Genomic DNA, 56662 nt, shown 5'->3' with positions numbered 1-56662 from the left:
CATTCAGGCCTCGGGCAATCAAGGCACCGCCCTGCAACAAGTGGCCCAGGGTGGCCTGCTGCAGAACACCCGCTTGCTCGGCAGCGCCAACGTGGTCAACAACATGACCCAACTCAATGTTGTGCTTAACAATAACGGCATCAGCCCCGGCGCACTGGACTGCAACCTGACTCAACTCAGGGCACTACGCAATATCGGATATTGAACTACGCTGAGTCTCGATCATTGGGCTTAAAGGGACGGCTTATTCATGTATCGATCAGTATCACTGCGTGCCGCTGTATGTCTGAGTACTCTTCTACCCGCGGCGATGCTGCAAGCAGCACCCGACGCAGATGTGGAGACCCTGAAACAGGAACTTCTGGAGCTGAAGCAACGATACGAAGTACAACAAAAGGCCCTGGCGGTGCTCGAACAACGGGTCCGTCAGGTTGAGGATCAACCGGCAGCCCCGCAACCCAAACGCCTGGCCAAGTCGCCGTCTGACATGAAAGGCAATCCAAAAGTCGCTACCAGTACCGGAGCGCCGGGTACCGGTGCCGCAGCAGCGTCGGGGGGCGCGGCCGGGGGTAGTGGCGCTTCTTACGGCCAATCGCTGGCCGACGACTCGCAACCGGCCCAGAGTGTGTCCAACCTCTACGACGAGGCCAGCGGCTTCTTCGGCGGCGGCAAATTCAGCTTTGAAACCGGTGTGACCTACTCGCGTTACGACACCCGGCAACTGATCCTCAACGGCTTCCTCGCGCTGGACTCGATCTTTCTCGGCAACATCAACCTCGACCGGATCAAGGCCGACACCTGGACGCTGGACCTGACCGGGCGCTACAACTTCGACAACCGCTGGCAGTTCGACGTGAACGTGCCGGTGGTTTACCGCGAATCGACCTACCAGTCCGGCGGCGGCAACGGTGGTGCATCAAACGTCACGACGGAACAGGATGTTTCGCGTGATCCAACCCTCGGCGACGTCAACTTCGGTATTGCCTACAAGTTCCTCGACGAGTCGGTCAACACGCCGGACGCCGTGGTCACCCTGCGGGTCAAGGCGCCAACCGGCAAGGATCCGTTCGGCATCAAACTGCGCCAGACCGACGCCAACTCCAACCTGTTCGTGCCTGACACGCTGCCAACCGGTAACGGTGTCTGGTCGATCACACCCGGGGTTTCGCTGGTCAAGACGTTCGACCCAGCGGTGCTGTTCGGCAGCCTCTCCTACACCCACAACCTGGAAGAGTCGTTCGACGACATCAGTTCGACCGTCAACCAGAAAAACCCGGGCAAGGTAAAGATTGGCGACAGCTTCCAGATCGGCGCCGGTATTGCGTTCGCTCTGAACGAAAAGATGAGTATGTCGTTCTCGGTGTCTGACCTGGTACAGCGCAAGAGCAAGCTGAAACAGGATGGCGGTGATTGGCAATCGGTGGTGTCCAGTGATGCCAACGCCGGTTATTTCAACGTCGGCATGACCATTGCCGCCACGGATAACCTGACCATCGTGCCCAACCTGTCGATCGGCATGACCGACGATGCCCCGGACTTCTCCTTCAGCCTGAAATTCCCGTACTACTTCTAAAGCACAAGATCGCAGCCTGCGGCAGCTCCTACAGAGGTAATCCCTGTAGAAGCTGCCGCAGGCTGCGATCTTTTCAGCTTTGGTCTCTAGCGAATCTGATGCTTGTGCAGCAGGCGATAAAACGTCGGCCGCGACACGCCCAGCACTTTCGCCGCCACACTCAGGTTGTCGCTGTGACGGTTCAATACATCGCACAGCGCCTGGCGTTCAGCGCGCGTCTTGTAGTCTTCCAGCGTACCCATCGGCGTCGAAATCGTGTGCTGGCTGAGCAATCCCAGATCCCGGGCTTCGATCTGTCGGCCTTCTGCCAACACCAGACCCCGTCGCACGCGGTTGGCCAGTTCCCGCACATTGCCCGGCCAATCATGCTTACCCATGGCGATCAACGCATCCTCACTGAAGCTGCGCGGGCGGCGGCCGGTTTCGTGGCTATAGAAGTGCGAGAAATGGTTGGCCAGCATCGACAGATCACCGTGGCGCTCGCGCAATGGCGCAGTTATCACTTGCAGCACATTGAGGCGGTAATACAGGTCTTCGCGAAAACGCTTTTTCTCGATCGCCGCTTCGAGGTCGACGTGGGTGGCCGCCAGCACGCGAACATCCACCGGGATCGGCTGGCTGCCACCCACGCGCTCGATGTGTTTCTCCTGCAGAAAACGCAGCAGATTGGCCTGCAATTCCAGCGGCAGATCACCGATTTCATCGAGAAACAGCGTGCCACCATTCGCAGCCTCGATGCGCCCGACCTTGCGCTGATGCGCACCGGTGAACGCACCTTTTTCGTGGCCGAACAGTTCGGATTGAATCAAGTGTTCGGGAATCGCCCCGCAATTGATCGCCACAAACGGCTTGCTGTGGCGCTGGGACTGGCGGTGCAGCGTGCGCGCCACCAGTTCTTTACCGGTGCCACTTTCACCGCGGATCAGCACCGGGGATTCGGTCGGCGCCAGTTTGCTCAATAACTTGCGCAGCTCACGGATCGGCTTGCTGTCGCCGAGTAACTCGTGTTCAGGCTGGTCGACGTGAATCGTGCCTTGCCCGCGCAGACGTGCCATGCCGAATGCGCGCCCCAGGGTCACCTGGACCCGCGAGACATCGAACGGCAAGGTATGAAAATCGAAAAACCATTCGCAAACGAAGTCACCCACGTTCTGCAACCGCAGGACTTCCTGGTTCAACACCGCGATCCACTCGGTGCCGCTGCGGCTGATCAGTTCCTTGACCGCTTCGGGACGTTCAAGGTGAAAAGGTTGCAGCCGCAGCAGCCCGACATCGCATGTCCGATCGGCGGCATTTTCCAGGCTACAACTGTCGACATCCCAGCCCACCGAGCGCAAACCAGGTAATAACCGGTGACAGTCGTCGCACGGGTCGACCACCAATAAACGTCGTAACGCAGGCGCTTCGATCATGACTGTTCCTTGGCGCCAAATTTAAGGAAATTATTGTAAAAACAGTCATTTGGCAGACCCGACTGTAACATTAGCAAGAAATTGACAGGGCCTTGTATCGATTGCTTATAGGTGTACAAGCTAACGAGTTATAAGAAGCAAGTTTATTAGTCAGCTATCGAGTTGCTATCTTTCACCAGGCTTTCAAAATCGTTCGGAATGTTGAGCCTGAGCAATTAAGTTGAAATTTCTCTGTTTCGTGTGTGACCTGCCACGGGGTTGCGTGCATCAGTACAAGTAACCAGCCGAACGGTAAGCCCAACCGACGGCACATCACTTGATTGGGCACGACAGAGAGACGACCCCATGACCGCCCCGCTCCGTATCAACGAAGCTCTTCTGATTGCCAACCACGCGTTCAAACCCTTTCAGTGCGTGGCCTGGGCCCCACAAGACGGCAATGGCGAACTGAACCTGACCGTCATCGACCGTACCAACTCGCACATCGGTCGCCAGCAGATTCCAAGCAGCGCCTACTCCGATCCGGCGCAACTGGAACTGCTGTTGCAACAGGCCCGCGCCGAATTGAGCAAAGAAGGTTACCTGCTGCAATCGTGGTCGATGCCACATTGATCAGAGGCTGATGCGGATGACTTTCACGTCATCCGCTCTGTTCTTTGTTAGTTATCCGCTGCTGTTTATCTTCAATACTTCTGTACAACTTTCTTCAACCTGCCAGGCGCCACTGCTTGGCAGGCTTTCGTTTGGTTCAAAAAGACACTGTTATGGCACAGTGCGACCCTCCACCTGTTAGTTCTGTCAGTTGAACTTGCGTGTATTCAGGGATTGAATGTTCCGCTCATGCAGTTACCGCCCATTCGGGCCTGGTCAACTTGCAAGGAGAGGCATGCATGTCACCCGAGAACGCCTTTGCGCGCCCGGCACTACTCAACAGTTCCGGGCAACTCGACAAACAATTTGCCAACACTGGCGTCGCCCAAGTGTATTTCGCCGGCAGTGTTTCCAGCATGACTCAGGGTGTCGCACTGGATCGACAGGGGCGCGTGCTGGTCGCCGCCAAGGTCGGCACTGCTCAAGGCAGTCGTTTCGGTCTGGCACGCCTACTCGCGGACGGTTCGGCCGACCTCGCTTTCGGCCAGCATGGCAGCGTGATTGGCGAGTTCGAACGCGGTTTTGAGGCCACCGGTGGCAAGGTCCAGGTATTGCCCGACGGACGAATCCTGCTGGCCGGGCTGCATTATCAAAATGCCCATCGCACCCTGCCCGCCCTTGCCCTGTTCAGCACCGAGGGTATCCCCGACCCGAGCTTTGGTGAAAATGGCCGCAAAGTAGTGCGCCTGCCCGGCGACCTGTCCATCGGTTCCCGCGATTGCTGGCTGCCTCCCGGCGTACCGGGTGCTGAAGCCTGTGACATCGCCGTGCAGGACGACGGGCATATTCTGCTGATCGCCAATCACCACTTCGAACTCGCCGACCATGCCGGAATGCTGATCCGCCTGACGCCAGACGGGACGCTCGATGCAAGCTTCAATGGGCGCGGTTTCGTGATGATTCGACATTTGCTGCTCAACACGTGGCTCAGCAGCCTCGTATTGCAGAAGGACGGGCGGATCCTTGTCGCCGGCTCAATTGATTTTCCCCAGGAGGGCCTGGTGGCGCGCTACCTGCCTGACGGGCGTCTTGATGAGCGCTTCGCGGTGGATGGCTTCCTGGCTTTCAAAGCCAACGGCAAAAGTGCGATGGTCTGTCAGGTCATCGAGTCAAAGGAACATCTGCACTGTTTTGGCAGCAGTCGCGATCCGATCCGCTGCCTGGCGCTGAGCCTGCACCCTAATGGCCGCCCGGACTGGCGCAACGACACTGGCCACCCGCATCTGCTGGAAATCGGCCCCAGTGGTTGCCAGTGGAGCGCCGCGCAACGCATGGCGGATGGTCGGATCATGGCGGTGGGTGCAACGATCGGCGGCGTCGAGGCCGACTTCATCGTTGCTCGCTATAAAGCTGATGGCCATCTCGACCGGAGCTTCGGCAACGGCCACGGCTGGTTGCGCACGCGCCTGGGCCGCAGCCTGGATACCGCCAATTCTCTCGCGATCCAGCCAGACCGGAAAATTCTTGTCGGCGGCTACTCGCTCGACGGCAACTACCGCGCCATGGTCGCGCGCTATCTGAATCAATAACTTCCCGGACTTGAACTTGCCAGACACATGCGGCAACTTGCGCGCTTCTTAATACAAGGAGCAACCGATGTCCGGTTCACTGGCCCAGGCGTTCGCGCATAATTTTCTCGGGCACTCGCCCCGCTGGTACAAGGCGTGCATCGTAGGGTTCCTGATCCTCAACGCCGTGGTGCTGTTCACTGTCGGCCCGGTCGCCGCCGGCTGGCTGCTGGTGATCGAATTCATTTTCACCCTGGCCATGGCGCTCAAGTGCTATCCATTGATGCCCGGTGGCTTGTTGCTGATCGAAGCCCTGCTGCTGAAGATGACCTCACCACAGGCCCTGTACGATGAACTGGTGCACAACTTCCCGGTGATCCTGCTGCTGATGTTCATGGTCGCGGGCATCTACTTCATGAAGGATCTGCTGCTGTTTCTGTTCTCACGGTTGCTGCTGGGCGTGCGCTCCAAGGCGCTGCTGGCGCTGATGTTCTGCTTTCTCTCAGCTTTTTTGTCGGCATTTCTCGACGCCTTGACCGTAACCGCGGTGATCATCAGCGCGGCGGTCGGCTTCTATTCGGTCTACCACCGCGTGGCCTCAGGCAATGATCCGCGTCAGGACAGCGAATTCAGCGACGACCGCCATCTGCCGGCCCTGCACCATGAAGACCTGGAGCAATTCCGCGCATTCCTGCGCAGCCTGCTGATGCACGGCGCGGTCGGCACCGCACTCGGCGGGGTCTGCACCCTGGTGGGTGAGCCGCAGAATCTGCTGATCGGTCATGAAATGGGCTGGCACTTCGCAGAGTTTTTCCAGAAAGTCGCGCCGGTTTCGTTGCCGGTGCTGGCGGCGGGTCTGGTGACCTGCGTGCTGCTGGAAAAACTGCGCTGGTTTGGCTACGGCACCCTGCTGCCGGACAACGTCCGCGCCGTGCTGGCCAATTACGCCGCCGAAGACAACGCCGAACGCACCCCGCGTCAGCGTGCCGCCCTGCTGGTGCAAGGCGCTGCCGCATTGATCCTGATTGGTTGCCTGGCGTTTCACGTCGCGGAGGTCGGGCTGATCGGCCTGATGGTGATCGTGCTGATCACCGCGTTCACCGGCATCACCGACGAGCATCGTCTGGGCAGCGCGTTCAAGGACGCCATGCCGTTCACCGCATTGCTGGTGGTGTTCTTTGCCGTGGTCGCGGTGATTCACGATCAACAACTGTTCGCCCCGTTGATCCAGTGGGTGCTGGCGCTGCCGGCGGAACAACAGCCGGGCATGCTGTTCATCGCCAACGGCCTGCTCTCGGCGATCAGCGATAACGTGTTCGTCGCCACGATCTACATCACCGAAGTGAAACAGGCTTTCCTGTCCGGGCACATGAGCCGCGAGCATTTCGAAACACTGGCGATCGCGATCAACACTGGCACCAACCTGCCAAGCGTGGCGACGCCTAATGGCCAAGCGGCGTTCCTGTTCCTGCTGACCTCGGCGATTGCACCGCTGGTGCGCCTGTCGTACGGGCGGATGGTGTGGATGGCGTTGCCGTACACCGTAGTGATGGGGTTGCTGGGCTGGTATGCGGTGAGTTACTGGCTCTGACAACACGCGATAAAACTGTGGGAGCGGGCTTGCTCGCGAAGACGGAGTGTCAGGCACTTGATGTGTTGACTGACACACCGCATTCGCGAGCAAGCCCGCTCCCACAGTTTGTTTCCGGGTGAATCAGCGACCGAGGATGTACTTCTCGATCGCCTGCGCCACGCCGTCTTCGGTGTTGGGGGCTGTAACGACATCAGCCTGGCGCTTCACCGCCTCTTCCGCCTGCCCCATGGCGATCGACAATCCCGCGCGGTGGAACATCGCCGGGTCGTTGCCGCCATCGCCAATCGCCGCCGTATGCTCCAGCGCGATGCCGAGATGCTCGGCGATCGTCGCCAGTGCGTTGCCCTTGTTGGCCTCCAGCGCCGTCACGTCCAGGTACACCGGTTGCGAACGCGAAACCTGAGCCATGCCGCTGACTTTGGCTAACAGGCGCGCCTCAAGCTCGATCAGCAGATCGGTGTTGTTACTGGTGGCGACGATTTTGTCGATGCGCTCCAGGTACGGCTCGAAACTCTCGACCACCACCGGCGGATAACCGAGGCCGTGCTGTTCGCGCGGCACCATCGGCCCGTGCGGATCCTTGAGCAACCAGTCACCACCGCTGAACACCCAGATCTCCACATCCGGTTGGTCAGCGAACAACGCCAGAGCAATCAGCGCGGTCGGCACCGGCAGGTAATGCGCCACCAACAGACTGCCATCCGGATTGACGATGGTGCCGCCATTGAAGGCGGCGGTCGGCAGATCGACACCCAAGGCTTCGATCTGCTGCAGCATGGCTTTGGGTGGGCGCCCGGTGGCCAGGCTGAACAACACGCCGGCCTCACGCAGCGAACGAACGGCATTAATGGTGCGCTGGCTCAGGCTGTGATCGGGCAGCAACAGCGTGCCGTCCATGTCACTCAGTAAAAAGCGGATCGACTCACTCATCCCAGACCATGCCAGACGCGACCGTCGCGAGTCAGCAGATCATTGGCGGCTTGTGGGCCGTCTTCCCCGGCAGCGTAAGTCTGCACACTCGCATCCTGTTGCCAGGCATCGAGGAAGGGCTGCACCGCGCGCCAGCCGTTCTCGATGTTGTCGGCGCGCTGAAACAGTGTCTGGTCGCCGGTCAGACAGTCGTAGATCAGCGTTTCGTAGCCGGTGGACGGCTGCATTTCGAAGAAGTCCTTGTAGGCAAAACCCAGCTCGATGTTGGCCATGTTCAACGCCGGCCCCGGCCGTTTGGCCAGCAGGTCGAACCACATGCCTTCGTTAGGCTGGATCTGAATACGCAGATAGGTCGGCTGCAACTCGTCGACCTCGGTATCCCGGAACTGCGCGTACGGCGCCGGTTTGAAGCAGATGACGATCTCGGTGTCGCGCACGCTCATGCGCTTGCCGGTGCGCAGGTAGAACGGCACGCCGACCCAGCGCCAGTTGTCGATCATGACTTTCAGCGCGACGTAGGTTTCGGTGTTGCTGTCAGGCGCCACGTTGGCTTCCTGGCGATAGCCATTCAACGCTTTGCCATCGACTTCACCGGCGCGGTATTGACCGCGTACCGAGTTGGCTCGCGCCTCTTCAACGCTCCACGGGCGGATCGCGCCGACCACTTTGGCCTTCTCGCCGCGCACGGCGTCAGCGCCGAACGCGGCCGGCGGTTCCATGGCGACCATCGCCAGCAACTGGAACAGGTGATTGGGCACCATGTCACGCAGCGCACCGGTGTGCTCGTAAAAACTGCCACGGGTTTCAACGCCGACGGTTTCTGCCGCAGTGATTTGCACGTGGTCGATGTAATGGTTGTTCCAGAAGGCCTCGAACAGGCTGTTGGAGAACCGGCTGACCAGAATGTTCTGCACGGTTTCCTTGCCCAGGTAATGGTCGATCCGATAGATCTGTTTCTCGGACATGACCTTGAGCAGGCAGGCGTTCAACGCTTCGGCGGTTTGCAGATCGGAGCCGAACGGCTTCTCGATGACCACCCTTCTGAATGCTTCCGGGGTTTCCTCCAACAACTTGGCGGCGCCGAGACGGCGTACCACTTCACTGAAAAAACGTGGCGCGGTGGCCAGGTAGAACACCGCATTGCCAGTGCCGCTGTCGGCAATTTTTGCCGCCAGCGCGGAATAAGTGCTGTCGTCCAGGAAGTCGCCCTGGACGTAGCTGATGCCTTTGGCGAGCTTGGCCCACAAGGCCGGATCAAGCATCTGATCGCCCTTGCCGACTTTCGCCGCCACTTCGGTACGGATGAAGTCTTCGAGTTTTTGCGCGAAGGCTTCATCGGTAATGGCGTTGTGATCAACGCCGACGATCCGCAGATTTTCGTCAAGCAAGCCGTCGCGACTGAGGTTGTACAGCGCCGGCATCAGCAAGCGCTTGACCAGGTCGCCGTGGGCACCGAACAAAAACAGCGTGGTCGGTGGTGCGGGTTCTGCCTTGGATTTTCTGCGGATCGTATGGGTCATTTCTTCGGTGTCTCCACGTGGCCGCCGAAGCCGAAGCGCTGGGCCGAGAGAATCTTGTCGCCAAAAGTGCCCTGACCGCGCGAGCGGTAGCGCGAGAACAGCGAGTTGGACAGCACCGGAACCGGCACCGCCTGCTCCATGGCCGCTTCGATGGTCCATTGACCTTCGCCGCTGTCAGCCACCGAACCGGAGAAGCCGTCGAGTTTCGGATCGCTGGCCAGTGCGTCGGCGGTCAGGTCGAGCAGCCAGGACGAGACCACGCTGCCACGGCGCCAGACTTCGGCGATGTCGGCCACGTTCAGGTCGAAACGCTGATCTTCCGGCAGACGCTCGCTGGACTTGGTCTTGAGGATGTCGAAGCCTTCGGCGAACGCGGCCATCATGCCGTACTCGATGCCGTTGTGAATCATCTTCACGAAGTGCCCGGCACCGGCAGGACCGGCGTGAATGTAGCCGTGCTCGGCGCGGTGATCCTCGGACTTGCGATCCTTGGTGCGCGGAATGTTGCCCATGCCCGGCGCCAGCGCAGCGAACAGCGGGTCAAGGCGCTGCACGGTCTCGGCGTCGCCGCCGATCATCATGCAGTAACCGCGCTCCAGGCCCCAGACGCCGCCGGAGGTACCGACGTCGATGTAGTGCAGGCCCTTCTCGGCCAGGGTTTTCGCCCGGCGAATGTCATCCTTATAGTTGGTGTTGCCGCCGTCGATGATGGTGTCACCGGCTTCCAGCAAGTCGCTCAGAGTGTTGATGGTGTCTTCGGTCGGCGCGCCGGCCGGCAGCATGACCCATACGGCACGTGGCTTGGCCAGGCCTGCCACCAGAGCGGGCAGGTCGGCAACGCCGGTGGAGCCCTCGGCGACCAGGTTATCGATGAAAGCGGTATTGCGGTCGTAAACAACGGTGGTGTGACCGTTGAGCATCAGACGTCGCGCAATATTGCCGCCCATGCGGCCCAGTCCAATAATCCCGAGTTGCATGTGCTGATGCTCCTTACTACAAATAAATGTGTGTCATTGGTTATAGCCCAACGCGACTGATGGAGGTTAGTCCAGAGCGTTGCGATGAAGTTTCCGGGCATTGTGCCCGATCCAGACTGATAACGCCCCGAATCCTGCCGAAGACACACCGACCATGAAAAATAAAAAAGTTCCATTCACGGGCAAAAGAAATCAAAATTGGCGCCGATAGCAAGTCAGTAGCCCCGACGCGGGGACGATTTGCAGTTGAGACACGCCATTTGCGAGGTGAGCAATGGGCACAGTACACACAGCAATGCCGCCACAAACCCTGTACGTCACGATCCGTCGCGATGAATTGCGTCAGTTGAAAGACGAGCGCGACCAGTTGAAGCAGGAGCTGGCGCAGCTGCGCTCGCTGACCCAGGGCGCTCAGCCCAAACCTCTGCCGGTGGTCCAGCGCCATCCGCACGCCTGACCTGCCCCGCCGGCTTCGGGAACGGCGCCTGTCGTTCCCGACATGATGCTCCCCTGCCCCTGATCAGCAACTAACGAAGTTTTCACACTGCCTTGGTGATACTCCGGCCCATTCTGGCCGTGCGTTTGCGCGCGGCTTCCGTTCGTCGGTTTGATGTAGCGCTCCGACGGTGGTTAGTGACGATGAGCTGGAGTGCTGAATGGCATTGTTCAAACGCAGCAAAACGACTGCGACAGGTTTCGACTGGGCCGGGGTACTCTGGCTGTTCGCTTTCTTCTGGTATTTCTCGGGCATCACCCAACTGTTGATTCAACTGACCGGCACCTCCGGTTTCAGCGGTTTCCGTCAGGCCTTCGTGATGAGCGCGCTGTGGCTCGCCCCGATGCTGGCGTTTCCCAAACGCACCAAACTGCTGGCCGCGCTGATCGGTATCGTCCTGTGGGCCTGCTCAATGGCCAGCCTGGGTTATTTCTTCATCTATCAGCAGGAATTCTCGCAAAGCGTCATCTTCATCATGTTCGAGTCGAACATCTCTGAAGCCGGCGAATACATGACCCAGTACTTCGCCTGGTGGATGATCCCGGCATTCCTCGCCCATACCGCCTTCGCCTACTTCCTGTGGACCCGCCTGCGCCCGGTGTACATGCCCCGAGGCCGCGCGTTCGTGGCCGCGATCGCGATCGTCTTCGCCGTAGTCGGCTACCCGCTGATCAAACAGACCCAACGTACCGGCAGTTTCGCCGGCGGTTTCGAGAAGTTCGAAGACCGTATCGAGCCAGCCGTGCCTTGGCAGATGGCGGTGGCTTACCACCGTTACCTCGACACCCTGGCCGGCATGCAGGACATGCTGCACAGCACCAGCAAAGTGCCGCCGCTGCATAACCTCAAGGTGACCGATGCCGATAAACCGTCGACCCTGGTGCTGGTGATCGGCGAGTCGACCAACCGTCAGCGCATGAGCCTGTACGGTTATGGACGCAAGACCACCCCGGAACTGGACAAGCTCAAGGATCAGCTCGCGGTATTCGACAACGTCATCACCCCGCGCCCTTACACCATTGAAGCGCTGCAGCAGGTCCTGACCTTCGCCGACGAAGAGAACCCTGATCTGTACCTGTCCACGCCGTCGCTGGTCAGCATGATGAAACAGGCCGGTTACAAGACCTTCTGGATCACCAACCAGCAGACCATGACCAAGCGCAACACTATGCTCACGACCTTCTCCGAGCAGGCCGACGAGCAGGTGTACCTGAACAACAACCGCAACCAGAACGCCGCGCAGTACGACGGTGACGTGATCGAGCCGTTCAACAAAGCGCTGACCGACCCGGCGCAGCGTAAGCTGATCGTCGTGCACTTGCTCGGCACTCACATGAGCTACCAGTACCGCTATCCGCCGACCTTCGACAAGTTCCAGGACCGTACCGGCGTGCCGGCCGGCGTACGTGACGATCAGGTGCCGACCTACAACAGCTACGACAACGCCGTGCTGTACAACGATTTCGTGGTGTCCAGCCTGATCAAGGACTACGCCAAGTCCGATCCGAACGGTTTCCTGCTGTACCTCTCCGACCACGGTGAAGACGTGTTCGACTCCGCCGGCCACAACACCCTCGGCCGTAACGAGAACAAACCGACCGCGCCGATGTACACCATTCCATTCATGGCCTGGGCGTCGCCGAAATGGCGCGAGAACCACGACTGGAACTTCGCCGCCGACCTGGGCCGACCGTACAGCAGCTCGCACCTGATCCACACCTGGGCGGACATGGCCGGTTTGAGTTTCGATGAACTGGACCGCAGCAAGAGCCTGGTCAGCGACAGCTTCAAACCACGTCCGCTGATGATCGGCAATCCGTACGAGCGCGAGCAGCGCGCCTTGATCGACTTCAGCCTGATGAAGCCGAAAAAGGTCGACCCTGCCGCAGCGAATGTCGTGCAGCAGTAACCGCTCGGAAGGCATCGGTTTCGAGAGATCGCAACCGGTGTAACGCATAAAGAAAAAGCTCCGTATCGCAAGATACGGAGCTTTTTTCGTTTTGGGCGGTCAGGAAGCCCGCTTTATGGGGCTCTACTGTACCGCCTGAGGGAAATCGGAGCAGCCAGCATGCTCGGCCCTGAAAGAGCAGCCAGCGCGCTCAGAGGGCGCCAGTAAATTGCACCACCAGGATCAAGGATTGTTCCAGCACAAAAACAAACGCCCCGAACAAGTCGGGGCGTTTGTGGATGCGTTCACTTGGGTGCTTTCACATCCTTCGCGATGCAGGTCCGGCGCTATCAGTAAGCCTTGCCGGTCTTGTAGAAGTTCTCGAAGCAGAAGTTGGTCGCTTCGATGTAGCCTTCGGCGCCACCGCAGTCAAAACGCTTGCCCTTGAACTTGTAGGCCATGACGCAGCCGTTCTGGGCCTGCTTCATCAGGGCGTCGGTGATCTGGATTTCACCACCCTTGCCTGGCTCGGTCTGCTCGATCAGATCGAAGATGTCCGGGGTCAGGATGTAACGACCAATGATTGCGAGGTTCGACGGCGCGTCTTCCGGCTTTGGCTTCTCGACCATGCTGTGTACGCGGTAGATGTCGTCGCGGATCATCTCGCCGGCGATCACGCCGTACTTGCTGGTTTCCTGCGGATCGACTTCCTGAATGGCGATGATCGAGCAGCGGAACTGCTTGTACAGCTTGACCATCTGGGTCAGTACGCCGTCGCCTTCGAGGTTGACGCACAGGTCGTCCGCCAGTACCACGGCGAACGGTTCGTCACCGATCAGCGGGCGACCGGTGAGGATCGCGTGGCCCAGACCTTTCATTTCGGTCTGACGGGTGTAGGAGAACGAGCACTCGTCCAGCAGCTTGCGGATGCCGACCAGGTATTTCTCCTTGTCGGTGCCCTTGATCTGGTTTTCCAGCTCATAGCTGATGTCGAAGTGGTCTTCCAGAGCACGCTTGCCACGACCGGTCACGATCGAGATTTCAGTCAGGCCAGCGTCCAGAGCTTCTTCAACGCCGTACTGGATCAGTGGCTTGTTTACCACCGGCAGCATTTCTTTGGGCATGGCTTTAGTCGCTGGCAGGAAGCGAGTACCGTAACCGGCTGCTGGGAACAAGCATTTCTTGATCATATAAGTCCTTGAAAGGGCTGTGTGTACGAGTTTCGGCGCAGTCTAATCAGGCGGCGTGCACCTTACAATGCCCCGCACTGGCTAACCGATGCCAACATAGAGAAATATTCTCGCCGATAGTTCCGTTGGCGACTTCGACCCGCGAAAACAGAGTAGCTCAAACACGCAAATACGCTGCATCACCATACGCTCATCATCCCCCAATGTGAGGATTTGTCGGTATCATGGCGCCTTTGAACCAGCGAACGAGACAGATAGATGGCCGCGGTAAAAATCATCAACGGGTATGTGATCGACAAGAAAGACGGCAAGTGGAACCTGACCACGACCAATGGCGAACACATCGCCGGTCCTTTCGACAGCGAGCAGCTGGCGACTGATGTAGCGTCGGTATTCACCGACACCCCTGCGTCGTCCAAACGCCGTGGCAAAGATCAGGACTGATCTGTTGCGACACGCGCCGAGCCCTGCCCTTGTGCAGGGCTTTTTTGTGGCCGCTCACAGCATGATGAAAACAAGTGGCCAATCGCTATAACCTTTTCATGCTGGCGCTGTCAGAGCGTTTAGCCCCTCCCTCGCTGAAGACGACACACTTATGAACATGAACAGAATGCTGCCGCTGATCGCGGTATTGGCCCTCGGTGGCTGTGCCACCTCGGAAACCACCTACCTGAACAACGGCGAACAGGGTTTGAGCATCGACTGCTCCGGGGAAGCCAACTCCTGGGCCACCTGCTACGAGAAGGCTGACGCCTCCTGCGCCGGCACCGGCTATCGCATCGTCGGAACCGACGGCACGCCGGCGCCCAAGGAGAGTGACAAAACCCTGGGGGTCGACGTCGGCAACTACAAGAACCGCAGTGTGGTGGTGGTCTGCAAATAGACCCTACATGTGGATCTCGGCGAACTTGATCCCGAGCCCGCGCACGATCTCGATCAGGTCGTCGAGCCGGGCGAAGGATTCGACTTCGTCGTTATCGTCCACCAGAAAATAGCTGCGACCGGCGCTCTTCTTGAAAAACACGATCCACTCGCCCGAGTTCGCCGGATTTTGAATCACATGCGTGGCAGAGATAAGGCCCTCTGCATGCCGTTCCCGTACTTGCTCTCGCTTCATGCGCGACTCCAGAAATGAAAATGCCGCCACAGCAAGACTGTGACGGCATCGGTGCTGATGGACGCTATTCTATCAGCCGGAAATACAGGCATTGGCGGCGTTTTGCACGTCACGGGGACGAACCGGCACATTGGACATCCGCTCATGTAGCTTGATGCTGCTGCCGCCGGAACGGTCTTCGATATCAAACACCGCAGCCGCGCCGGTGGAAAATTTCCCGGGAACAATCACTCGCACGCCATCCTTGTGCGGCTGCATCTGCAGCGCGCCTCGGCTGTTGGCAAGCTTGTCGGCCAGGCACTGAGCATACTCATGGGGTTTCTTGCCGGAAATCACGCTCATGGTGGGCAAGGTTTCGTTGATTTCGGAAACACTCGCGCAACCACCCACGACCAACATCAACGGCAGACACACCACACCCCACTTCATACAAATACCTCCCATAAAGACCCTCGGACAGCAGTAATGCCATTTTTCTCCGAGGCTTACTCCATTAAACCCGCATGGAATCGCGAATAACTGTTTTTAATTGTCAAAGCAGCGCTCGACGGCGGGATAATAACCCGTTCGGGCTGATAAACTGCGCCAATCGCACATGCTATCGTTTTGATTTAGTAGAAAAAGCCCTTCTGGAGGCGCCCATGAAATTCATTCACCAGCGCGAGCACCTCAACGAAGACGACATCGTCGTCATCCAATGCTCGCAAACCTGCAACATCCGCTTGATGAACGACGCCAACTTCCGCGCGTTCAAGAACGGCGGCCGCCACACCTACCACGGCGGCGCTTTCGACACGTTTCCTGCACGCATCACCGCGCCGAGCACCGGTTTCTGGAACATCACCATCGACACCGTCAACCGTCGCGCCATCAGCGTCACGCGCAAGCCGACCCTGACCCACTCGATCAAGATCATCCGCCGCTCCAGCTCCAAACTGAGCTGAGTCGCCCCTGACACAAAGGTAAGCACGACCGTGGCCCAAACGACCAAATACGTCATCAAATACAAGCTCAACGGTGAACGCCGTTTCGAGTTCGCGCAACTGGAAAACGGCACCGTCGAAGAGGCCAAGGCCGCACTGGACGCAATCCATGGCACCACCGAAGACGTGATCAGCGACATCGCCGTGAGCAAAGCCCTGTAACGCAACACTCGGGATTCGACCGCAAGCGGCGGAGTGTTCTGCCGCCGGTATTTGCCCAGACTGACAGCCTCGACCAAAGGGTTCAGGAGTCAGCATGTCAATGTCCCCGTCTCGGCTGGATGCGCTCGATTGGGCAAGCCTCGAACAGCATCTGGATCAATATGGCTATGCCATCGTCCGCTCGTTGCTGTCGGCGCAAACCTGTGAACGCTTGAGCGCCCTGTATTCGCAGACCGAACCGTTTCGTTCACAGGTCATCATGGCCCGCCACGGTCTCGGTCGCGGGGAATACAAGTACTTCAGCTATCCCCTGCCGACAGCCATCGAACGTCTGCGCACTGCGTTTTACCCGCGCCTGGTGCCACTGGCCAACCGCTGGTACGAACGCATGAATGTGCCTGTACGCTTTCCCGCAACCCATTCCGAGTTTGTGCAGCGCTGTCAGGCTGCCGGCCAGCTGCGGCCGACACCCTTGCTGTTGCAATACGGTCCGCAGGACTACAACTGCCTGCATCAGGATCTGTACGGAGAACTGGTTTTCCCACTGCAAGTGGCGATTCTTCTGTCGCAGCCCGGAGAGGATTTTACCGGTGGCGAGTTCGTCCTGACCGAGCAGCGTCCACGCATGCAGTCGCGCCCGCACGTTGTGGCTCTGCACAAGGGTGACGCAGTCATATTCGCGGTCAACCAGCGCCCGGTCAGCGGCACACGCGGCGATTATCGAGTGACCATGCGTCACGGCGTCAGTCGCCTGCACAGCGGAAATCGGCATACTCTGGGCATCATCTTCCACGACGCATCATGAACGCCATGCACCCGACCACCTTCGACCTGTTCGCCGACCACGAACCCGAGCAACAACCCCGCGCCGAGCAGATCGGCGAACAATCGTGGGTGTTGCGCGGCTTCGCCCTGCCGGTGATCGATCAACTGTTGCCAGCGCTGGAAGCCATTCTCGCCGTAGCACCGTTGCGCCACATGATGACCCCGGGCGGTTTCAGCATGTCGGTGGGCACCAGCAGTTGCGGAACCCTGGGCTGGATCACCGACCGTAGCGGTTATCGCTACAGCACCGTCGACCCGCTGAGTGGCCAGCCCTGGCCGGCGATGCCAGAAGTGTTGTCAGAACTGGCGCGCAAAGCAGCACAGCGCGCTGGATTTGCCGACTTTCATCCAGACTCCTGCCTGATCAACCAATATGTCCCCGGCGCGAAAATGTCTTTGCATCAGGACAAAGACGAAAATGCCTACGCGGCGCCCATCGTTTCGCTGTCATTGGGGTTGCCGGCGATGTTCCTGTTCGGTGGTTTTGCCCGTAGCGACAAAAGCCAGCGCATTCCTCTGCTGCATGGCGACATGGTGATCTGGGGCGGGGTTGATCGCTTGCGCTTTCACGGCGTGCTGCCGATCAAACCCGGGCGGCATCCGCAGTTGGGCGAACGCCGGATCAACCTGACCTTGCGTGTCGCCGGGTGATCTGAAAAGTTTGACCGCAAGGCCCGGAGTGTTACCAACATTGCCGCTGGTTAACCTGAATCAAACAGGTCAACGGACTACTCGCCATGAAAAAGCTTTCACCCCTCATCAACGTTGAAACCGATCCACGCTGGGCCGCCGTCGTTGCACGGGACCCACAGGCCGACGGGCAGTTTGTCTATGCGGTGAAAACCACCGGCATCTACTGCCGCCCCAGCAGCCTTTCACGTTTGCCCAAACCGCAAAATGTCGAATTTTTCGACAGCGCCGAAGCTGCCGAAGCGGCGGGCTACCGCCCAAGCAAACGCACAAGCAAAGATCAGACTGACGTCGCCAGCCAGCACGCCGCGACCGTGGCGATGGCCTGTCGGCAGATCGAGTCGAGTGAAACAGTGCCCGCACTCAATGAACTCGCCGAAACCGCCGGCCTCAGTCCTTTCCATTTTCATCGGGTGTTCAAGGCCGCAACCGGCCTGACACCAAAGGGTTACGCGGCGGCGCATCGTTCGCGCCGGGTGCGTGAACGGCTCGCGGATGGCGGCACGGTGACCGATGCGCTGTACGACGCGGGTTTCAATTCCAACAGCCGCTTTTATGAGGCAGCCGACAAGGTACTGGGCATGAAGCCCGGCGACTACCGCGCTGCGGGACGCAACAACGACATTCATTTTGCGGTTGGCCAATGTTCGCTCGGGGCAATTCTGGTGGCGCAGAGTGAGCGCGGCGTGTGCGCGATTCTGTTGGGCGACGATCCGCATCAACTGGTGTGCGATCTGCAGGATCAGTTCCGTCAGGCCAACCTGATTGGCGCCGATGCCGGCTTCGAGCAGTTGATTGCCAAGGTGGTGGGTTTCATCGAAGCGCCAGCGCTGGGCCTCGACTTGCCACTGGATGTGCGTGGCACAGCGTTTCAGGAACGGGTGTGGCAGGCGTTGCGGGAGATTCCAGTGGGTCGCACCGCCAGTTACGCCGAAATCGCCCAGCGCATTGGCGCGCCGACCTCCATGCGCGCCGTGGCGCAGGCCTGCGGCGCCAACCGTCTGGCCGTGGCAATCCCCTGCCATCGCGTGGTGCGCAGCGATGGCAATCTGTCGGGGTATCGTTGGGGCGTTGAGCGTAAACGTCAATTGCTGGACCGCGAAACGCAGCCTTAGCGGACGCCGATATAGACCGCCACTGACTCGGGGCCGGTATAGGCCTCGTAGTCCGTGGCGTAACGGCGCTGAATCTGTGGATTCTGCTCAAAGAACTCCCAGATCCGCCCCCAGGTCGTGATGACCGCATCAGGCAATTGCCCTTGTGCTTCGAACACCAGATACTCGCCCGCTTCGATCCGCACGGACTCAAAGTCTTTGACTGAAGCATTCACGGCAACGCCAGCGGTAACGTCAAACGCACCCGAAGCATCCGACTCGTAAGCCGAATACACGCCATAAATCGGCGAATTGGCTGACTTGCCGGGAATGGATTCGGCCAACTCCTCGCCGAAAAACCGGCCCCACATCGGGCCGATTTTCGCGGTTTCGGGTTGGTGCTCTGCGGCGTTGGTGGTGCGAACCTGCAGGCCAGCAACGGTGAAGGCGTCGATTTGCTGTCGTTTCAAATCCATCGAAATTGCGGCTCCCTGTATAGAAGTGCGGCCACACAGGGCCGCAATGACACCTACTCTGTCAGCGATTGACGTCGACCACAACCCTGCCGCGAAGCTGTCCGGCTAGCAACTTCGGCGCCGCGTCGATGGCTTCGCTGAGGGCGATTTCATGGCTGATCAAAGGCAACAGGGCGAAGTCCAGATCCTTGGCCAGACGCGCCCAAGCCTCGATCCGCCGCGCCTTGGGCTGAGTTACGCTGTTGATCCCCGCCAGCGTCACGCCGCGCAAAATGAACGGCGCCACCGACGCCGGAAAATCCATGCCCTGAGCCAGACCGCAGGCAGCGACGGTGCCCTCGGCGCGGGTACTGGCGCAAGCGTTGGCCAGGGTGTGACTGCCGACCGAATCGATCACCCCGGCCCAACGTTCCTTGGCCAACGGTCTGCCCGGCTCGGACAAGGTTGCGCGGTCGATGATCTCACTGGCGCCCAGTTGTTTCAGGTACTCATGCTCGGACACCCGGCCCGTGGACGCCACCACGCGATAACCGAGCTTGCTTAGCAAGGCGATGGCGAAACTGCCCACCCCGCCATTGGCGCCGGTCACCAGCACTTCGCCCTGATCCGGGGACACGCCGTTACGCTCCAGCGCCAGAATGCACAGCATCGCCGTGTAGCCGGCGGTACCAATGGCCATGGCTTGCGCCGCGGTAAAGCCTTTGGGCAACGGAATCAGCCAGTCGCCATTGAGCCGCGCCTTTTGCGCCAGCCCGCCCCAGTGACTCTCGCCCACGCCCCAGCCGTTGAGCAGCACCTGATCACCGACCTGGTAATCGGGATGCGAACTGACCTCGACCGTGCCCGCCAAGTCGATCCCCGGTACCATCGGAAACTTGCGCACCACAGGGCTGCTGCCAGTAATCGCCAGACCGTCCTTGAAGTTCAGCGTGCTGTACGCGACCTTCACCGTCACGTCGCCTTCAGGCAACTGCGCTTCGTTGATCTGCTGCAGGCTGGCGCGATATCCGCTGTCGTCTTTGTCGATCAAAATGCCGTTGAACATGGCTGCCTCTCAATCAATGGATTCAAATACTCGTGCCCTGGAATAACACAAAGCAACACATTGCCCCACCCGACTTTGCGCCAATTCGCAAATCCGCCCGGTAATTGTGAAGCGGGCGGCTATGCTTTTTCGACGGTCGTGCTTTCGCTGCCATCCTGCTGAAAGCGGCCCTGTCGATGGAGCTGACAATGTCTTACCCGCGCTCGTTGCTTGCGATACTGATGCTGTGCCTGCTGACGGTTGGCAACACTTGGGCTGCCCCGGCTACCGCCAGCAAACCTGCTGCTGCCGACGCTGCCCCGAGCGCGCCGACGTGGCCGCAAGTGATCACCAGCGACAAGGCCAAACTGACCGTGTACCAGCCGCAACTCGACAGCTGGGATGGCTACACCCTCAATGCCCGGGCTGCCGTCGAAGCCACCGGCGCCGACGGCAAACCCACCTTCGGCATCGTCCAGTTCAGCGCGCACACGCTGGTCGACAAGGCCACGCGCTGGGTCGCACTGGATCAATACAAGATCATCAAGGCCGACTTCCCTGCCGACGCCAGTCAGGCCGACGTCTGGCTCGGCGCGCTGCAGAAAGATGCCGAAAGTCGCAAGAAAACCATCTCCCTCGATCAACTTGAAGCCGCCGTCGGCGTACTGTCGGCCGAGCAGAAAGCCGACAGCGCGCCACTGCAAAACACCCCGCCGGCGATCATCAGTTCCGACGTTCCCGCACTGCTCGTCTACATCGATGGCGACGCCGTGTACCGGGCGGTCGATGGCACCGCGCTGCAACGGGTGATCAACACCCGCCCGCTATTGCTCAAGGACGCCGAGGGCAAGCACTACCTGCACGTGTTCGATGGCTGGATGGTCGCTGACAGCCTCAGCGGCGAATACACCCGTCTGACCTCGCCGCCAGCCGATCTGGAGAAGGCCAAACAGGCGGCGATCCAGAGCCGTCAGGTCGATTTGCTGACCGGGCAGAGTGATCCGAAAGACAAGGTGCCAAATCTGGCCAGACCGCCGCAGCCGAAAATCTTCATCGCCACCACGCCCACCGAGCTGATCGTCACCGACGGCGCAGCGCAGTGGCTACCGATTCAGGGCACCAGCCTGCTCTACGTGAGCAACACCACCGGGCACATCTTCAAGGAAATCGGTGACCAGAACAGTTACGTGCTGATCTCCGGGCGCTGGTTTCGCGCTGCCGACATGCGCGGCCCATGGACGTTTACCCCAGCGGACAAACTGCCGGCAGATTTCGCCAACATCCCGGATGACAGCCCGAAAGAGAACGTCAAGGCTTCGGTCGCCGGCACACCGCAGGCCAAGGAAGCCGCGATCGCGGCGACCATCCCGCAAACCTCGTCGATCAAGAAAAGCGCAGTGAAAATGACCGCACCGCAGTTCGATGGCGAGCCACAGTTGAAGGCAATCAACAGCACGCCGCTGCAATACGTGGTCAACAGCGCGACGCCGATTATTCGTGTCGACAACGACAACTGGTATGCGGTGGAAAACGGTATCTGGTTCAGCGCCACCTCGGTGAACGGACCATGGAGCGTCGCCAGTTCGGTGCCGGCGGTGATCTATTCGATCCCGCCGAGTTCGCCGATGCATTACCTCACCTACGTCAAAGTCTATGAGTCCAGCGGCGACACCGTGGTGGTCGGCTACACCCCGGGTTATCAGGGTTCGACGCTGGACCCGGCCACCGGCGTGGTGGTCTACGGCACCGGTTATCCGTACACGCCGTGGGTCGGAAGCGTCTGGTACGGGCCGCCGGTGACCTACGGTTTCGGCGTCGCCATGCGCTATACGCCGTGGACAGGCTGGACCTTCGGTTTCGGCTTCGGCTGGAGCTGGGGCGGCAACACCGTGGCGATGGGTTGGGGCTGGGGCGCTTATCCATGGTGGGGCAATTATGGCTGGGGTTACGCCTGGGGCCCGCGCCTGTACCCCGCGCCACTGGCCTGGGGCGGCGCCGCTTATGGCTATCGTGGCGGTGCTGTGGCCTGGGGGCCCGGTGGCTGGGCAGGCACCACCGGCAACATTTATCGGCAGTGGGGGGATCGCGCGACCGTCAGCCGCTATGGCGCCGGCTACAACGCCTGGACCGGCAATCGCTGGGCCGGTCAGGTTGGCTCGTCCTATAACTCGCGCACCGGCATTGCGGCGGCAGGCCAACGCGGCGCGGTGCACAACGCCTACACTGGCAACTACGCGGCTGGACGCAGCGGTGAAGTGGTCGGGCCGAATGGTGGCGCCATCGCCGGTGGCCGGGTCACCGCAGGTAATGCTCGCACCGGCACCCAGGTCACCGCCAATCGTGGCGCGGTGTACAACCCCAACACCGACAAGACCACGCAGTATGCCGGCATGAAAGGCCGCAACGGCGGCGCCGCACGGGTTGGCGACAACGTCTATGCCGGGCGCGACGGCAACGTCTACAAGAAAACCGACAACGGCTGGCAATCGATGGTCAAGGGCAGCCCGGCCCGCACGGCGCCGGTCAACAACAATGCGCAACTGCAGAACCTCAATCGCGAGTCTGCTGCGCGCAACTTCGGCAACCAGCGCACCAACAACTTTCACAACTCCTCGCAAGTCATGAACCGCTCATTTGGGGGCGGCGGGGGCGGCGGTTTTCATCGCCGCTGATGGCTGCATTGAAAATTCAGACTGGCCCCGAGTCCGGTTTTGCTGTTAAAAAACCGGCTCTGCCGTCCCTGCCCCGTTTCATCGTTCGGAGAACCGCTTTCATGAGCCAATGGCCTGACACTCGCATTCTTGACCTGCTCGGCATCGAGCTGCCGATCATTCAGGCCCCGATGGCCGGCGCCACGACTTCGGCAATGGTGATCGCCGTGTGCAACGCCGGCGGCTTGGGTTCGATGCCTGCCGCAATGCTGAGCATCGAGCAGTTGCGCGAAGAGCTGAAGACCATTCGCGAGCACACCCGCAAACCGTTCAACGTCAATTTCTTCTGCCACCAGCCACCGGCCGCCGATGAACAGCGCGCGCAAGACTGGAAAAACCTGCTGGAGCCTTACTACCGCGAATTGGGCGTCGATTTCGACGCACCGACACCGGTTTCCAACCGCGCGCCATTCGATGCGGCAGCGTGCGCCGTGCTCGAAGAGTTTCGTCCTGAGGTGGTGAGCTTTCACTTTGGTCTGCCGGAAAAATCCCTGCTGGATCGGGTCAAGGCCACGGGTGCGAAAATCCTCTCGTCCGCCACCACTGTCGATGAAGCGGTATGGCTTGAGCAAAACGGTTGCGACGCGATCATCGCCATGGGTTACGAGGCTGGCGGGCATCGCGGGATGTTTCTCAGCGATGATTTGAGCAGTCAGGTCGGCACCTTTGCGCTGGTGCCGCAGATCGTCGATGCGGTCAAGGTGCCGGTGATCGCTGCCGGCGCCATTGCCGATGCACGCGGTGTCGCCGCAGCATTGGTACTCGGTGCGTCAGCGGTGCAGGTCGGCACCGCGTATCTGTTCACCCCAGAAGCGAAAGTCAGCGCCTCCCATCACCAAGCGTTGCGCAGCGCCAAGGAAAGCGAAACCGCGATTACCAACCTGTTCACCGGTCGCCCGGCTCGCGGCATTCTCAATCGGGTGATGCGCGAAATCGGCCCGATGTCACCGAAAGCTCCGGCGTTCCCGCTGGCGGGCGGGGCGCTGATGCCGTTGCGTGCCAAAAGTGAAGCGCAGTTCAGCAACCTCTGGGCCGGTCAGGCGTTCCCATTGGGCGAAGAGCTGAACAGCGCTGATCTGACCCGGCAACTGGCGGATGGCGCTCTGGCAAAACTGCTCCGCCGCTGATCCGGCGCAGGGTGAGACCTGGCACCACCTCACCCTGTGTTCACCAGCACTTCCTGTTTAGCGGCATTTCGCTATATATTTCGCTATATAGCGTTCCACCCTTCGCATCGGTGCAGTCCACCTCCAACAATAACTGCCCTCTGCACTCGCCCATAACGGAGCTGTTACATGACCATTCGTGCCCCACGTTTTGCCCCAGCCTGCCTGGCCACCCTGCTTTCGGTATTCGCCTTCGGTGTCGCTCAGGCTGATGAAGTGCAAGTGGCGGTTGCCGCCAACTTCACCGCGCCGATCCAGGCAATTGCTGCCGATTTCGAAAAAGACACCGGGCACAAACTGGTCGCCGCCTACGGTGCCACCGGTCAGTTCTATACCCAGATCAAAAACGGCGCGCCGTTCGAAGTGTTCCTCTCGGCGGACGACACCACGCCGGAAAAACTGGAAAAAGAAGGCGACACCGTCAAGGGTTCGCGCTTCACCTACGCCATCGGCACCCTGGCCCTGTGGTCGGCGAAAGATGGTTATGTCGACGCCAAAGGTGAAGTCCTGAAGAAGAATGAATACCAGCACCTGTCCATCGCCAATCCGAAAGCCGCGCCATACGGTCTGGCCGCTACTCAAATGCTGGAAAAACTCAATCTGACTGAGGCGACCAAGGCGAAGATCGTCGAAGGCCAGAACATCACCCAGGCCTACCAGTTCGTGTCCACCGGCAACGCCGAACTGGGTTTTGTCGCACTGTCGCAGATCTACAAGGACGGCAAGGTCACCAGCGGTTCGGCGTGGATCGTTCCGGCCGACATGCACGACCCGATCAAACAGGACGCGGTGATTCTCAACAAAGGCAAGGACAGCGCCGCCGCCAAAGCGCTGGTTGAATACCTCAAAGGCCCGAAAGCCGCTGCGGTGATCAAGTCCTACGGTTACCAGCTCTAAATGTCGCTGACAAGTGCCGACTTCGCGGCGATCTGGCTGACCCTGAAACTGGCGTCCCTGACCACCGCTATCCTGCTGGTCGTCGGCACGCCGATTGCCCTGTGGTTGTCGCGCAGCTGTTCCTGGCTGCGTGGCCCCATCGGCGCAATCGTCGCCCTGCCCCTCGTACTGCCGCCGACCGTGATCGGCTTTTATCTGCTGCTGGCGATGGGGCCCAATGGCTTTCTCGGCCACTTCACGCAATGGCTGGGTCTGGGCACTCTGACCTTCAGTTTTACCGGGCTGGTGATCGGTTCGGTGATCTATTCCATGCCGTTTGTGGTGCAACCGTTGCAGAACGCGTTCTCTGCCATCGGCACCCGCCCACTGGAAGTGGCCGCAACCTTGCGCGCCAATCCCTGGGACACTTTTTTCAGCGTGATCCTGCCGTTGGCCCGCCCCGGTTTCGTGACGGCGGCGATCCTCGGTTTCGCGCATACCGTTGGTGAATTCGGCGTGGTGCTGATGATCGGCGGCAACATTCCCGACAAGACCCGCGTGGTCTCGGTGCAAATCTACGACCATGTCGAGGCGATGGAATATGCCCAGGCCCATTGGCTGGCCGGGGCGATGCTGGTGTTCTCGTTTCTGGTGTTGCTGGTGCTCTACTCCAGCCGCAAGACCCGCGCGGGCTGGAGCTGATCGATGATTGATGCACGTCTGAAAATCACTTATCCGGGTTTCAGCCTGGATGTCGATCTGCACTTGCCGGGGCGTGGCGTGACTGCGCTGTATGGCCATTCCGGATCGGGCAAAACCACTTGCCTGCGCTGTATCGCCGGGCTTGAGCGAGCCGAGCAGGGCTTTATAAAGATCAACGACGAAGTCTGGCAGGACAGCGAACGGCGGATTTTTGTCCCGCCGCACAAACGTGCGCTGGGTTACGTGTTCCAGGAAGCCAGCCTGTTCCCGCATCTGTCGGTGCTGGCCAACCTGCAGTTCGGTCTCAAGCGCATTGCCAAGGCCCAGCGCCGGGTCGACATGGCGCAAGCCACCGAACTGCTGAGCATCGGTCATTTGCTGGAGCGTCATCCGCAGCATCTGTCCGGCGGCGAGCGCCAACGTGTCGGCATCGCCCGCGCGTTGCTGACCAGCCCGAAACTGCTGCTGATGGATGAACCGCTGGCCGCCCTCGACAGTCAGCGTAAAAACGAAATCCTGCCGTACCTGCAACGTCTGCACGACGAGCTGGACATCCCGGTGCTTTACGTCAGCCACGCGCAGGACGAGGTGGCCCGCCTGGCCGATCATCTGGTGCTGCTCAGCGACGGCAAGGCCCTGGCCAGCGGCCCGATTGGCGAAACCCTCGCGCGCCTTGACCTGCCAATGGCGTTGGGCGATGACGCTGGTGTAATCATCGAAGGCCAGGTCAGCGCCTACGATGCCGAGTACCAGTTGCTGAGTCTGCAATTGCCGGCGACTGCCATGAACATCCGGGTGACTCACGCGCCGATGGCGGTCGGTCAGGCTCTGCGCTGCAAGGTGCACGCCCGCGACATCAGTCTGGCCCTGCACAACAGCGAGGCCAGCAGCATCCTCAATCGCTTGCCGGTGACCGTGGTCAGCGAGCTGGCGGCGGACAATGCCGCGCATGTGCTGATTCGTCTGGATGCCGGCGGCACACCGCTGTTGGCGCGGATCACGCGGTTTTCCCGGGATCAGCTCGGCATCCACCCGGGCCAGCATTTATGGGCGCAGATCAAGGCCGTCGCCGTGCTGGCCTGAATTGGTTGGCACGACGGCCACGGCGCGCGGTCAATCGCTGTAACAGAGCGATTCGCCAAGGACACCGCCATGCCCGACACCGCACTAGCCGACGTCTTACCGCCCGACCTGCATTACGTCGACGATACCCAACCCGGCCTCACCCGTAAAAAGCTGCGTGGCAAGTTCGCCTATTTCGATCCGGCCGGGCAGCGCATTACCGACCCTGATGAGATCAAACGGATCAATTCGCTGGCAGTGCCGCCGGCCTACACCGACGTGTGGATCTGCGCCGATCCGCGTGGCCATTTGCAGGCCACCGGACGCGATGCCCGGGGCCGCAAGCAGTATCGCTATCACCCGCGCTGGCGCGAGGTGCGTGATGCCGACAAGTACTCGCGCTTGCGTGAGTTCGGCCTGGCGCTGCCGAAGTTACGCAAACAGCTCGAAAGCTTGCTGGACGCCCCCGGCTTCAGCCGCGACAAAGTCATGGCCACGGTCATCACGCTGCTCGACGCCACATTGATTCGTGTCGGCAATACCCAATACGCGCGGGACAACCGCTCCTATGGCCTGACCACCCTGCGCAGCCGGCATGTCGAGGTCAACGGCAGCGCGATCCTGTTCCAGTTTCGCGGCAAAAGCGGTATCGAACACCAGATCACCGTCAAGGATCGTCGCCTGGCGCGCATCATCAAGCGCTGCCTGGAAATCCCCGGACAGAATCTGTTTCAGTATCTGGACGAAAACGGCGAGCGGCACACCGTCAGTTCCCATGACGTCAACAGCTACCTGCAAACCCTCACCGGCGCTGACTTCACCGCCAAGGATTACCGCACCTGGGCCGGCAGCGCACTGGCTTTGGCGGTATTACGCGAACTGCAATGGGAGTCGGAAGCCGAGGCGAAACGGCATGTGGTGGAGATGGTCAAGAGCGTGTCCAAACAGCTGGGCAACACCCCGGCGGTGTGCCGCAAGTGCTACATCCATCCAGCCGTGGTCGAGCGCTTCCTGCTCGGTGCGCTGGCCGAACTGCCACGCCCGAGAGTGCGCAAGGGCTTGCGCTCCGAGGAAGTGGCGCTGGCGATGTTTCTCGAGCAAATGATGGACGCGCCTTGATCGCGCTGGATGGGTGATCTAGGCTAGCCACCTTTCCCCCCTTCAGGACGACCGCAGAAAGTGAACAATCAAGCCTTCTGAAAATGTAATCGCGATAAGCGCTGAATGGCGCCTGTCAGTCTTCACGACATTTTTCGGAGGTGCCGATGACTCACGTCTCGCGTACGCCTGCCCTCGTCTCCCTGAATCAAACCAGTTTTCAGTTCGCTAATGGCGAGACGATTTTCAACGACCTGAATCTGCAATTCGATCACACCCACACAGCCATCGTCGGGCGCAACGGCGTCGGTAAAAGCGTGCTGGCCAAGCTGATCGCCGGGCACTTGCAACCAACTGCCGGCAGCGTCACCTGCTCGGTGCCATTGGCCTATGTGGCGCAAACATTCACCGCCAATGCGGCGCTGACCGTGGCCGATGCCACCGGCACCGCCGCCGCCCTTCGCGCATTGCAACGGCTGCAGTGTGGCGAGGCGGCAGCAGAAGATTTCGACATCCTCGGCGAGCGCTGGGATCTGCCCGAACGTCTGCGCCAATCGCTGGATAACGCCGGTCTGCCGGACATTGCTCCCACGGATCTGACCCTGCCGCTGAGCGGTGGCCAGCAGGCACGGCTGGCCTTGATCGGGGCGTTTCTGAGTCCGGCGCGCCTGTTGGTGCTGGATGAGCCGACCAATCATCTCGACGGCCCCGGCCGCGACTGGTTGATGAGCGAACTGGAACGCTGGCGCGGCGGATTGATCGTCGTCAGTCACGACCGGCAATTGCTCGAGCGCATGCAGCGTATTGTCGAGCTGACGCCGCTGGGTGTCACGGTGTACGGCGGCAATTTTTCCGCTTACCAGCAGCAACGACAAATCCATCAGGCGGCGGCGCAAGCGACGCTGGATCAAAGCCGAACCGAGCGCCGGCGCGAGCAACAGCGCTTGCAAAACGAGCACGACACCATCCAGCGGCATGCCGCCCGCTCACTGCGCAATGCGAAAACCGCCAACGTCTCGGGCTTCGAACGCGCCGGCCTGAAAGGTGCGGCGAGGCAGATCATGGGCCAGGTGCGTCATGGTCATCAGCAGCGCAAATCGGAGCTTGATGCACGGGTGCGCGATGCCTACGCCAAAGTGCTCGCGGATGATGCGGTGCTGATGAACCTGCCCGGCAGCGCAGTGCCTGCTGCGCGCAGAGTCTGTACGCTGATTGATGCGTGCGTGCCATGGTTGCCGGCGCAACCGCTCAATGTCACGCTGAGCGGGCCCCTGCGCGTCGCCGTCAATGGTCCGAATGGCTGCGGCAAATCGACGTTGCTCAGGTTGCTCGCGGGTCAACTGCATCCCGCCAGCGGCGAATGCATCACCCATGTTCCTGCGGCTTATCTGGACCAGCATCTGAAGCTGCTGGATGACCGTCTCAGCGTCATCGAGCAACTGCTCGCGCTGCAGAGTCCGTTGAGTGAGAGCGAATTGCGCAGCCATCTGGCGCATCTGCAACTGGACGCGCAACGGGTCACTCGAGCGAGCGCTTCACTGAGCGGTGGAGAACGTTTGAAAGCCGCGCTGGCGGTGGCCTTGTGGGGCAAGACACCTGCGCAATTGTTGCTGCTCGATGAGCCGAGCAATCATCTGGATCTGGCATCGGTTCAGGCTTTCGAGCAGGCATTGCAGACGTTTCCCGGCGCAATTGTTGCGGTTTCCCACGACACTGAGTTTCTACAGGCGTTGAAACCGACGCACCACCTGGATTGGCATGCCACAGAGTGGCGGCTGCAACCGACGAACTGACTGGCTATTTTTTGCACGATTGGCCAAGGCTTCTATAGTTGATCTGACACCTATTTGCTGTGGTGACGCCATGGAAGACATATTTGTCGTGAAGCGCTGCAACAAGATCATCATTCACGGCCGCCGCGCCGGGGAAAGCCAACATGAACCCGCTGAGGCCAGCAGTTGGTTTCGGATCAACGACACCCGCACCGGCGGCTTCATCGGCGACGGCTACGATCTTGAGGAAGATGCCCGACGCGAATGCCGACGGCTCAATGCGGCCAGCTCGCCGCTGCCGGCGCGACAATCGGCCGGCTGATGCAATTGACAGGCGGGGTCTATACTCAAAGCAGCTGACGGACCAGCGCCCCAACGGCAGAGAGCTCGCAGCCCGCGGGCTTTTTGCTGCCTCTCAACGGTTTGTCTGAACGGAGGTGTTCCATGTCCGAAAAAGAGTCCATCACCACCCTCCTCACCTTGCTCGACTCTCGTCAGGCGCGACTTGCCGCGGCCTGCAAGGAAATCGCCGACTGGGTCGACCATCAAGGCGGCCATCCGACTGCGCTGCGCATCCGCGACCGACTGAACGATATCGAAAAAGACACACCGCTGATCCGCAGCACCCTGTCGTCGCTACAACCGGTCGAACGGCCACTGCCACGTTTCAGATGACTGCACCGCGATAAACGACAGCTAACCGGCGTACCGTCTGGCCGATCTACCGAACGCCCCGAGGTGTGGGCGGTCAAAACCTGTACACGTCACCCAGGAGACGGTTCATGGTTATCCATTTCAAAACAGACGGACATCTGGCTTGTGGTCACAAGGGCGACAACCTTGCCTCAAGCCTGGAACTCAATCGCGTCAAATGCCGCAGCTGCCGCAACACAGACGCCTACAAAGAAGCACGCAAGACCCAGCGCAATGCCGCACGCCGCGCAGCGCGCCACACCAAGGCTGATCATGGCGCGTCGAACTGGCGTTCGGAGTGGATCGAACGCCTGACCGCGCTGGCTGGGCCGCAGCGCCTGCCAAGGGGCTTTTTCGGGCAAGCGTTCGTATAACCGATTGATGTCGTGTTTTTAGTCCATCACTCGACGTGAATTGCCACGAATTCACCGCTCGAACCCATCAATGCCCTGGCCTTATCGTCAGGGCTTTTTGTTGAAAACTCCGGTTCGAGCAGCCCGTAGCCCTGAGTCAAGCTTGCAAATAGCCAACGTGCCCTCATAACCAGAACCGTATCCACAGTCACCGAGAGGCAAAAAATCATGACCGGACAAACCGAAACCGCGATTCTCGCCGGGGGCTGCTTCTGGGGCATGCAGGACCTGCTGCGGCGTTATCCCGGCGTGTTGCAGACGCGAGTCGGCTACAGCGGCGGCGATGTACCGAACGCCACCTACCGCAACCACGGCAACCACGCTGAAGCCATCGAAATCATCTTCGACCCGGCGGTGATCAGCTACCGGCAGATCCTCGAGTTCTTCTTCCAGATCCACGATCCGAGTACGCCCAACCGTCAAGGCAACGATCTTGGCCCCAGCTATCGTTCGGCGATTTATTATCTCAGCGAAGAGCAACGCGACATCGCCGAGGATACCGCCGCCGACGTTGACGCTTCCGGTCTCTGGCCGGGCCGAGTAGTCACCGAAATCGAACCGGCGGGGCCGTTCTGGGAAGCGGAACCTGAGCACCAGGACTACCTGGAGCGGATACCGAATGGCTACACCTGCCACTTCATCCGTCCGAACTGGAAGTTGCCCAAGCGCAGCTAATAACACACCTGCGAAATCACTCCACGCACAGCGCTGGCCTTTACTGAAGGCCAGCGCTTGCGCACCTCTGGAATCGATCATTTTGGTGAGCCCTCCGTAGCACAGTTCAAGCGCCCGAGGATGAACATACGTTCATCGCAAGCATGGCTCAATGCGTCTAGCCTGCAGGTTCCAACATAGTGCCTACAGGAGTACCCCACCATGTTCTCGCACGAAAGCCTCCCGCTGATTGCCATTTTCACCATCATGCTACTGTGCGTACTGGCTGCGTTTTTACACCCGGTACATGCATTCTTCAGCTGGCTGCGCAGGCGCAAGGAACGATCAAACGCCCAGGCTGCAAAAGAGGTTGATTCGCGCTGAATGTGTTCCCTCAACTGGCCCGGGTATGCCTGGGCTTTTTGTTTTCTGGCCGAACAGCAGGTACAAAAAAGCCCAGCGCGGGGCTGGGCCTGATTTTTCGTCACCGTTAAAAACATCCAGGCTTTTTAGCCACGAGAGTGCAACCCAAGTGACTTACGCCAGGCTCCTCTCGTGCTCGCTTTCATGGACATAAACCCATGAAATTCCAGATGGCGAGGCCTGATCGACGCGCATCAGCGCCGAATCGACTTTCTTCTTGGTAATGCCGTCTTTGACAAGGTCGAAGACGGCCAGGAAACAGTCCCCGGGAAGCGCTGTGATCGAGAGGTTGGTGATGTGTGATTCAGGGCTTCCAGCACGCTTGCCATACAAGCCCCAAAGTCGCTCCCAATAGTCCGCCCGACACATGATCTCTCCATCGGTGAGTACCACACGGAAGTCATTCGCCAACGCATCGTACAGAGGCTTGATGGCGCCCTCCGACCGGGAAGACATACCGCGCGACCACGGAAAGAAGAGATTGTACCAACGGTACACCTCGGCTTCGACGAGAGCGGTTTTATCGGTTGCTGCGTGCACTTGATTGATTGCCATCGGTGTTCTCCTTAACACGTCAAAAATGGCGGGTCTGGCGTAACAGACAGGCCGTCTGAATGCCCATCGCCTGAGCGATGTACCGCGCCTTGATCAAGATCCATCCTGATATCAACGCCACCGGGTCAAGCTAAAATGTTCACTCAATGACTTTTGATATCTTCGACCAAGCCACAAACGTAGACGCTTGCAGGATTGGTTGCATCGAGAAGTGACCAACGGTCTCTGCGCGCAGAAACGCAAGGAATTGATGAGGAGCCAGTTAAAAATGGCAATCCGGAAACAAACAAGGGTTCGCCTCAGCTTTCGCCCGCAAACCCTTGATTTAAGATGGTGCCCGAAGCCGGAATCGAACCGGCACGCCCTTACGAGCGGGGGATTTTAAGTCCACAATTTTCCGCTTTTAAATCATAAGCTTAACGGCGTTATTTTTCCGCATCACATATTTTTCTTCTCCGTTACCAGGCAGTGGAATCAGCACTTCAAAATAAATTGCGGAAAGGAATCGGGTTGCACGACCCTACATATTAAGACTGGACGTACGGATGCTCATCGTCGGCAAAACGCCTCACTGCGTTCCAATTGGCCATGGGGCGCAGCGCTCACGCCGTGAGAGCACCAGCGGCCAGCGCGCGCCCCTGCCGCCTAGGTAAACAAGCCTTCGAGGCTGTCCGAGCAATCGAGCCGGCATCACCGTCAGTCAGCTGCGACGATTGAAGATCGACGCTCTAGAGGTTGGTGAACATGAAGCGCGTGCGACCTGGCAGTTTCAATCAATAAAAATGCCAGGGACTCGGCATTGACTGCGCGGAGCTCTTGCACATTCACCCAATCAGAGGCGAGGTTCTTTCGCCGGGAGGACGATAGCCCTGCACTCACCGAAACCGATCGAGCCAACCCCCTCACGCTCGCAGCGTGCCTTGAAGATAATCTCGTCGCCGTCCTCCAGGAAAATGCGAGTCTCACCGTTCGGCAGTGTAATCGGGTGCTTGCCTCCCTCGGTCATTTCAAGCAGTGAACCCAGCGACTCCGGGCCTGGCCCTGACAGCGTCCCCGTGCCGAAAAAGTCACCAGGATTGAGCTGGCAACCGTTCACCGTGTGATGCGCAACTAACTGAGCGAATGTGAAGTACATGTTCAATGTGTTGCTGAGACTGAGACGGAACGGAGCAGCGCCCTCCTCCCGCATTCGAGCAGTGAGCATCAATACTTCGAGCTTGATATCGAAGGCACCGCTGTTTTGGTCTTCCTCGTCATACAAATAAGGCAATGGGCTAGGGTCACCCGCCGGTCTTAAAGGCTGGGCGCAGCGAAATGGCTCCAATGCTTCAGCCATTACAACCCAAGGTGAAATGGTGGATGCGAAGCTTTTCGACAGGAAAGGTCCCAGTGGCTGATACTCCCAAGCCTGGATGTCACGTGCCGACCAGTCATTGAGCAGGCATAACCCGGCGATGTGCTCGCGCGCATCACGAATATCGATGGGCTCGCCCATCTCATTTCCGGAACCAATCCAGAGCCCCACTTCAAGCTCATAGTCCAGGCGCCGGCTTGGCGAGTAAATCGGCAGCTCGCTATCGGGGAGTTTGATCTGCCCGGATGGGCGCACGAACGCTTGGCCAGAGGCAATAACGGTCGAAGCACGGCCGTGGTAACCGATGGGTACGTGTTTGTAGTTGGGCATCAGCGGGCTGTCAGGTCGAAACAGCTTGCCCACGTTCTCGGCGTGATGGATGCCAACGTAGAAATCGGTGTAGTCCTGAATACGGGCCGGAACGTGCAACTGGCAGTTTGCGGCCGGCACCAACAGGGTTTCTCCGAGGCTCTGTTGTACCTGAATATCCTCCGCGCCCTCACCAAGCAGCGCCGTCAGACGATCACGCAGTGCTTCGCGCTCGTGCCTCGAACGCGCGAAAAAACCGTTGAGAGAGCCGCCCACTGCCGACGCGGCAACCTCTTCGGCTATTCCGGTGAACAGGCCTGCCTGTAACGCGACCTGAAGGTCATATATCCGGTCACCGATTGCTACACCCGTACGGCGTTCACCGCCGGCAACACTGAATACACCGAATGGCAGGTTGCCAAGTGAAAAATCAGGATGGCCGTTGGCCGAGGATACCCAGCTGTTCATGTGGATCTTTCTCCGTAAAAAAACTTGCTCGAGAATGGGCGCAACTGCCCTCCCCACTCAAATCATGATTTCAGCCGGCGCGCTCGCAAGCGCCCGCCAATGCTGACCATCAGATAGAGCAGTAATATCCCTCCGGCAATACTCAGCGTGGCCGGCGCTCCAAATCGCGCTGCGACCAACCCTGCCAACATCCCGCCTACCGCTTCAAATCCGAATCGCATGGCGATATAGAAAGCGACCACTCGCCCCCGAAGCGCGCCTGGCGCACCGCTCTGTAGTTGCATATTCGTGCTGACGTTGCTCAGCGTGATGCCGAAACCGAGCAACGCCAAGCCAGTCAGTGCCAAGGGAAGGTTCGCGGCGAGGAACACGCCGAGCAGTGCGAAGCCGCACATAAGCGCGCCGCCTTCCATGAAGTATCGCAACCGTGACAGCGTTCCATTGAAGGCTAAAACCAGGGTCGCGACGAAGGCACCGGCGCCGGCGGCACCCCATAACCAGCCGAGAACTCTTGCATCACCGGCATAAACATTCTTGGCAAGAATGGGTAAAAGCGAGGCATAGCAGGACGCTAAAAGGTTCACCATGATCACGCTGATCATCAGTTGCCGCACGCTCACCGTACGCCAGAGGTAGGCCAGCCCTTCGCGGAAAACCTGAGAGGTCGAACCGGTCGCCTTGGGTGACGCCGTCGCCCTGACTTTGATCAGCCCGAACATCAGGGCCAGATAGGCAAATGCCGTCAGAAGAAAGCAACCCGCTTCACTGGTCATCGCTATAAGAGTGCCCGCCAGAGGCGGACCTGCAAACCTCGCCGCGTTGATCAACATGGCATTCAGCACCAGCGCATTGGGCAAATCGGCCGGATCATCAACGAAGCTACCGATCAGCGCCTGCCGCAACGGCGTTTCTACAGCATTCAGCAACCCCAGCAGCAATGCCATGCACGCGATGGAGGTCCCATCTATCCAGCCAAACTGGGTCATGACGGCGAGTGTGAGCGATTGGGCTATCAGCATTATCTGGACGCCAATCAGTAACCGTCTTTTGTCATGACGATCGATCCAGGCGCCCGCAAGCGGTCCGATGAGAAGTTGAGGTGCGAGGGAGAGAAAAGTGATCAGGCCGAGCAGCACCGCTGAGCCGGTCAAATGATAGGCCAGCCAGGCCAGAGCGACCTGCTGCACCCATTTGCCCAGCGTCGAAATGCCCTGCCCCACGAAATAGATCTGGAAATTTCGACTGGCCAGTGCTCTGAGCGGAGCAGGCCAACGTTTAGAGCGGGAAGAATGCGGGTTGGACAAGAGTACGTTCCTTAAAAGGCCCCAACACTCTTGGCACAAGGTCTACCGCGCAACGCAGGGCTGGATGCGCGGTAGTCACATGGATCAGAGCGGCAGTTGGCAGCCTTTCTGTTTCAGAGATTCCAATACCCAAGAGCGATCGTTTTTGCCTTGGGCAATTTGCTCCATCTGTTTGTGCTCGGCTGCGTATTTCGCCGTCGCACGTTCAAATACTTCATCGACATGGTCAAACGGTATGCACAGCAAGCCATCCTCATCACCAATGACCAGGTCGCCTGGTTCGATCACCATACCATCGATGGCAATCGGCACGTTGATCTCCCCAGGGCCATCCTTGTAAGGGCCTCGATGCGATACGCCGGCAGCAAACAACGGAAAGTCACCGCTGCCAATGTTGGCTGCATCACGAATGGCACCATTGATGACGATCCCGGCAATGCCGCGTTTTACCGCGTAAGCGACCATCATTTCACCGATCAGCGCATTGGTTAAATCGCCACCCGCATCCACCACAATCACATCGCCAGGTTCAGCGATATCGATTGCGTAATGCAGCATCAGGTTGTCACCCGGACGCGCCTTGACAGTCACGGCGGGGCCCGCGAGCACGCCTTCACGGTGCATGGGGCGCAGGCGAGAGCCGCCTGCCGTCATTCGATTCATGGAGTCGCTGACGTTGGCTACCGGCAGCTCACGATAGCGTGCCACCCATATTGCGCTGACTTTGCGTGCGCGCTCCAGCACCTGAAATCCAATGCTCATGTGACATACCTCAGTTTGATTTTATTCGATCACATCGAGTGTCGCTGATGTGTTTTTTTAGAATGGCATTTCATTTAATCAAGCGCAACGCTGATTTTTATTTGAAATTACAAGATCGGACGAGCGCACAAACAACAATATTGCAACAGCGTTTCGTTATGATAGGGTTATCACATCGCAGTCGCTGCACGCGCCAGCGTTTGTCTCCACGATAAAAATAAGGTACTGACGATGTCCCTGACCGTTCTGCTGACCGGCCCTGAACTTGCCCCGGAAGCCATGAACCTGGCCGCCGCCTCCGGCGTTCGGGTTATTCCAACCACCCCCTATCTGCCGGCCGAAGAGCTGGAAGCCATCATTCGTGAGCTGCAGCCTGATGCGATCATCGTCCGCCAGGGTCAACTGACCGGGTCGATGATCAAAGCCTCGAAAAATTTGAAAGCGATCGCTAAACACGGCGTCGGCTACAACACCATCGACATCGAAACCGCTGCCGCTTGCGGTATTCCGGTCAGCATTGCCGTTGGCGCCAATGCCCAGTCAGTGGCCGAGCACGCCTTCGCTTTGATGTTCAGTGTCGCGAGACAAACAGCGCTACTGGATGCGCGCATGCGCGACGGTCATTGGGACAAGGCCGAGGCAAACGGTGTGGAGTTGTTTGGTAAGACACTTGGCCTTGTCGGGCTGGGCTCGATCGGCAGCATCCTGATGGATCTGGTTGCGCCCCTGCGTATGAAGGTAAAGGTCTTTGACCCCTACCTCAAAGAGCTGCCGGCGCGCGCGCACGTGGAACGCGAAGAAGATTTCAATCTTTTACTGGCGCAGAGCGATGTCATCAGCCTGCACTGCCCGCTGACCGAGACCAATCACAATCTGATCGGGGCAGCACAGCTCGAACTCATGCGCCCGGGCAGTATCCTTATCAATACCGCACGGGGCGAACTGATCGATACCCAGGCACTAGTGCAAGCACTGAGCGAGCGTAAAATTGCCGGTGCCGGACTGGATACTTTCAATCCCGAGCCACCACCTGCAGATAGCCCTTTGTGGGGCCTGCCTACGCTGGTGGCGACTCCCCATGTCGGCGCCAACACCTCGGAAGCCCGTGATCGCGTAGGTGTTGTCGCGTTGCGCCAGATCCTGGATGTCTGTGCAGGTCAGCCATTGGAGCCACGCTGCGTGGTCAACCGACACCTACTCAACTGCTGATTGCCTGATTGCGTGCTCCTTTGCAGCAAGAAGGGGCCCATCCGTAACGCGACACTCCACAAAAAAAACAAATGGAGAGCCTTATGACTTCCACCGCTTCCACCGTGAGCGAACTCGAACGCAAAACGATGCATCGGGTTGCCTGGCGTTTGCTGCCCTTTTTGATCATCTGCTATCTGATCGCGATCATTGACCGCGGCAACATTGGCATGGCGTCGCTGCAGATGAACGAAGACCTAGGCCTGACTGCAAAAGTGTTCGGTTTTGCCAGCAGCCTGTTTTTCTTTGCCTACTTTCTTGTGGAAGTACCCAGCAATCTGGCCATGCAAAAATTTGGTGCCCGGATCTGGATCGCGAGAATCATGATTACCTGGGGCATCATTTCGGCGGGCACCGCTTTCGTCACAGGGGCCAACTCTCTCTACGTCATGCGTTTTCTGCTGGGTGCGGCGGAGGCCGGTTTTTTCCCGGGCGTGCTTTTGTACCTCACCTACTGGTTGCCGTCGGCTTATCGCGCCCGCATGGTCGCACTCTTCATGGTGGCCATTCCTGCGGCCAACTTCATCGGTTCTCCGCTTTCCGGGCTTCTGCTCAGCCTTGATGGGTGGATGGGCATGCGCGGCTGGCACTGGCTGTTCATCATTGAAGGGATCCCGGCCGTGATGTTGGGCATTGCTTGCCTGTTCGTACTCACTGATCGTCCCGAGCATGCCAAATGGCTGACCGATGAACAGCGCAACTGGCTGACCCGCTGCTTGGCTGAGGAGTCGGCAAAGAAAACCGCCATCGGCCATATCTCGTTGTGGAAGCTGTTGCGCCACAAGGATATCTGGGTGCTGGCACTCATCTACTCCGGAGCCTCTGCAGCCGGCAGCACCATGAGTGTGTGGGCGCCTCAGCTGCTCAAAACCTTCGGTCTCAACTCTATGGAGATCGGCCTGGTCAACGCTATCCCGTACGGCGTTGCGTCGGTGCTGATGATTCTTTGGGGGCGCAGCTCTGATCGCACAGGCGAGCGTCGTTGGCACACGGCAATGACTTTGTTGCTGATTGCGGCAGGCCTGCTCATGACCCTGTTCGCTTCATCTTTGCCAGCCACGATCGTCATGCTGACCATGGTTTTGGTGGGAGCCTATTCGATGAAGGGGCCGTTCTGGGCACTGGTGTCTGGCTGGTTGTCGTCGTCTACAGCAGCTGCAGGGCTGGCAGCTGTTGGCGCCATGGCCAACCTGATCGGTGGCGGACTAATGGTGAACGCCTACGGCGCGATCCATGATGCAACGGGCAGCTATGCATTGGCGCTGATGCCTCTTGCAGCGCTGTGCACACTAGCCGGCTTCATGGTTCTGGTGATCGGTCGCAAACGTCAGCGTGAACAGGGTGATCTGGCAGTCAGCGTCAAATAAAGACGTCTGACCTGAAAACCATGCCCATTTCCCCCTGGTGGAACATGGGCATTGTTCTATTCGAACAACAGCAAAGAGAAATCATGATGGCTCTGTCTCGACGCAGTTTCATGCAAGCGGGAGGGACACTGGCTGCCCTCGCCTCCTTGAAAGCCTTCGCCAAAGTGGCCTACAGCCAAGGTGACTCAGTCGCAAGGCTGATACCTCCGGCCGGCAGTGTGGATTGTCATATGCATATATACGATCACCACTGCCCTCCCGCCCCAACTGCCACCTTGTTTCCGCCCGATGCATCGCTGGAAGACTACCGACAACTGCAAAAACGCATTGGCATGTCACGAATGGTGATCGTCACGCCATCCACTTATGGCACGGATAATCGTATCCTGCTGGATGGGCTATTGCGCAGTCGTGGTGATGCGCGAGGGGTCGCCGTTGTCGATGGTTCAATAAGCGATCAAGAACTGGCCGAACTGCATGATGCAGGGGTACGCGGCATTCGCTTCAATATGAGTGTGGGCAACACAGCATTGGATGACCTTGAACGGCTGGCCGCCCGAGTCGACGCGCTGGGTTGGAATGTGCAAGTTGCACCCGGGCCTTTCCTGGTGGAGATAGAGCAGCGCCTGGCAAAAGTGCCGTCACGGGTGGTGATTGATCATATGGGGCATGTGCCGCAACCGGAAGGGTTGAAATCAGAGGCCTTCGCGTCGTTGTCCCGCCTCATGGATAACGGCAAAACCTGGGTCAAACTATCAGCGCCTTACCTGCGGTCAAAGGTAGGCGAGCCTACCTACGATGATGCGGGCCAGGTTGGAAGCGCGCTGATCAGCAGGACTGCCGAACGAGTCCTGTGGGGAAGCGACTGGCCGCATCCCACGCTGGCAGCCGATCGAAAACCGGACGACGCTGCCCTGCTGGATTTGCTTGCGGTCTGGGCTCCGGAGGAGAACAAACGCATTTTGATCCTTCGCGACAACCCTGTATCACTTTACGGTTTCTAATGGGTTGCTGGCGGGCGTTTCGTCCGCTGGCTTGAAGCCAAGGCTGCGCATCAGATCACGCGCAGTATCGAAAAAGGTCGCCCTTATGCTGTCGGCTGCCTCTTCAGTCAATCGACTCGCAGGCCCGGAAACAACCAGCGCGCCCATCAACTCTTTTTGAGCACCATAAATTGGCAGTGCTATGGAAGCGGCATGGGGATCCGTTGCACCGCGAGAGTAGTACGGTTTTTCCAGCGCGATACCCACTTGGAACGGTGCTCGCAACGCTTGAGCTCCTGCTGCTTCGTCCATCGGACGCATATCACCTGGTTGAAGGTTAAGTCGCAGCCGATGTGGAGAGTTCACCCGGTACTGACACATCCGATAGGCACCGTGTCGAACGTAAAATGATGCGGTTTCACCGGACTGTTCAGAAAGATACTGGAGACGCGGCATCACATGACGCTCAAGGTCAAGCGCGTCTTGGTAAACAGCATTAAGCCTCATGACTTCGCTGGCCAACTGGTAACGGCCATCAGCCATTCGGTTGATCAACCCATGATTTTCCAGCGAGACCATCAAGCGCATGACTGTGCTCTTGATGAGCCCGGTACGTTCAACCAGTTGCACCAGGCTCAATGCTGTATCACCAACTTGGAAAGCCGTGAGCACGGTCAAGACCCGGTCAGCCGAAGCCACACCATTTACCGCTGGACGCGGCCGCGCATTTGCCATCAGAAAAAACCTCATTTGTCGGGGCCGTTATATAAATCATTATCAGGCCGGAAATTTGATTATCTGGCAAGGACGTCGTCCTCGCCATCGTTGTCGTGATCAATTCACTCAAGGCAGCTTGAAGAACCACCACGATGCTCGAAGAGATTGGAGAGCCGGCGGCGAATAGACGCCTGTTTATCGATAATCGATTTCGTTGATAAACAGGCCGCATTGTGCTCAGGGTAAGGACGACAGTTCTGCGATAACCAGGGCTGCGCTTGATCATGAATATGGCCCACCCTCCAACTGGGGACAGACCCCAAGTTATTTTCTGGCTAATTGTTGCCGCTCATTACCGCTATCGGCCAAAAGCAGTCATTGCGACGATGCCGTACGATACACGCCTGCCGTTAGATCATTAGGGCTTACCCATGCAATTTCATGGTTTCGAATTCGGGCATATTGAGGTTGAGATTCAAAACCGTGCGTATGACCTTCATAACTTCTACCACGCCAGCACCATAATTACGACATCGTGGATAGGTCGGCTGTACTCATCTTTACTCGACGGACTGAAGCCTGGGTGCCGACCGAAGAAGCACACAAGATTACTATCAGCTTCCATGAGGTCGATTACTTTTCATCAAGTGGGCGGGATGATTACCCAATCGATGGCGACGATAGTGTTATTCATTCGATCGGAGCCGTGGAGTCCAACGCAGAGACACAGGCCTTTTACCTGACAGATCACATCCAACCAGATCATCATCTTGTCATGTGCTTCGAGTCTGGTCTTACATTACGAATACAGGCCGCTGAAGCACGATGCAAAATCGATTTTTAAACGGCAAAAATTTTGGTGTTCGACGTCTGCTTTGGGTCGGTTGCCGTCCTTCACGATGGGACGCAATCAGCCGGAACTCGCTTCAATTGCTTCAGCCTTCGATGTCCGGATTTACATCCAAACGCCAAAGATTTTGTGATGCGTATCACATAATGGCATTTTGAATGCACGGCCCGAATACACAATGCGAAGTTTTTTTCATTAATAATCAATGCATTATAAACATGTATAAATATACATGCTTATAATGCATTGATTATTAACAGGTTTTTTATAGAGATTCGCCAGTATACATTGTGCAATATCTCTCCTAGGCTCATCTGCACTGACGAACTGGAGACGTTTCATGGCTACCGCAAAGAAAGATCAAGTGTACTGGGCTGAATGCCTTGATCCCAAAAAGCCTGTCTGTGGCAACAAATGGAAGAGCCGCGCAGGCTTTGGCACACCCAATTATTGCCCTAAGTGCCGATCCACCCGAATCGCTGTGCGTCCTCTGTAGGGATACCATCATGAGTACCAAGTCGAAGGGCATCTGTCCTTTCTGCGCTGAGATGGTCACACCTCCTGTCATCGAGGAGAACTCTGTAAGGCGTGACAAATGTGCATGTCCAGTGTGCCGCGAAGACATCTACGTCTGCCGCAGCCCAGGCTGCAACAACTACGCTAAAGGCGGCGAATACTACGACGATGAACTTTGCCCGCAGTGCACCAGCGGCGTCGCTGAGATCGGCAAGGGGACAGTAGCGCTGGCTGTGTTTGGTGCTCTGGTTGCGAAGGTCATTAAGCCCTAGGCTCTGTTCCACGGATAATGCCTGCGAAAGGTGGAACTAGCAGTGCCAGTCCCCTTTTCTGCTATTAGAATCCGTTCTCTGAAAATAAATTCGTCCCCTTTTCCGGTTGGTCAGCACGGATGCAATTGATTGGTCAGCGGCAATGCAAATGTGTGGTCAAGTCTTTGCAATTGCGCTTTTTAAGGAGTGGCAGAGGGGGTAGACAAAATTCGCACTTTAAATTGCTCAAGCCAGGCCTTAGCCATCGAAGAATAGGGAGCTTCATCAGCTGAAAAGTCTTTTATCTCAGCCAGAGTACGATCTCGCAGAAGCCGTAACCTCGATGCGACTCCCTCAGCAGGTGTTCCAACCAATGCTGCTATAGCGGCTGGCGTTTCTAAGTCTGCAATCGAACCAGAAATATCGATTACAAGATCACCAAGAAACTCGAGGCATCTCAATATTCGAGTTCGATCCTGCACGAGTGTTAATCGATTTAGACCATAGATTTGGATTGAGACGGCGCCGCGTTTCTGTTGATCCTCATCACCTGTTGGCAGGATCAACCCATTCGCGCTCACCGGATCAAAACTGTACCTCAGGCTTGCGGCGGGATCATCTAGACAAGGATTAAGTAGCAAAGGGTGTTCGGCAATAAAATCCGTATTTTCAGCAATCGCCCGTACGCCAGAATCTGCAAGCGGAAAGCTATCTTTCTTGCCAGCTTGGCCGATTGCCGGTTTGGCGGTGGCAGCAAGTACCGCCAAACTGGTAGAAGGTGCGACCAATACTTGCCCACGCTGACGATTACAATCGATGCAGCTAGGTAGCAAATTTTCCCATTGCATAGCGATCCACCAATAGCCGCCATGCCCGGGGCTTTCGGATACTGAGTTTTTAGGACGGTAGTGTTCGACATCCACGGGGGCTGAGGCGGCATACACTGTTTCGCAATACGCGCATTTGCCGTGGAACAGTTTTTCCAATGCAATATGAACGTCGTCGCCCTTATAAGCTTTGTACTCGAAGCTCTTCTTTTTTGTGCCATCTGCTGGAGGGGGAGCGTTGCGGTGATCCCTAGCCTTTGCCAGCTCGGCCAGACCTTTACCACCAGGAAGAAGCGATTTTGGAGTATCCACGCCGGAGCGATCAACACGGCGCATGATTACACTGCCTCCAATGCTTTCAGAATCTCGTCTCTTGCTTCATCACGCAACCGCTGCAGTGTTCGACTGCTCGCGTCCCGTCGCTGCGCAAGATATTGAGCAACTGCTGACTGCACGATGCGATGTACTTCACTTGAACCTACAGGTAGCGCGCTAGATATATCCTGCTCAAAGGCTGTGAGGATCCGACTGTCTTCGGCGGACATTGCTTCTCCTCGCATACGCGCTGTGATGAGATCGGCGATTTGAGCCAGACGGCGATCAGCTTTCGCATCATCGGTGGAAAGAAGCTGAAAGAAGTCAGATGTTAGTAATTGCTCAATACGAAGGTCCGTCACTGACGGCAGTCCTTCCATGCGCTCGACCACTATAGGCATCTGACTCTGGCGCTGGCTGTCGGAAGTTGCGATACGCTGGAGAACCACAACCTCGTTATCCCCCATTCCTCGTAGGCAAAGCGGGTCATGTGTTGTGACGATGAATGTCATGCCAGGCAACGCGGCACGTAGGCTCGACATCACCTGCACCTTCCAGCGTGGATGGAGATGGGCCTCGATTTCATCTATCAGTACGATACCTTGCGCCGTCTGGAAACTCTCAAACCCTTCATAAACAAGGGGATCCAGTAGACCTCGCAAGATGTCGCACACCATTGCGAGCATCGATCGATATCCTGATGAGACCGCATGAAGCGGAGTCCGATTATAGTAGAGCTCTCCATCCGGTTCTTTCAGCGAGGTCACCATGCGAAGTTGGCGTGTGCGAGGCTCGCGTTGTATGACTTCAAAATCTCCTTCGATTGAAAGCAGATCACGCAGTGTACGAATCACCATGTTGAACTGGTCTAGCTTCAGGGATTTAAGCCAAGGTTCTGGATTGGATAGAGTGCTGCTGTCGAAGAGATTGCGGATGTGTGTATGAGGAGAAGTCCGATGTGTACCCGTCATGAAACGTCGAAATGCTCCATAGGCGAATACAGGCACGTGATGCTTACCGAGATCGCTGTGCACAACCGGTAGCCCCTGATCGATTGTCAGTATGACCTCCTGATTGTTGCTCAGCTTCACGCGCACTTCGGCTCCCCGTGGTGTGTAGGTCCTCTCTAGTCCCAGCTGAGAGGGATCGAGCACCATGCGACGCCAAGGTACATTTAATGCGCTACGAGCAGCAGGATCTGTCAGGGCTAACGCAATCGCTTCGAGAATTGAACTTTTGCCGGTCGCATTCTCACCGAGAATTATCAGTGATGGCGCTTGCCTGCTCGACAGATCTCCAGGTCTTACAGCCGGTGCGCTGAAAGTTAGTCTCAGGTCTTCAATTGCTTTGAAATTACTGATTTCAACCGAAGTGACTGATTCGCGTGTGGGATAAACCCTTCCACCTTTTCTGCGAAACTTTTGTAGCTCTCGATCCTCGCGACTAATAGTAATGAGAGCCGACTCGACACGATCCAGAGCGCCAGGAGTTTCGGCCAGTCTCGTAAAAAACGAAAGGATGTGATCGTGCGAAGTCCTCCATTTAACTCCAATCGCAGCGCTAATCCATCGGGCTATACGGCGCAGTAGAAGATACCAAGTACCACCGAACTCCATTCCCGAAAAGTCAAAGAGTGCTTGCCATTCGGAATCATTTCCGTACCTCCCATAACTCCTAAAGAGCGGGAGAAAGCGGTCAATATGCGATTGGTAGGTGTGGTAACGCTGATCACGACGGTCAGATCGATTGAGATTGAATACACGCACGGTTGCCTCGCCTTTTGGCGAGCTTCCTATCAACTCGCCATCAAGTTTAGGAATGAGGTGCTTTTCAAATTCGCGATCGCGAGTGGGATCGAGCAAAAGGATGTTTTCCTTCGGCGGGTAATTTGGCCATACACCGTCATTTCGTTCGATATAGTCGAAGATTTCACGATCGGAAGGCAGCGGGGCGCGGCGGCCAGTCATTGGAAACTGGGGTTCGAGCGGGATGCAACCGGTACAAATAGGAAGTAAATTCTGCCAAGCATCGGCAAGCCACAGGTAGTAAAGGTGTGCGTTTTTCGACTCTACGAAGGGCAAGGCATTCCCAACTGGCCGGAAGCGATGAACCGACAGTTCGTCTTCCGCTTCACAGAAAGCGCATCGGTTCTGGCTGAGTTTAGAAACAGCGGCAACCAATTGCTCATCTGTCGCACTGATGCCTATAGCCGGCACACTAGTTTGTGCTCGGCGATTCGGGTTGAGGGCCAAGAAATCCCGCATCACCCTTCGCGAATAATCCGCCGATTTGGACTGAAGAATATCGGGCGGAGTTCCGCGTTCCTTAAGCTTTTGCATTGTCGTCTCCAGGTGCCGAAACCTTATTGTCGGGGCGACCGGCTAGACGATACGCAAGTTGGGATACCTGGGACGTACTCCACGCCGACAAATCACCATCCTGTTCTGCTCGCTGGTAAGCGCGAACGCGCATGTAGTCGCGATAGCGAGGCTCGGGATGCTCGTCCGCTAGTTCTAGGATTGCGCGATAGGCGAGCTCGTTGGGAATTTCGGCTAGCAGTGAGAACAGACGCTCTCGTGCATCCTGCGCATCGTCGCGTAACGTTGGCGAATAGACTCCCTTACCGGCCCGCTCGATGTCGTCGGAAGCCTTGACCGAACCATGGATTAGTAGGTATATCCGTTTGAGGTAACTCGGAGTTTTGAATTTGTCGAAAGATGAAGTCACATCTCGACGGCTACCGAGTAAGGCAACACTAAAGGCACTACCGAATTCTGTGCGTTCTTCAAGAGTGCCGGTATTGAACTTGGCTATGAGGGCTGGCAGCGAGAGAGCAGGATCGGCATCAGTTCTCATTGCATGCCAAATCGCAATCTGTTCTGGCGGGGTGCTGGTGTCCGCTATTTTTTGCCCAGCGAGCGTCGCCACTTCGTGAGCTGTCACACCACCCCCCATCATTATTATCCGGCAATAGCGCAGGCAGTCTTGATTTACCACGTGATTTTTCAAAAGCCAATCGTAGAGTTTCGGCCCTAAATCGGCGTGGAGCCAAATGGCGTAATAGACGAGATCGTGCAGAACATAATGCAGTGATTGTTCTACTGGGCTTTCCTTGAGCTCCCACTCAACCTCCTTCCAGAGGAAGTCCAATGATAGCTTTGTCCACGATCGATAAAAGACTTCGAACCATCGTGGAAAACCATTCAGCTCCCATAAGACATAACGAAGCGCGTGCCGAGCCTGGGCTTTTTCGAATGTCTCAATTATCGCGCTGTCTTCTTCGATTTCGATATTGAGTCCCGACAAGCCAAAGACAATCGCATAGGGAATAGAGGCGGCATTTGCACCTTCCGAGCGAGTCTTGGGTTTGTATGCACGCCACAAAGCCTTTGATGCATCGCGATAGGCCTCGGCGACTGCAACTCCGAATTCGGGGATCAGAACTTTCCAACTCTTTGCATCAGCACGCTGATTGAGATGGTTGCCATCTTCAATGCTTTGAAGCAAGTGAAACTGGGCTGTACTTAATTCAGAGGGTTTTAAGCCTGGGGGATGTCGGATGATATTAGGATCGGAGCGCAATCGGTTCACAAATTTTGCGCGAGCCAAAGCATTTTCTTCATCACGACGTACTCTACTTTCACGGAAGGTGTGCTGTTGCTCCTCATAGCGCTGCGTATCGGGCGTTACTGGCGGATTTAGTCTGGATTCTAGGGCTGCTTCCAAATCAAGGTTGCCAGCGACTATACGACGTAGGTCGTCAAGCCAAGCCGAAGGTTGCCCCATACCTTTGTAAGTGCGCACAGATCGAGATAAAGCCACAAGTTGGTCATCGTGAAGCGGTCGTTCCCTTATCCAATTAAGCGTTCGCTCGAAGCTGGTTTCATCAAACGTCCAGAAATGCTCCGGCCAAGTCACTGGCCAATCGTCCTCGAGTATCTTCCCCTTTGACTCCTGTTGCTTACGACATTCTGCTACCGTCCACCAGAAGAGAGCATCATTGAGCTCCTGCCACTGCGATAGATGAGTATCAATAATTGACCTGTGCTCTTGATGGTCCTCACCGTGCCATAGTCGTATCGTCGGTGCTGCTGCAAGGATTGTGAGTGAGACTGGAGATAACGCCGACGTATGACGCGCAATGATCAAGCGCCCGATACAGTGCAGTGCGCAGTCCATTAGCCATACATACATTTTTGAAATTGGACATTCACCAGGCTGGATATGGGGCTCACGCTCAAGGTAACCGAGTAAGCCTTCTGCAAGCTCAAGCAGCAATGGATTAGTCGCCTGACTTGAGGCGATAGGCAGGCGCTGAACAAATTCGTTCATAGCGTGGGGCATTCCAGTCGCTTCGTATTTCTGAGGCAGTTCTAGCTTGTCGAGTGACTCTAGCAATAGCGTAATTGTTTCTGCCGTTGCAGGAGCATAAGCGATGATCTCCGTCATTAACCGACCCGGAATTGGCTCCGACAGGGTAATGAGTGACCGCCATAGAGTGTGAAGTTGGTTCGAATTACCAACGCATGCTACCGCCCGTACGGAAGCCATTCGTGCATATAGTCCACGCTCTGGATCTACGGCGATTCGAGTCAAAGTGTCTAGGCAGGTACGCATTTCACCCTGCCAGACTAGGCGCCCTAAAATAAAAATTGCGTCTTCGTTATGAGCGTACGCTTCAATCAACTCAAGTACGTAGGCTGCCAGATCAGGCTGAGCAATTCTGGCTATTGCAGCGTTGTCTACGCCACGGAATATTGAGATAGGATCAAGAACGTGCTCAATCATCTTGGACAGGATTTCGCGTCTTACAGGAAGAGGGAGATTAGCTGCGTCTCCACCTTCTACGGCCACCTGAGGATAGTTTGGAATTACGCGATCGCGAATTGCGTCATCAAACAATATCAGCCAAGGAAGAATCGGCCTTAGGCGGGGAGTCAGAATATCTTCATCGTACTGTCGACGGAAGATAAGCTGCTCAATTTCCCCACGCGCAGCTTCGAGTTCTACATTGTTCTTTATCCAACTTGCTGCAAGCAACTCACGGATTTCTCGATGACGAAAGCGCACTTCTCCGAAAATTGGATCACCGAAAATCCCGCTCGTGAGCACCGCTAATATCTCGGCGTCGGTCCAACCTGGCAGCAGTATTTTTGGGTCCATTGCCCCTGTGTTCGGTGAATCAGGGAGAAGAATATTAGAGCGCCCCGTTAAAATCGCCGCGATGGCGATTAGCTGCACCCCTGCTTCAGCACGCTCGAGTGGCAACCCCAGTGCTGATAGCGGTGCTTGCTTCAGTTGCCGCAAAATGCCTTGTTGCAAGATTTCAAGCCGGCTGGCTAACCGTTGAGTCTCACGCCAAGTTGCTATCAAGTCGCGTAGATCGAAGGGTAATTTTGCGAGTGGAAACAAGGCGCTCCGTTCAAGCGCATCCAAAAAAGCACTGCTGTCCGCAACGCCGCTGTGCTCAGCGAAAAGGCGAATGTCTTTTTGTTCGAGTGACGCAAGTTGGTATAACTGGAGTGATGGCTCGTTTTTTTGAACGCTGGCGGTTGAGTAGTTTCTCTCTACGGTGTCGCCATCAAGAAACTCAGCAGGCGAATCGTCGTCATTGATGACTTCCTGGCGTACAGGATCAAACGGGAGTACTTCTTCTATCAAGGAACGATCACGCTGCGCACGCCAAGCATAAGGCCGACTTGAAATATAGATATGCGTGCGTTGGCTCGCGGAGCGAACTCGTTTGGCAAAATTTCGAATTGCCTGCTCGAATGCGCGAGGCTCGGTCAATCGAATCTCATCAACAGAGTCTAGAAAAAACCATGCTTCGTCCGACCCTGCCAACCATTCCCCGAACAATTCCTCAGACCCGACCTCGAAGGCAGTTGCGAAGTTGTCATCTATATCTTCAATACGAAGAAAAAATGCTGGTTTACCTTGGGTGCAAAGATCCCTAGCTGCGGACTCGAGCTCGTAAGTTTTCCCCGCGCCAGCGTCCGCCAAGATGACAACGCGGTACTCGTTAAGTAGTTCACTCCAGCATTTGTGATGCCCGCGGGAAAGATGTGACCACACCTCGTCGAGTGGCAAATCGTCCTTCTGATACGCTGCGGGGACCGGTGTGAACCTGCGCTTGATCGGTACTGGTGGCATCAGTCGTCCTTGAAAGTTGAGCGGTCACAGAGAAATCTTAATCTTATTTTGCAGGGAGTCCGTATGCCTGCAAAGTGCTTTCGGATTTGGGTTTGAAGCTACCGACCCGCTCGGGATTTTGTAGACGATGAATGACCTCTATTGGCCGATTTCTGCCTGGCATGAAGGGCTGCACCCGACTCATAGCTGTGATTAAACTGAGGTAACGAAGCGGGTTTCGAGGCCTACACTTACTGGCGGTGGCGCATTAATCAAAACTACGGCATCGTCGCCCTGGTTAAGATAGATCAATGAATCACCGGTCTCGAACGTAACTCTGAATCCGGCAAGCAAAGGCTCTTGCCCGTTGAAAGAGTCAAGAATTCCCTCAACTACGCAAATTTTTGTGTTCTCGAGGTGGGTTGCTGATAGACCTGCAAGCAGATTTTCCGTTTTCCAGGAGCATGTCACGTTCGGCTCTATCTCGAAGGAAGCCGGCGTATCTGAGGGCAAGAAGTCCGCGCCTACACTTTCACCATCACTCAAGAGATACATGGATAGAAGTTCTCGCTCGCCAAAACGCCACTCTAGAGAACCTATGTCTCCCAGATCCTTTTCGTCGTTGAAATAGTACTGGTCGTGCAGCAGCGCACCCAGCCGCTTTCCCAAAAGTGAACGTGCGTTTTTCAGATTCAGGACGGCTCTTGTAGGGGATGGGGAGTGTCGGCTAGACATCGGGCACCTCTATACAGGTCGAAAGAAAAGCAAATACTACACAGGCGCCGTTACGTCCGCTTTTGGCCGAAAGCAGACGTCACTCAATCACGCTGCTAGCCGAATAAATTCTGATTTGCGGATCCCCTTAGCACTCACCCAATGTAAAGCCAAAGTCGTCGCTGGAAACCTGAGCCGCTTCGTTCAGTCGCTGCCGCAGCGCAGCAGTAAGCTGCCGCTCCACTTCCCAAGGATCCGACAAGGCGGCGAGTTGCGGCGCCAACTGCGGCGACAGACTCATCAGAGAATGATTGAGCGATCGCGCTGTTTCAAAGGCGGCTTTCTGCACAAAGCTGATTTCCACCAGTTCCCCCTGAGCCTTGCGAAACTCCATCTCAGCCATCCGCGCCAGGTAATGCTCACGATGCGCACGTGCTTTCTGAAAGTCCGGGGACTGCCCTTGCGCGGAATCAACGGGCGGCGGCGCAGCCATGTTAGTCGGTTCGGATTGGGCTGAGACTTGGCTGTACACATCACGCTGAAGCCGCCCCTGTTGGTGGCGGGCAGCGACGGCAGCCTTGCTCGGGTCGGCGGTCTCGCGGATCAGCGCTTCGGTGGCCAGTACGTCCACCTGCTTGCCGTTGGGCGACAGCACCAGTCGACCATTTTCCTTGAGCCAAGTGATGTAGCTAGGTGACCGACCAATGTGCGCCGCGAAGGCGCTCTTCGACAGGTAAGTGGCTGTGCTCATAAGCCCTCCTTTTCAGCGGCTTTTCAATGATTCCTTTCAAGATTTCAGTGGATTGAAATTTCAGTAAGCTGGCGAGCCTCCAACTAACACGATCCCGCGGGTTTCCGACCCCGTGCCCTTTGAAAGTCCTCAGGTCCCCGGCGCCTTTTCGGTGGCCTGGCCAGCAGATCCGCCTCGTTCGACTAGTCTCTGTGGACGATCAGTCAGAAGGTGAGAAGTCATGAAAATGATTGCCGTGCGTTCCAGTGCGATGACCGCCGTTGGCTACGATCCTGCAACAAGACGAATGAGGATCCGCTTTGAACAAGGCCACTCCTACGACTTCTGCGGTGTCCCATCAACCATACACAATGGCTTGATGGCAGCTGTGTCCAAAGGTGCCTACTACAACCAGCACATACGCGATCGCTTTCAGTGCTGAGACGCGCCTTGTTGGTCATGCCTTGGTGCGATCACCTTCAGCTTTAACACCCCGCCCCCCCTTTCCTACACTGAGGATGTGCAATGAGCTATGCCGCAGAAGCGTTCAACGTGATGATTGCTTCACCAGGTGATGTAGCCTCCGAGCGCGCGATTGTGCGCGACGTCATTTATGAGTGGAACGCAGTTCATTCCAATACACGGAAGATCGTTTTGCTTCCCATTGGCTGGGAGTCTCACTCCTCTCCCGAAATGGGGAACTCCCCTCAAGCCATCATCAATGAGCAAATCCTAGAGAAATGTGACCTGCTGATAGGCGTGTTTTGGACGAGGATTGGTACGCCAACCGAAGACTACGCGAGTGGTACCGTCGAAGAGCTCGAAAAACACATTCAGTCAGGCAAGCCAGCAATGTTGTATTTTTCATCTCAACCAGTGGTCTTCGACTCCGTTGAGCTTGAGCAGGCCGCAGCAGTTAAGAAGTTCAAAACCGATTGCCAAAGTCGAGGGCTCTATCAGAGCTACGACAGTCTCGCGGACTTTCGAACAAAGCTTTATCGACACCTCCAGCTTAAGGTCAACGAGCATCCAATCTTCAACAAATTGGAAAGCCATAGTTCAAGCGAAATCTCCGAATCTCAAACGCAGATCCCGAAGCTTTCTGGTGAAGCTCAAATTCTGTTGAAGGAAGCTAGCCTGGACGCTCATGGGACAATCATTCATGTCGAATACATGGAAGGTACAGACGTCCAAACAAACGGTAAGAATCTCGTCGCCGAAAAGAGAGACCGCCGAGAAGTAGCCAAATGGGAACAAGCGATTCTCGAACTCTCGAACGAAGGGCTTATCGTCGGTCAGGGCTACAAAGGCGAAATCTATCAAGTCACAAATCTTGGTTACCAGATCGCAGACATGATTGCCCTTTAGCCAATCCTTTGAAAAGACGGACATCCCTGCAAAGGTTTCAGTTAGAGAGAATCCGCGAGTTCGATACCCGTGTAGGGGGCGGCCCTCAGGGAGGACCCGTAAAAATCGGCACCCTCCCGGGCCTGCCCGGCTCATGCCTTAGGCTCGGCCTCGCTCAAGTCCAGCCGCTTGGCCACCCAGCGTTCGTACAAGCCGATGGCGACATCGGCGCCGGCCATCGCGGTCAGGCAACCCAGTGCGCCCGCTGTCCAGATCGACAGGCCTGCACCGAACAGCAACATCATCGCTGACACGCCGCAGACGATGCAGGCACCGGATCGAAGTGCAAGGCGGCGCAGTAACGCCCAACCTCGTGCCCCATCCTTGTCAGCTCGCCACATCTCGCCGGACACGCCGCCAACCAGGGATAGGGCAATCACCAACCAGATCGGCATCTCTGCCAGTGCCTGTTGCTCGTTCGTCATTGCCCTGCCCCTTAAACAAAAAGACCCGACGCAATGGCCGGGTCAGGTGGTGGGTGGCCTGCCGCGCTTTGCGGTCGCACCCATCGAAGATGGCCCCTTTTTACAGGTCGATTCTGGTGGCAGCAAGACCGTTTTAATGCCATCCGGTGAATGTGTGGCTTACGCCCGGTGAACGGCTGGCGAATGTCGGTGAATATCTCAACCCGGCTGGCTTTTGCCTCTGTTGTTTCGGTGGCGTTCCATGCGTCCCACCTCTCCAAAACAAGGTGGGACGTCTGAAAGCCCCGCAGATTGGGGCTTTGCCCCACCGTCCTACTTTTCTTTCTCTTTTCTCGTGTATAGAGAGAAATTTAAAAAGCACGCGTGCGCGTAAACGCGCGTACCTGTACCGGCATGCCGATCAGCCATTGAGAGACGCTTTGGACCTGTTCTACCTAACAGATCAGAGGATCGCAGACACATTGGATGAGCGAGACATAAAAGACGGGAAGCTCTCCGTCCAGCAAGGCAAAACTGGGGCTAAACGAAGGATCGAAATCATTGGTGAGCTCAAAGTCGTAATCGATCGAATCATGGCGCGAAAGGCCGGACAGAAAATCAGATCAACACGCCTGGTAGTAATCGACTCTGGCCAGTCGATGACGACCAGTATGCTCAGAAAAAGGTTCGATGACGCCAGGGAAGCAGCCGGGATTCCAAAAGCAGAATTTCAGATGCGCGACCTACGAGCGAAAGCGGCCACGGATAAAGAGGAGTCAACAGGGAGCATCAGAGAAGCTCGGGACCAACTTGGGCACACCACCGTAGGGATGACAGAACAGTACATCCGTATGCGAAAGGGCATGAAGATCACCCCTACGAGGTGACTAACGGTCACGAATTGCGGAAAAGATTTTTTGATTGCGGAAAAAAGAACTAAGGGCTTGCATGAGGTACGTCATGCAAGCCCTTGATATTCATGGTGCCCGAAGCCGGAATCGAACCGGCACGCCCTTACGAGCGGGGGATTTTAAGTCCCATGCGTCTACCAGTTTCGCCATTCGGGCGGTAGCGCTGTTGTAGTGCTCAAATCAGTCGACCAGAGAATCTGTCTGTTGAGCCGTTGAAGCAGAGCGGGAAATATATACATCACGTCCCGGTGAAGCAAGTTCACAGTAGCTGATTTCAAGACTAAATCTTGCAGCTCACTGAAAATAAAAAAGCTCCGTAAATCATGGATCTACGGAGCTTGTTTATAGTGGAGGCCGAGGTCGGAATCGAACCGGCGCAGGTGGATTTGCAATCCACGCTACAAAGCCAAGTAGATCAATAGGTTAGCACGCATTTTGCTACGCAAGCTACTGATTTCTGAAGCCCTCCAGGATACGTCCCATCAAAAGGGAAATATCGTTGCGGAAATCTTTTCACGCCCCACCAATCGCGAGACAGGTAAACTCCTGGCTCGGTTGATAGCTATCTACCTGGTAGCTTGCACCTCATTTTCCACCCTGTTCCTGATGACCCAACGGCGCAACCCGGACTCGACGACCCCGAGCGAACGGCAGGCTTCGATGTGGCTATAGCCCTGATCACGCACGAGGCCTGCGGCCTCGCGTTGAATTCAGCGGAAAAGGAACGACGTTGCCTGGTCATCAGACACCTCTATCTGGCGAGCATTCTCGCCTAAATGGGTGTCCGGTTTCATTAGAGCACTACACAGTACGTGCGATTTACTGGCGATCAGGGTGGGAGGCAAGAGAGAAGAGGCCACAGATCTGTGGCCCCATATTCAAATGTCTAAAGCCGGGTTTCCGGGATTGGCAATCACCAGACGTCCCACGTGGTAATCATTGCCATTGCTGTCATTTTCATGACTGATCACCTCCAGATTTGTCGGCCCCGCTCCCGCAGTGAAGTTCCCCGTTATTGTCACCCATTCATCTGTAGTTATCAGCTCTACCACGCCACTGATGTCTTTACCGTCAACGCTCAATGAGAGCTTTGGTGTACTAAACTTCCCGATCACCCGCTTCGCGCGGATCAGAAACGAATACTCTTGCCCTGGTTCCAATCCCACCAGAGTTTTCTTCAGAATAGTGCCGGCATGCGCTTTGTTCGCAGCTGTTTTAAAATAAAGACCTTTAGTTTTTTGCTTCGCGTAATCGACAAGTTGACAGTCATGCCCGACGGGCCCGGCTTCCCAGTGATTCCAGTCGCCATCAGTAAACATCGTTTTATCGACGAATTCGGATACCTGGGGCTGCCCTTCCACCCCGGAGTTACTATTCCCAGATTGCTCAGCACTGTTATTCCCAGTGTCTTTTTTCGCATCATGTTCATGACAACGACAAGCGTGTTTTTCTCCTTTGCTGCTCGGGGCGCAGGACTCAACCAGACCTTTCAGTACGTCGGCCAACGTATTAACCGCTTTGACAATCTCAGGGAGTTGCTCGCAGAGATTACTATTTCCTGAAGAGGTATTATCTGGCTTATCGACAGGATCTTTACCCTCCAACTTATCGGCCTCTTCTTTCTTCTCTTCGACACTTTCCTGATGGGGTACCTTGCTGGCGCAAATAGCGTTTTTCAGTACTTGGGAGAAATCAGCAATGCCTTTGGTGTAAATATAATGTTCACCACCGGTGCGTAATGCAAGACGCTTGTACTCCTTAACCATGGCCTCTTCATCAGCAGGTGTAGGGTAAGGCAGAGTATGGTGCGGAGTTCCCAGATAAGAGTGAACCTTGACAGTATGGGCCAGTGCGGTGTCGATGGCATCATCACAGGCTTTAATGCGCACTGCATTCAGTACCATCTCTCCGCCGTACAGGCTTTCATCTCCCAATACGAAGAGATTTCTTTCCGCTCCTTTGCGCCAGTCAAAATATTTGATGATGTCTTCGGCAGCCGGCGCTACATCCTCCTGGGCTGGATTACCGACGGCACTGGCTTTTCGGCCTTTGATTTTACCGTCGTCGACCCTAAGCGTCCCGGTAAGATAGCTACGTGCGCTCTTATCAAATTTTGAATTGCCAAAAGTACCCTCAACACCAAGAAACTCAACACGTAAATCCGAAGGACAAGCTTTACTCGCCTCCTCGATTGCCGCATTAAGCCTTGCACTGAGCGCGGATGCTTCATCCTTCATTGAGTTACTAGAGTCGATTAAAAAGACTAGGTCGACCTTTTTCGTATTATCAGTGGTGGCCACTTGCACGCTCCTTGAAAAATTAAAATTTCCTTCCTCTTCCGGGCTATCGCTCAGTTGCATCACTATGAACCCGAACGCGCAAATTAGATTAGGCCAGCGACGTAGTTGCACAACCCTTTAATTGAAATTGTTAGATAACGTCAGGCTCAAGGGCTCACTTGTAGCAGCAACGTATTTCATTCTGAAATCGTTTTTTGACAGCCACCAGGCGGCGACTCAGCAGCACCACGAAAAAAACCTAGAGCCCCAATAAAACCACGTAGCCAGCACGATAGGTTGCGGAACCCTCTCAAGAATTGCGGAACACCCCACTTTTTCGCAGGCAATAAAAAACCCCGTAGATCATTGATCTACGGGGTTTTTAAGAGTGGAGGCCGAGGTCGGAATCGAACCGGCGTAGGCGGATTTGCAATCCGCTGCATAACCATTTTGCTACTCGGCCTCAAACGATCGCTGTTTAGTAGCACAACAACAACCGTGTACAAACTTGGAGCGGGAAACGAGACTCGAACTCGCGACCCCGACCTTGGCAAGGTCGTGCTCTACCAACTGAGCTAT

General features: G+C 57.0%; 53 protein-coding genes, 2 tRNA genes and 2 pseudogenes (1 of these 57 cut by a window edge). 33 read left to right on the top strand and 24 right to left on the bottom strand.

Annotation, left to right across the window (positions count from 1 at the left end):
- A protein-coding gene (locus LVD08_RS03295) for a hypothetical protein (protein ID WP_027612700.1) crosses the window boundary here: on the top strand, positions 1-205 show its end. Its footprint begins 542 nt before the window's first position; only the last 205 of its 747 coding nucleotides appear in the window; its start codon lies off the left edge, out of view; the stop codon is at positions 203-205.
- Between the two features lie 45 nt (positions 206-250).
- The gene (locus LVD08_RS03290; RefSeq protein ID WP_096796550.1) at positions 251-1573 is read left to right on the top strand and encodes a transporter; all 1323 of its coding nucleotides are present in this window, start codon (positions 251-253) and stop codon (positions 1571-1573) included.
- An 86-nt stretch (positions 1574-1659) separates the two neighbouring features.
- Here the strand turns inward: LVD08_RS03290 and LVD08_RS03285 are convergent, their stop codons facing one another.
- Positions 1660-2985 carry a sigma-54 dependent transcriptional regulator gene (locus LVD08_RS03285; RefSeq protein ID WP_097087351.1) on the bottom strand — a complete coding sequence of 442 codons (1326 nt, stop codon included), beginning with the start codon at positions 2983-2985 and terminating at the stop codon, positions 1660-1662.
- 345 nt (positions 2986-3330) lie between these two features.
- Between LVD08_RS03285 and LVD08_RS03280 the strand changes: the two genes are divergently transcribed.
- From LVD08_RS03280 to nhaB, 3 genes are all read left to right on the top strand, one after another.
- Entirely contained in the window at positions 3331-3597 is a 267-nt protein-coding gene (locus tag LVD08_RS03280; protein ID WP_003225374.1) for a hypothetical protein, read from the top strand.
- Between the two features lie 278 nt (positions 3598-3875).
- Positions 3876-5165, top strand: a complete 1290-nt coding sequence (locus LVD08_RS03275; protein ID WP_134786492.1) for a hypothetical protein — start codon at positions 3876-3878, stop codon at positions 5163-5165.
- Positions 5166-5232: 67 nt separating this feature from the next.
- A complete protein-coding gene (gene nhaB, locus LVD08_RS03270; RefSeq protein WP_096796548.1) occupies positions 5233-6735 on the top strand; it encodes a sodium/proton antiporter NhaB in 1503 nt (500 codons plus the stop codon).
- Positions 6736-6858: 123 nt separating this feature from the next.
- Here nhaB and LVD08_RS03265 read toward each other — a convergent pair whose 3' ends face one another.
- From LVD08_RS03265 to gnd, 3 genes are read right to left on the bottom strand one after another with little or no spacing between them, the layout of a single operon-like run.
- Entirely contained in the window at positions 6859-7668 is an 810-nt protein-coding gene (locus LVD08_RS03265; protein ID WP_247267393.1) for an HAD family hydrolase, read from the bottom strand.
- Positions 7665-9188, bottom strand: a complete 1524-nt coding sequence (zwf, locus tag LVD08_RS03260; RefSeq protein ID WP_047598529.1) for a glucose-6-phosphate dehydrogenase — start codon at positions 9186-9188, stop codon at positions 7665-7667. The genes LVD08_RS03265 and zwf overlap by 4 nt, the downstream gene beginning before the upstream one ends.
- Positions 9185-10165 (bottom strand): phosphogluconate dehydrogenase (NAD(+)-dependent, decarboxylating), encoded by a 981-nt coding sequence (gene gnd / locus LVD08_RS03255; RefSeq protein WP_247267392.1) that lies wholly within the window; start codon positions 10163-10165, stop codon positions 9185-9187. The genes zwf and gnd overlap by 4 nt, the downstream gene beginning before the upstream one ends.
- Positions 10166-10439: 274 nt before the next feature.
- On the opposite strand from gnd, the gene LVD08_RS03250 reads away from it, so the two are divergent.
- Both LVD08_RS03250 and LVD08_RS03245 read left to right on the top strand, forming a co-directional pair.
- A complete protein-coding gene (locus LVD08_RS03250; protein ID WP_007964649.1) occupies positions 10440-10622 on the top strand; it encodes a DUF6026 family protein in 183 nt (60 codons plus the stop codon).
- A gap of 199 nt (positions 10623-10821) precedes the next feature.
- Positions 10822-12570 carry a phosphoethanolamine transferase CptA gene (locus tag LVD08_RS03245; protein WP_135295891.1) on the top strand — a complete coding sequence of 583 codons (1749 nt, stop codon included), beginning with the start codon at positions 10822-10824 and terminating at the stop codon, positions 12568-12570.
- Between the two features lie 329 nt (positions 12571-12899).
- On the opposite strand, the gene galU is transcribed toward LVD08_RS03245, so the two are convergent.
- Complete coding sequence (gene galU, locus LVD08_RS03240; protein WP_007912230.1) at positions 12900-13739, bottom strand: UTP--glucose-1-phosphate uridylyltransferase GalU; 840 nt, start codon at positions 13737-13739, stop codon at positions 12900-12902.
- Between the two features lie 258 nt (positions 13740-13997).
- Here galU and LVD08_RS03235 point away from each other — a divergent pair, with 258 nt between their 5' ends.
- A complete protein-coding gene (locus tag LVD08_RS03235) occupies positions 13998-14183 on the top strand; it encodes a hypothetical protein (RefSeq protein ID WP_007964653.1) in 186 nt (61 codons plus the stop codon).
- 151 nt (positions 14184-14334) lie between these two features.
- A complete protein-coding gene (locus LVD08_RS03230) occupies positions 14335-14622 on the top strand; it encodes a hypothetical protein (protein ID WP_007964655.1) in 288 nt (95 codons plus the stop codon).
- Between the two features lie 3 nt (positions 14623-14625).
- On the opposite strand, the gene LVD08_RS03225 is transcribed toward LVD08_RS03230, so the two are convergent.
- Together LVD08_RS03225 and LVD08_RS03220 are read right to left on the bottom strand one after the other, a co-directional pair.
- The gene (locus LVD08_RS03225) at positions 14626-14856 is read right to left on the bottom strand and encodes a hypothetical protein (protein ID WP_027612691.1); all 231 of its coding nucleotides are present in this window, start codon (positions 14854-14856) and stop codon (positions 14626-14628) included.
- A gap of 72 nt (positions 14857-14928) precedes the next feature.
- Positions 14929-15285, bottom strand: a complete 357-nt coding sequence (locus LVD08_RS03220; RefSeq protein WP_027612690.1) for a hypothetical protein — start codon at positions 15283-15285, stop codon at positions 14929-14931.
- A gap of 212 nt (positions 15286-15497) precedes the next feature.
- Here LVD08_RS03220 and LVD08_RS03215 point away from each other — a divergent pair, with 212 nt between their 5' ends.
- The 5 genes from LVD08_RS03215 to ada all read left to right on the top strand — a co-directional run bounded on the left by LVD08_RS03215 (position 15498) and on the right by ada (position 18631).
- Complete coding sequence (locus LVD08_RS03215) at positions 15498-15800, top strand: DUF1883 domain-containing protein (protein WP_024164475.1); 303 nt, start codon at positions 15498-15500, stop codon at positions 15798-15800.
- A gap of 30 nt (positions 15801-15830) precedes the next feature.
- On the top strand, positions 15831-16001 hold the full coding sequence (locus LVD08_RS03210) for a hypothetical protein (RefSeq protein WP_096796544.1): 171 nt from the start codon (positions 15831-15833) through the stop codon (positions 15999-16001).
- Positions 16002-16095: 94 nt separating this feature from the next.
- A complete protein-coding gene (locus LVD08_RS03205; protein WP_247267391.1) occupies positions 16096-16806 on the top strand; it encodes a 2OG-Fe(II) oxygenase in 711 nt (236 codons plus the stop codon).
- 5 nt (positions 16807-16811) lie between these two features.
- Positions 16812-17477 (top strand): DNA oxidative demethylase AlkB, encoded by a 666-nt coding sequence (gene alkB, locus LVD08_RS03200; RefSeq protein WP_247267646.1) that lies wholly within the window; start codon positions 16812-16814, stop codon positions 17475-17477.
- Between the two features lie 86 nt (positions 17478-17563).
- The gene (gene ada, locus LVD08_RS03195; RefSeq protein WP_247267390.1) at positions 17564-18631 is read left to right on the top strand and encodes a bifunctional DNA-binding transcriptional regulator/O6-methylguanine-DNA methyltransferase Ada; all 1068 of its coding nucleotides are present in this window, start codon (positions 17564-17566) and stop codon (positions 18629-18631) included.
- Here ada and LVD08_RS03190 read toward each other — a convergent pair.
- Positions 18628-19086: a GyrI-like domain-containing protein gene (locus tag LVD08_RS03190; RefSeq protein WP_247267389.1), complete on the bottom strand. Its 459-nt coding sequence runs from the start codon at positions 19084-19086 to the stop codon at positions 18628-18630. The two genes, ada and LVD08_RS03190, sit on opposite strands and share 4 nt — an antisense overlap.
- A gap of 61 nt (positions 19087-19147) precedes the next feature.
- A complete protein-coding gene (gene acuI / locus LVD08_RS03185; protein WP_247267388.1) occupies positions 19148-20131 on the bottom strand; it encodes an acrylyl-CoA reductase (NADPH) in 984 nt (327 codons plus the stop codon).
- A 188-nt stretch (positions 20132-20319) separates the two neighbouring features.
- On the opposite strand from acuI, the gene LVD08_RS03180 reads away from it, so the two are divergent.
- The 12 genes from LVD08_RS03180 to LVD08_RS03125 all read left to right on the top strand — a co-directional run bounded on the left by LVD08_RS03180 (position 20320) and on the right by LVD08_RS03125 (position 31641).
- Entirely contained in the window at positions 20320-22782 is a 2463-nt protein-coding gene (locus LVD08_RS03180; protein ID WP_247267387.1) for an autotransporter, read from the top strand.
- Between the two features lie 101 nt (positions 22783-22883).
- The gene (locus LVD08_RS03175) at positions 22884-23948 is read left to right on the top strand and encodes an NAD(P)H-dependent flavin oxidoreductase (protein ID WP_247267386.1); all 1065 of its coding nucleotides are present in this window, start codon (positions 22884-22886) and stop codon (positions 23946-23948) included.
- Positions 23949-24116: 168 nt separating this feature from the next.
- Entirely contained in the window at positions 24117-24884 is a 768-nt protein-coding gene (gene modA, locus LVD08_RS03170) for a molybdate ABC transporter substrate-binding protein (protein ID WP_247267385.1), read from the top strand.
- The gene (gene modB / locus LVD08_RS03165; protein ID WP_247267384.1) at positions 24885-25565 is read left to right on the top strand and encodes a molybdate ABC transporter permease subunit; all 681 of its coding nucleotides are present in this window, start codon (positions 24885-24887) and stop codon (positions 25563-25565) included.
- 3 nt (positions 25566-25568) lie between these two features.
- A complete protein-coding gene (gene modC / locus LVD08_RS03160; protein ID WP_247267383.1) occupies positions 25569-26648 on the top strand; it encodes a molybdenum ABC transporter ATP-binding protein in 1080 nt (359 codons plus the stop codon).
- A 69-nt stretch (positions 26649-26717) separates the two neighbouring features.
- Positions 26718-27746: a DNA topoisomerase IB gene (locus tag LVD08_RS03155; RefSeq protein WP_247267382.1), complete on the top strand. Its 1029-nt coding sequence runs from the start codon at positions 26718-26720 to the stop codon at positions 27744-27746.
- 146 nt (positions 27747-27892) lie between these two features.
- Positions 27893-29518: an ABC-F family ATP-binding cassette domain-containing protein gene (locus LVD08_RS03150; protein WP_247267381.1), complete on the top strand. Its 1626-nt coding sequence runs from the start codon at positions 27893-27895 to the stop codon at positions 29516-29518.
- A 70-nt stretch (positions 29519-29588) separates the two neighbouring features.
- Positions 29589-29819 carry a hypothetical protein gene (locus LVD08_RS03145; protein WP_007964938.1) on the top strand — a complete coding sequence of 77 codons (231 nt, stop codon included), beginning with the start codon at positions 29589-29591 and terminating at the stop codon, positions 29817-29819.
- A 122-nt stretch (positions 29820-29941) separates the two neighbouring features.
- Positions 29942-30172 carry a hypothetical protein gene (locus LVD08_RS03140; RefSeq protein ID WP_007964939.1) on the top strand — a complete coding sequence of 77 codons (231 nt, stop codon included), beginning with the start codon at positions 29942-29944 and terminating at the stop codon, positions 30170-30172.
- Between the two features lie 107 nt (positions 30173-30279).
- Complete coding sequence (locus tag LVD08_RS03135) at positions 30280-30564, top strand: hypothetical protein (protein WP_027612677.1); 285 nt, start codon at positions 30280-30282, stop codon at positions 30562-30564.
- Positions 30565-30771: 207 nt separating this feature from the next.
- The gene (gene msrA / locus LVD08_RS03130; protein ID WP_139053880.1) at positions 30772-31278 is read left to right on the top strand and encodes a peptide-methionine (S)-S-oxide reductase MsrA; all 507 of its coding nucleotides are present in this window, start codon (positions 30772-30774) and stop codon (positions 31276-31278) included.
- A 201-nt stretch (positions 31279-31479) separates the two neighbouring features.
- The gene (locus tag LVD08_RS03125; protein WP_166495875.1) at positions 31480-31641 is read left to right on the top strand and encodes a hypothetical protein; all 162 of its coding nucleotides are present in this window, start codon (positions 31480-31482) and stop codon (positions 31639-31641) included.
- 153 nt (positions 31642-31794) lie between these two features.
- Here the strand turns inward: LVD08_RS03125 and LVD08_RS03120 are convergent, their stop codons facing one another.
- The 4 genes from LVD08_RS03120 to LVD08_RS03105 all read right to left on the bottom strand — a co-directional run bounded on the left by LVD08_RS03120 (position 31795) and on the right by LVD08_RS03105 (position 36432).
- Positions 31795-32235 carry a hypothetical protein gene (locus LVD08_RS03120; protein WP_183780075.1) on the bottom strand — a complete coding sequence of 147 codons (441 nt, stop codon included), beginning with the start codon at positions 32233-32235 and terminating at the stop codon, positions 31795-31797.
- Positions 32236-33067: 832 nt separating this feature from the next.
- Entirely contained in the window at positions 33068-34366 is a 1299-nt protein-coding gene (fahA, locus tag LVD08_RS03115) for a fumarylacetoacetase (protein ID WP_247267380.1), read from the bottom strand.
- Between the two features lie 62 nt (positions 34367-34428).
- Complete coding sequence (locus tag LVD08_RS03110) at positions 34429-35670, bottom strand: MFS transporter (RefSeq protein ID WP_247267379.1); 1242 nt, start codon at positions 35668-35670, stop codon at positions 34429-34431.
- Positions 35671-35754: 84 nt separating this feature from the next.
- The gene (locus LVD08_RS03105) at positions 35755-36432 is read right to left on the bottom strand and encodes an RraA family protein (protein WP_247267378.1); all 678 of its coding nucleotides are present in this window, start codon (positions 36430-36432) and stop codon (positions 35755-35757) included.
- Between the two features lie 231 nt (positions 36433-36663).
- Between LVD08_RS03105 and LVD08_RS03100 the strand changes: the two genes are divergently transcribed.
- The 3 genes from LVD08_RS03100 (at position 36664) to LVD08_RS03090 (ending at position 40051) form a co-directional block, all read left to right on the top strand.
- Positions 36664-37641 (top strand): hydroxyacid dehydrogenase, encoded by a 978-nt coding sequence (locus LVD08_RS03100; protein WP_247267377.1) that lies wholly within the window; start codon positions 36664-36666, stop codon positions 37639-37641.
- An 83-nt stretch (positions 37642-37724) separates the two neighbouring features.
- Positions 37725-39047, top strand: coding sequence for an MFS transporter (locus tag LVD08_RS03095; protein ID WP_247267376.1), 1323 nt, complete (start codon positions 37725-37727; stop codon positions 39045-39047).
- A 44-nt stretch (positions 39048-39091) separates the two neighbouring features.
- On the top strand, positions 39092-40051 hold the full coding sequence (locus LVD08_RS03090; RefSeq protein WP_247267375.1) for an amidohydrolase family protein: 960 nt from the start codon (positions 39092-39094) through the stop codon (positions 40049-40051).
- Here LVD08_RS03090 and LVD08_RS03085 read toward each other — a convergent pair.
- Positions 40034-40765: an IclR family transcriptional regulator gene (locus LVD08_RS03085; protein WP_247267645.1), complete on the bottom strand. Its 732-nt coding sequence runs from the start codon at positions 40763-40765 to the stop codon at positions 40034-40036. The genes LVD08_RS03090 and LVD08_RS03085 overlap by 18 nt on opposite strands.
- Before the next feature lie 1338 nt (positions 40766-42103).
- Here LVD08_RS03085 and LVD08_RS03080 point away from each other — a divergent pair.
- The gene (locus tag LVD08_RS03080) at positions 42104-42385 is read left to right on the top strand and encodes a hypothetical protein (RefSeq protein ID WP_247267374.1); all 282 of its coding nucleotides are present in this window, start codon (positions 42104-42106) and stop codon (positions 42383-42385) included.
- A 179-nt stretch (positions 42386-42564) separates the two neighbouring features.
- Here the strand turns inward: LVD08_RS03080 and LVD08_RS03075 are convergent, their stop codons facing one another.
- The 5 genes from LVD08_RS03075 to LVD08_RS03055 form a co-directional block, all read right to left on the bottom strand.
- Positions 42565-43527 carry an HNH endonuclease gene (locus LVD08_RS03075; protein ID WP_247267373.1) on the bottom strand — a complete coding sequence of 321 codons (963 nt, stop codon included), beginning with the start codon at positions 43525-43527 and terminating at the stop codon, positions 42565-42567.
- A 2-nt stretch (positions 43528-43529) separates the two neighbouring features.
- Positions 43530-45845 (bottom strand): AAA family ATPase, encoded by a 2316-nt coding sequence (locus tag LVD08_RS03070; RefSeq protein WP_247267372.1) that lies wholly within the window; start codon positions 45843-45845, stop codon positions 43530-43532.
- Positions 45832-49659 carry a hypothetical protein gene (locus LVD08_RS03065; protein WP_247267371.1) on the bottom strand — a complete coding sequence of 1276 codons (3828 nt, stop codon included), beginning with the start codon at positions 49657-49659 and terminating at the stop codon, positions 45832-45834. The genes LVD08_RS03070 and LVD08_RS03065 overlap by 14 nt, the downstream gene beginning before the upstream one ends.
- A 192-nt stretch (positions 49660-49851) precedes the next feature.
- On the bottom strand, positions 49852-50373 hold the full coding sequence (locus tag LVD08_RS03060; protein WP_247267370.1) for a hypothetical protein: 522 nt from the start codon (positions 50371-50373) through the stop codon (positions 49852-49854).
- 127 nt (positions 50374-50500) lie between these two features.
- A complete protein-coding gene (locus LVD08_RS03055; RefSeq protein WP_247267369.1) occupies positions 50501-51103 on the bottom strand; it encodes a terminase small subunit in 603 nt (200 codons plus the stop codon).
- A 220-nt stretch (positions 51104-51323) separates the two neighbouring features.
- On the opposite strand from LVD08_RS03055, the gene LVD08_RS03050 reads away from it, so the two are divergent.
- Entirely contained in the window at positions 51324-51524 is a 201-nt protein-coding gene (locus LVD08_RS03050; protein ID WP_247267368.1) for a KTSC domain-containing protein, read from the top strand.
- Between the two features lie 83 nt (positions 51525-51607).
- Positions 51608-52450 (top strand): DUF4062 domain-containing protein, encoded by an 843-nt coding sequence (locus LVD08_RS03045; RefSeq protein ID WP_247267367.1) that lies wholly within the window; start codon positions 51608-51610, stop codon positions 52448-52450.
- A gap of 131 nt (positions 52451-52581) precedes the next feature.
- Here the strand turns inward: LVD08_RS03045 and LVD08_RS03040 are convergent, their stop codons facing one another.
- Positions 52582-52914, bottom strand: a complete 333-nt coding sequence (locus LVD08_RS03040; RefSeq protein ID WP_008080174.1) for a phage holin family protein — start codon at positions 52912-52914, stop codon at positions 52582-52584.
- 377 nt (positions 52915-53291) lie between these two features.
- On the opposite strand from LVD08_RS03040, the pseudogene LVD08_RS03035 reads away from it, so the two are divergent.
- A pseudogene (locus tag LVD08_RS03035) lies at positions 53292-53780 on the top strand (tyrosine-type recombinase/integrase); the annotation flags it as partial.
- 93 nt (positions 53781-53873) lie between these two features.
- On the opposite strand, the gene LVD08_RS03030 reads toward LVD08_RS03035, so the two are convergent.
- From LVD08_RS03030 to LVD08_RS03015, 4 genes and pseudogenes are all read right to left on the bottom strand, one after another.
- Positions 53874-53960: transfer RNA gene (locus tag LVD08_RS03030), tRNA-Leu, on the bottom strand.
- Positions 53961-54388: 428 nt separating this feature from the next.
- Positions 54389-54546, bottom strand: a pseudogene (locus LVD08_RS03025) (transposase); the annotation flags it as partial.
- Between the two features lie 136 nt (positions 54547-54682).
- Complete coding sequence (locus tag LVD08_RS03020; protein WP_247267366.1) at positions 54683-56164, bottom strand: carbohydrate binding domain-containing protein; 1482 nt, start codon at positions 56162-56164, stop codon at positions 54683-54685.
- A gap of 308 nt (positions 56165-56472) precedes the next feature.
- Positions 56473-56546: transfer RNA gene (locus LVD08_RS03015), tRNA-Cys, on the bottom strand.
- Positions 56547-56662 lie beyond the last annotated feature (116 nt).

The organism is Pseudomonas sp. YL2, from assembly GCF_023063025.1.
In the GTDB taxonomy this organism is placed as follows: Bacteria; Pseudomonadota; Gammaproteobacteria; order Pseudomonadales; family Pseudomonadaceae; genus Aquipseudomonas; species Aquipseudomonas putida_A.
Note: the sequence above shows the minus strand (reverse complement) of the source record. Positions and strands in the feature narration are given on the sequence as shown.

Excerpts from the sequence above, each read along its gene's own strand:
- LVD08_RS03290 (WP_096796550.1), top strand. The coding sequence starts at position 251 with ATGTATCGATCAGTATCACTGCGTGCCGCTGTATGTCTGAGTACTCTT.
- LVD08_RS03285 (WP_097087351.1), bottom strand. The coding sequence starts at position 2,985 with ATGATCGAAGCGCCTGCGTTACGACGTTTATTGGTGGTCGACCCGTGC.
- LVD08_RS03280 (WP_003225374.1), top strand. The coding sequence starts at position 3,331 with ATGACCGCCCCGCTCCGTATCAACGAAGCTCTTCTGATTGCCAACCAC.
- LVD08_RS03275 (WP_134786492.1), top strand. The coding sequence starts at position 3,876 with ATGTCACCCGAGAACGCCTTTGCGCGCCCGGCACTACTCAACAGTTCC.
- nhaB (WP_096796548.1), top strand. The coding sequence starts at position 5,233 with ATGTCCGGTTCACTGGCCCAGGCGTTCGCGCATAATTTTCTCGGGCAC.
- LVD08_RS03265 (WP_247267393.1), bottom strand. The coding sequence starts at position 7,668 with ATGAGTGAGTCGATCCGCTTTTTACTGAGTGACATGGACGGCACGCTG.
- zwf (WP_047598529.1), bottom strand. The coding sequence starts at position 9,188 with ATGACCCATACGATCCGCAGAAAATCCAAGGCAGAACCCGCACCACCG.
- gnd (WP_247267392.1), bottom strand. The coding sequence starts at position 10,165 with ATGCAACTCGGGATTATTGGACTGGGCCGCATGGGCGGCAATATTGCG.
- LVD08_RS03250 (WP_007964649.1), top strand. The coding sequence starts at position 10,440 with ATGGGCACAGTACACACAGCAATGCCGCCACAAACCCTGTACGTCACG.
- LVD08_RS03245 (WP_135295891.1), top strand. The coding sequence starts at position 10,822 with ATGGCATTGTTCAAACGCAGCAAAACGACTGCGACAGGTTTCGACTGG.
- galU (WP_007912230.1), bottom strand. The coding sequence starts at position 13,739 with ATGATCAAGAAATGCTTGTTCCCAGCAGCCGGTTACGGTACTCGCTTC.
- LVD08_RS03235 (WP_007964653.1), top strand. The coding sequence starts at position 13,998 with ATGGCCGCGGTAAAAATCATCAACGGGTATGTGATCGACAAGAAAGAC.
- LVD08_RS03230 (WP_007964655.1), top strand. The coding sequence starts at position 14,335 with ATGAACATGAACAGAATGCTGCCGCTGATCGCGGTATTGGCCCTCGGT.
- LVD08_RS03225 (WP_027612691.1), bottom strand. The coding sequence starts at position 14,856 with ATGAAGCGAGAGCAAGTACGGGAACGGCATGCAGAGGGCCTTATCTCT.
- LVD08_RS03220 (WP_027612690.1), bottom strand. The coding sequence starts at position 15,285 with ATGAAGTGGGGTGTGGTGTGTCTGCCGTTGATGTTGGTCGTGGGTGGT.
- LVD08_RS03215 (WP_024164475.1), top strand. The coding sequence starts at position 15,498 with ATGAAATTCATTCACCAGCGCGAGCACCTCAACGAAGACGACATCGTC.
- LVD08_RS03205 (WP_247267391.1), top strand. The coding sequence starts at position 16,096 with ATGTCAATGTCCCCGTCTCGGCTGGATGCGCTCGATTGGGCAAGCCTC.
- alkB (WP_247267646.1), top strand. The coding sequence starts at position 16,812 with ATGCACCCGACCACCTTCGACCTGTTCGCCGACCACGAACCCGAGCAA.
- ada (WP_247267390.1), top strand. The coding sequence starts at position 17,564 with ATGAAAAAGCTTTCACCCCTCATCAACGTTGAAACCGATCCACGCTGG.
- LVD08_RS03190 (WP_247267389.1), bottom strand. The coding sequence starts at position 19,086 with ATGGATTTGAAACGACAGCAAATCGACGCCTTCACCGTTGCTGGCCTG.
- acuI (WP_247267388.1), bottom strand. The coding sequence starts at position 20,131 with ATGTTCAACGGCATTTTGATCGACAAAGACGACAGCGGATATCGCGCC.
- LVD08_RS03180 (WP_247267387.1), top strand. The coding sequence starts at position 20,320 with ATGTCTTACCCGCGCTCGTTGCTTGCGATACTGATGCTGTGCCTGCTG.
- LVD08_RS03175 (WP_247267386.1), top strand. The coding sequence starts at position 22,884 with ATGAGCCAATGGCCTGACACTCGCATTCTTGACCTGCTCGGCATCGAG.
- modA (WP_247267385.1), top strand. The coding sequence starts at position 24,117 with ATGACCATTCGTGCCCCACGTTTTGCCCCAGCCTGCCTGGCCACCCTG.
- modB (WP_247267384.1), top strand. The coding sequence starts at position 24,885 with ATGTCGCTGACAAGTGCCGACTTCGCGGCGATCTGGCTGACCCTGAAA.
- modC (WP_247267383.1), top strand. The coding sequence starts at position 25,569 with ATGATTGATGCACGTCTGAAAATCACTTATCCGGGTTTCAGCCTGGAT.
- LVD08_RS03155 (WP_247267382.1), top strand. The coding sequence starts at position 26,718 with ATGCCCGACACCGCACTAGCCGACGTCTTACCGCCCGACCTGCATTAC.
- LVD08_RS03150 (WP_247267381.1), top strand. The coding sequence starts at position 27,893 with ATGACTCACGTCTCGCGTACGCCTGCCCTCGTCTCCCTGAATCAAACC.
- LVD08_RS03145 (WP_007964938.1), top strand. The coding sequence starts at position 29,589 with ATGGAAGACATATTTGTCGTGAAGCGCTGCAACAAGATCATCATTCAC.
- LVD08_RS03140 (WP_007964939.1), top strand. The coding sequence starts at position 29,942 with ATGTCCGAAAAAGAGTCCATCACCACCCTCCTCACCTTGCTCGACTCT.
- LVD08_RS03135 (WP_027612677.1), top strand. The coding sequence starts at position 30,280 with ATGGTTATCCATTTCAAAACAGACGGACATCTGGCTTGTGGTCACAAG.
- msrA (WP_139053880.1), top strand. The coding sequence starts at position 30,772 with ATGACCGGACAAACCGAAACCGCGATTCTCGCCGGGGGCTGCTTCTGG.
- LVD08_RS03125 (WP_166495875.1), top strand. The coding sequence starts at position 31,480 with ATGTTCTCGCACGAAAGCCTCCCGCTGATTGCCATTTTCACCATCATG.
- LVD08_RS03120 (WP_183780075.1), bottom strand. The coding sequence starts at position 32,235 with ATGGCAATCAATCAAGTGCACGCAGCAACCGATAAAACCGCTCTCGTC.
- fahA (WP_247267380.1), bottom strand. The coding sequence starts at position 34,366 with ATGAACAGCTGGGTATCCTCGGCCAACGGCCATCCTGATTTTTCACTT.
- LVD08_RS03105 (WP_247267378.1), bottom strand. The coding sequence starts at position 36,432 with ATGAGCATTGGATTTCAGGTGCTGGAGCGCGCACGCAAAGTCAGCGCA.
- LVD08_RS03100 (WP_247267377.1), top strand. The coding sequence starts at position 36,664 with ATGTCCCTGACCGTTCTGCTGACCGGCCCTGAACTTGCCCCGGAAGCC.
- LVD08_RS03095 (WP_247267376.1), top strand. The coding sequence starts at position 37,725 with ATGACTTCCACCGCTTCCACCGTGAGCGAACTCGAACGCAAAACGATG.
- LVD08_RS03090 (WP_247267375.1), top strand. The coding sequence starts at position 39,092 with ATGGGCATTGTTCTATTCGAACAACAGCAAAGAGAAATCATGATGGCT.
- LVD08_RS03085 (WP_247267645.1), bottom strand. The coding sequence starts at position 40,765 with ATGGCAAATGCGCGGCCGCGTCCAGCGGTAAATGGTGTGGCTTCGGCT.
- LVD08_RS03080 (WP_247267374.1), top strand. The coding sequence starts at position 42,104 with ATGAGTACCAAGTCGAAGGGCATCTGTCCTTTCTGCGCTGAGATGGTC.
- LVD08_RS03075 (WP_247267373.1), bottom strand. The coding sequence starts at position 43,527 with ATGCGCCGTGTTGATCGCTCCGGCGTGGATACTCCAAAATCGCTTCTT.
- LVD08_RS03070 (WP_247267372.1), bottom strand. The coding sequence starts at position 45,845 with ATGCAAAAGCTTAAGGAACGCGGAACTCCGCCCGATATTCTTCAGTCC.
- LVD08_RS03065 (WP_247267371.1), bottom strand. The coding sequence starts at position 49,659 with ATGCCACCAGTACCGATCAAGCGCAGGTTCACACCGGTCCCCGCAGCG.
- LVD08_RS03060 (WP_247267370.1), bottom strand. The coding sequence starts at position 50,373 with ATGTCTAGCCGACACTCCCCATCCCCTACAAGAGCCGTCCTGAATCTG.
- LVD08_RS03055 (WP_247267369.1), bottom strand. The coding sequence starts at position 51,103 with ATGAGCACAGCCACTTACCTGTCGAAGAGCGCCTTCGCGGCGCACATT.
- LVD08_RS03050 (WP_247267368.1), top strand. The coding sequence starts at position 51,324 with ATGAAAATGATTGCCGTGCGTTCCAGTGCGATGACCGCCGTTGGCTAC.
- LVD08_RS03045 (WP_247267367.1), top strand. The coding sequence starts at position 51,608 with ATGAGCTATGCCGCAGAAGCGTTCAACGTGATGATTGCTTCACCAGGT.
- LVD08_RS03040 (WP_008080174.1), bottom strand. The coding sequence starts at position 52,914 with ATGACGAACGAGCAACAGGCACTGGCAGAGATGCCGATCTGGTTGGTG.
- LVD08_RS03020 (WP_247267366.1), bottom strand. The coding sequence starts at position 56,164 with ATGCAACTGAGCGATAGCCCGGAAGAGGAAGGAAATTTTAATTTTTCA.